Source organism: Novispirillum itersonii (assembly GCF_014205675.1).
In the GTDB taxonomy this organism is placed as follows: Bacteria; Pseudomonadota; Alphaproteobacteria; order Rhodospirillales; family Rhodospirillaceae; genus Novispirillum; species Novispirillum itersonii_A.
Genome location: NZ_JACIIX010000002.1, coordinates 57,440 through 114,284, shown reverse-complemented (window position 1 = coordinate 114,284; position 56,845 = coordinate 57,440). Strand labels below are relative to the sequence as shown.

Annotated in this window: 51 protein-coding genes, 2 tRNA genes and 1 pseudogene (2 of these 54 cut by a window edge); 30 read left to right on the top strand and 24 right to left on the bottom strand. The window is 66.0% G+C overall.

Features of this window, described 5'->3' with window-relative positions:
* From cobA to FHS48_RS03665, 19 genes are all read left to right on the top strand, one after another.
* A protein-coding gene (cobA, locus tag FHS48_RS03755; RefSeq protein WP_184261570.1) for a uroporphyrinogen-III C-methyltransferase crosses the window boundary here: on the top strand, positions 1 to 519 show its 3' portion. Its footprint begins 318 nt before the window's first position; only the last 519 of its 837 coding nucleotides appear in the window; its start codon lies beyond the left edge, outside the window; its stop codon occupies positions 517 to 519.
* Positions 516 to 839 (top strand): c-type cytochrome, encoded by a 324-nt coding sequence (locus FHS48_RS03750; protein WP_184261569.1) that lies wholly within the window; start codon positions 516 to 518, stop codon positions 837 to 839. The genes cobA and FHS48_RS03750 overlap by 4 nt, the downstream gene beginning before the upstream one ends.
* Positions 836 to 2,026 carry a cytochrome D1 domain-containing protein gene (locus FHS48_RS03745; RefSeq protein WP_184261567.1) on the top strand — a complete coding sequence of 397 codons (1,191 nt, stop codon included), beginning with the start codon at positions 836 to 838 and terminating at the stop codon, positions 2,024 to 2,026. The genes FHS48_RS03750 and FHS48_RS03745 overlap by 4 nt, the downstream gene beginning before the upstream one ends.
* Before the next feature lie 11 nt (positions 2,027 to 2,037).
* Complete coding sequence (locus FHS48_RS03740) at positions 2,038 to 2,559, top strand: Lrp/AsnC family transcriptional regulator (RefSeq protein ID WP_184261565.1); 522 nt, start codon at positions 2,038 to 2,040, stop codon at positions 2,557 to 2,559.
* On the top strand, positions 2,556 to 3,089 hold the full coding sequence (ahbB, locus tag FHS48_RS03735; protein WP_221443361.1) for a siroheme decarboxylase subunit beta: 534 nt from the start codon (positions 2,556 to 2,558) through the stop codon (positions 3,087 to 3,089). The genes FHS48_RS03740 and ahbB (FHS48_RS03735) overlap by 4 nt, the downstream gene beginning before the upstream one ends.
* Positions 3,086 to 3,565 carry an Lrp/AsnC family transcriptional regulator gene (locus FHS48_RS03730; protein WP_184261563.1) on the top strand — a complete coding sequence of 160 codons (480 nt, stop codon included), beginning with the start codon at positions 3,086 to 3,088 and terminating at the stop codon, positions 3,563 to 3,565. The genes ahbB (FHS48_RS03735) and FHS48_RS03730 overlap by 4 nt, the downstream gene beginning before the upstream one ends.
* A complete protein-coding gene (gene ahbB, locus FHS48_RS03725) occupies positions 3,562 to 4,083 on the top strand; it encodes a siroheme decarboxylase subunit beta (RefSeq protein WP_184261561.1) in 522 nt (173 codons plus the stop codon). Before FHS48_RS03730 ends, ahbB (FHS48_RS03725) begins: the two co-directional genes overlap by 4 nt.
* Positions 4,083 to 5,366 carry a heme d1 biosynthesis radical SAM protein NirJ gene (nirJ, locus tag FHS48_RS03720; protein WP_184261559.1) on the top strand — a complete coding sequence of 428 codons (1,284 nt, stop codon included), beginning with the start codon at positions 4,083 to 4,085 and terminating at the stop codon, positions 5,364 to 5,366. Before ahbB (FHS48_RS03725) ends, nirJ begins: the two co-directional genes overlap by 1 nt.
* On the top strand, positions 5,363 to 6,922 hold the full coding sequence (locus tag FHS48_RS03715) for a nitrite reductase (RefSeq protein WP_184261557.1): 1,560 nt from the start codon (positions 5,363 to 5,365) through the stop codon (positions 6,920 to 6,922). The genes nirJ and FHS48_RS03715 overlap by 4 nt, the downstream gene beginning before the upstream one ends.
* Positions 6,919 to 7,698 carry a sirohydrochlorin chelatase gene (locus tag FHS48_RS03710; protein ID WP_184261555.1) on the top strand — a complete coding sequence of 260 codons (780 nt, stop codon included), beginning with the start codon at positions 6,919 to 6,921 and terminating at the stop codon, positions 7,696 to 7,698. Before FHS48_RS03715 ends, FHS48_RS03710 begins: the two co-directional genes overlap by 4 nt.
* 206 nt (positions 7,699 to 7,904) lie before the next feature.
* Positions 7,905 to 8,357, top strand: a complete 453-nt coding sequence (locus tag FHS48_RS03705; protein ID WP_184261553.1) for a c-type cytochrome — start codon at positions 7,905 to 7,907, stop codon at positions 8,355 to 8,357.
* 57 nt (positions 8,358 to 8,414) lie between these two features.
* Positions 8,415 to 9,761: a cbb3-type cytochrome c oxidase subunit I gene (locus tag FHS48_RS03700; protein WP_184261551.1), complete on the top strand. Its 1,347-nt coding sequence runs from the start codon at positions 8,415 to 8,417 to the stop codon at positions 9,759 to 9,761.
* A 153-nt stretch (positions 9,762 to 9,914) separates the two neighbouring features.
* Positions 9,915 to 10,733: a CbbQ/NirQ/NorQ/GpvN family protein gene (locus FHS48_RS03695; RefSeq protein WP_184261549.1), complete on the top strand. Its 819-nt coding sequence runs from the start codon at positions 9,915 to 9,917 to the stop codon at positions 10,731 to 10,733.
* Positions 10,734 to 10,771: 38 nt separating this feature from the next.
* Positions 10,772 to 12,709 (top strand): nitric oxide reductase activation protein NorD, encoded by a 1,938-nt coding sequence (locus tag FHS48_RS03690; RefSeq protein ID WP_184261547.1) that lies wholly within the window; start codon positions 10,772 to 10,774, stop codon positions 12,707 to 12,709.
* On the top strand, positions 12,706 to 13,305 hold the full coding sequence (locus FHS48_RS03685; RefSeq protein WP_184261544.1) for a cytochrome c oxidase subunit 3 family protein: 600 nt from the start codon (positions 12,706 to 12,708) through the stop codon (positions 13,303 to 13,305). Before FHS48_RS03690 ends, FHS48_RS03685 begins: the two co-directional genes overlap by 4 nt.
* Before the next feature lie 56 nt (positions 13,306 to 13,361).
* Positions 13,362 to 13,673, top strand: coding sequence for a cytochrome C oxidase subunit IV family protein (locus tag FHS48_RS03680; protein WP_184261542.1), 312 nt, complete (start codon positions 13,362 to 13,364; stop codon positions 13,671 to 13,673).
* 121 nt (positions 13,674 to 13,794) lie between these two features.
* Positions 13,795 to 15,123 carry a hypothetical protein gene (locus tag FHS48_RS03675; protein ID WP_184261540.1) on the top strand — a complete coding sequence of 443 codons (1,329 nt, stop codon included), beginning with the start codon at positions 13,795 to 13,797 and terminating at the stop codon, positions 15,121 to 15,123.
* Between the two features lie 12 nt (positions 15,124 to 15,135).
* Positions 15,136 to 15,648 (top strand): hemerythrin domain-containing protein, encoded by a 513-nt coding sequence (locus tag FHS48_RS03670; RefSeq protein ID WP_184261538.1) that lies wholly within the window; start codon positions 15,136 to 15,138, stop codon positions 15,646 to 15,648.
* Positions 15,649 to 15,720: 72 nt separating this feature from the next.
* Entirely contained in the window at positions 15,721 to 16,926 is a 1,206-nt protein-coding gene (locus FHS48_RS03665) for an MFS transporter (protein ID WP_184261536.1), read from the top strand.
* A gap of 7 nt (positions 16,927 to 16,933) precedes the next feature.
* On the opposite strand, the gene FHS48_RS03660 is transcribed toward FHS48_RS03665, so the two are convergent.
* The 4 genes from FHS48_RS03660 to FHS48_RS03645 all read right to left on the bottom strand — a co-directional run bounded on the left by FHS48_RS03660 (position 16,934) and on the right by FHS48_RS03645 (position 18,235).
* Positions 16,934 to 17,215 carry a DUF2249 domain-containing protein gene (locus tag FHS48_RS03660; protein WP_184261534.1) on the bottom strand — a complete coding sequence of 94 codons (282 nt, stop codon included), beginning with the start codon at positions 17,213 to 17,215 and terminating at the stop codon, positions 16,934 to 16,936.
* A 30-nt stretch (positions 17,216 to 17,245) separates the two neighbouring features.
* On the bottom strand, positions 17,246 to 17,482 hold the full coding sequence (locus FHS48_RS03655) for a hypothetical protein (RefSeq protein WP_184261532.1): 237 nt from the start codon (positions 17,480 to 17,482) through the stop codon (positions 17,246 to 17,248).
* Complete coding sequence (locus FHS48_RS03650) at positions 17,479 to 17,868, bottom strand: DUF411 domain-containing protein (protein WP_184261530.1); 390 nt, start codon at positions 17,866 to 17,868, stop codon at positions 17,479 to 17,481. Before FHS48_RS03650 ends, FHS48_RS03655 begins: the two co-directional genes overlap by 4 nt.
* 73 nt (positions 17,869 to 17,941) lie before the next feature.
* On the bottom strand, positions 17,942 to 18,235 hold the full coding sequence (locus FHS48_RS03645; RefSeq protein WP_184261528.1) for a type II toxin-antitoxin system HicB family antitoxin: 294 nt from the start codon (positions 18,233 to 18,235) through the stop codon (positions 17,942 to 17,944).
* Positions 18,236 to 18,401: 166 nt separating this feature from the next.
* On the opposite strand from FHS48_RS03645, the gene FHS48_RS19995 reads away from it, so the two are divergent.
* Both FHS48_RS19995 and FHS48_RS19990 read left to right on the top strand, forming a co-directional pair.
* The gene (locus tag FHS48_RS19995; RefSeq protein ID WP_311769072.1) at positions 18,402 to 18,647 is read left to right on the top strand and encodes a transposase family protein; all 246 of its coding nucleotides are present in this window, start codon (positions 18,402 to 18,404) and stop codon (positions 18,645 to 18,647) included.
* Positions 18,644 to 18,961 (top strand): annotated as a pseudogene (locus FHS48_RS19990) (ISL3 family transposase); the annotation flags it as partial. The gene FHS48_RS19995 and the pseudogene FHS48_RS19990, both read left to right, overlap by 4 nt.
* Before the next feature lie 68 nt (positions 18,962 to 19,029).
* Here the strand turns inward: FHS48_RS19990 and FHS48_RS03635 are convergent.
* From FHS48_RS03635 to FHS48_RS03610, 6 genes are all read right to left on the bottom strand, one after another.
* Positions 19,030 to 19,105 (bottom strand) — tRNA-Lys (locus FHS48_RS03635).
* Between the two features lie 365 nt (positions 19,106 to 19,470).
* Entirely contained in the window at positions 19,471 to 21,051 is a 1,581-nt protein-coding gene (gene ahpF / locus FHS48_RS03630; protein WP_184261526.1) for an alkyl hydroperoxide reductase subunit F, read from the bottom strand.
* Between the two features lie 89 nt (positions 21,052 to 21,140).
* The gene (gene ahpC / locus FHS48_RS03625; protein ID WP_184261524.1) at positions 21,141 to 21,704 is read right to left on the bottom strand and encodes an alkyl hydroperoxide reductase subunit C; all 564 of its coding nucleotides are present in this window, start codon (positions 21,702 to 21,704) and stop codon (positions 21,141 to 21,143) included.
* Between the two features lie 442 nt (positions 21,705 to 22,146).
* Complete coding sequence (locus tag FHS48_RS03620; RefSeq protein WP_184261522.1) at positions 22,147 to 23,262, bottom strand: THUMP domain-containing class I SAM-dependent RNA methyltransferase; 1,116 nt, start codon at positions 23,260 to 23,262, stop codon at positions 22,147 to 22,149.
* A 33-nt stretch (positions 23,263 to 23,295) separates the two neighbouring features.
* Complete coding sequence (locus FHS48_RS03615; protein WP_184261520.1) at positions 23,296 to 24,861, bottom strand: sensor histidine kinase; 1,566 nt, start codon at positions 24,859 to 24,861, stop codon at positions 23,296 to 23,298.
* A 175-nt stretch (positions 24,862 to 25,036) separates the two neighbouring features.
* Positions 25,037 to 25,381 carry a zinc ribbon domain-containing protein YjdM gene (locus FHS48_RS03610; protein WP_184261518.1) on the bottom strand — a complete coding sequence of 115 codons (345 nt, stop codon included), beginning with the start codon at positions 25,379 to 25,381 and terminating at the stop codon, positions 25,037 to 25,039.
* 269 nt (positions 25,382 to 25,650) lie between these two features.
* On the opposite strand from FHS48_RS03610, the gene FHS48_RS03605 reads away from it, so the two are divergent.
* Positions 25,651 to 26,781: a hypothetical protein gene (locus FHS48_RS03605; RefSeq protein ID WP_184261516.1), complete on the top strand. Its 1,131-nt coding sequence runs from the start codon at positions 25,651 to 25,653 to the stop codon at positions 26,779 to 26,781.
* 42 nt (positions 26,782 to 26,823) lie between these two features.
* On the opposite strand, the gene FHS48_RS03600 is transcribed toward FHS48_RS03605, so the two are convergent.
* The 9 genes from FHS48_RS03600 to FHS48_RS03560 form a co-directional block, all read right to left on the bottom strand.
* Positions 26,824 to 27,777, bottom strand: a complete 954-nt coding sequence (locus FHS48_RS03600; protein ID WP_184261514.1) for an AraC-like ligand-binding domain-containing protein — start codon at positions 27,775 to 27,777, stop codon at positions 26,824 to 26,826.
* Positions 27,778 to 27,997: 220 nt separating this feature from the next.
* Entirely contained in the window at positions 27,998 to 30,139 is a 2,142-nt protein-coding gene (capA, locus tag FHS48_RS03595) for a caprolactamase subunit alpha (RefSeq protein WP_184261512.1), read from the bottom strand.
* A gap of 33 nt (positions 30,140 to 30,172) precedes the next feature.
* A complete protein-coding gene (gene capB / locus FHS48_RS03590) occupies positions 30,173 to 31,942 on the bottom strand; it encodes a caprolactamase subunit beta (RefSeq protein ID WP_184261510.1) in 1,770 nt (589 codons plus the stop codon).
* Between the two features lie 172 nt (positions 31,943 to 32,114).
* Entirely contained in the window at positions 32,115 to 33,056 is a 942-nt protein-coding gene (locus FHS48_RS03585; RefSeq protein ID WP_184261508.1) for an ABC transporter permease, read from the bottom strand.
* Entirely contained in the window at positions 33,049 to 34,071 is a 1,023-nt protein-coding gene (locus FHS48_RS03580) for an ABC transporter permease (RefSeq protein ID WP_184261506.1), read from the bottom strand. The genes FHS48_RS03585 and FHS48_RS03580 overlap by 8 nt, the downstream gene beginning before the upstream one ends.
* Complete coding sequence (locus FHS48_RS03575) at positions 34,068 to 35,612, bottom strand: sugar ABC transporter ATP-binding protein (protein ID WP_184261504.1); 1,545 nt, start codon at positions 35,610 to 35,612, stop codon at positions 34,068 to 34,070. The genes FHS48_RS03580 and FHS48_RS03575 overlap by 4 nt, the downstream gene beginning before the upstream one ends.
* Positions 35,613 to 35,616: 4 nt before the next feature.
* Positions 35,617 to 36,684 (bottom strand): TMAO reductase system periplasmic protein TorT, encoded by a 1,068-nt coding sequence (torT, locus tag FHS48_RS03570; protein ID WP_184261502.1) that lies wholly within the window; start codon positions 36,682 to 36,684, stop codon positions 35,617 to 35,619.
* A 334-nt stretch (positions 36,685 to 37,018) separates the two neighbouring features.
* Positions 37,019 to 37,996 carry an isoaspartyl peptidase/L-asparaginase family protein gene (locus FHS48_RS03565; protein ID WP_184261500.1) on the bottom strand — a complete coding sequence of 326 codons (978 nt, stop codon included), beginning with the start codon at positions 37,994 to 37,996 and terminating at the stop codon, positions 37,019 to 37,021.
* Positions 37,997 to 38,040: 44 nt separating this feature from the next.
* Complete coding sequence (locus tag FHS48_RS03560; protein ID WP_260402324.1) at positions 38,041 to 39,111, bottom strand: DmpA family aminopeptidase; 1,071 nt, start codon at positions 39,109 to 39,111, stop codon at positions 38,041 to 38,043.
* Positions 39,112 to 39,477: 366 nt separating this feature from the next.
* On the opposite strand from FHS48_RS03560, the gene FHS48_RS03555 reads away from it, so the two are divergent.
* The 3 genes from FHS48_RS03555 to FHS48_RS03545 are packed head-to-tail and all read left to right on the top strand — an operon-like array spanning position 39,478 to position 45,915.
* A complete protein-coding gene (locus FHS48_RS03555) occupies positions 39,478 to 41,097 on the top strand; it encodes a bifunctional metallophosphatase/5'-nucleotidase (protein ID WP_184261498.1) in 1,620 nt (539 codons plus the stop codon).
* Positions 41,098 to 41,101: 4 nt separating this feature from the next.
* Complete coding sequence (locus tag FHS48_RS03550; protein WP_184261496.1) at positions 41,102 to 44,965, top strand: hybrid sensor histidine kinase/response regulator; 3,864 nt, start codon at positions 41,102 to 41,104, stop codon at positions 44,963 to 44,965.
* Positions 44,962 to 45,915, top strand: a complete 954-nt coding sequence (locus tag FHS48_RS03545) for a diguanylate cyclase (protein ID WP_221443359.1) — start codon at positions 44,962 to 44,964, stop codon at positions 45,913 to 45,915. The genes FHS48_RS03550 and FHS48_RS03545 overlap by 4 nt, the downstream gene beginning before the upstream one ends.
* Positions 45,916 to 45,940: 25 nt before the next feature.
* Here FHS48_RS03545 and FHS48_RS03540 read toward each other — a convergent pair whose 3' ends face one another.
* On the bottom strand, positions 45,941 to 46,849 hold the full coding sequence (locus FHS48_RS03540) for a GntR family transcriptional regulator (protein ID WP_184261494.1): 909 nt from the start codon (positions 46,847 to 46,849) through the stop codon (positions 45,941 to 45,943).
* A gap of 132 nt (positions 46,850 to 46,981) precedes the next feature.
* Between FHS48_RS03540 and FHS48_RS03535 the strand changes: the two genes are divergently transcribed.
* From FHS48_RS03535 to FHS48_RS03515, 5 genes are all read left to right on the top strand, one after another.
* Positions 46,982 to 48,130 carry a C45 family autoproteolytic acyltransferase/hydolase gene (locus FHS48_RS03535; RefSeq protein ID WP_184261492.1) on the top strand — a complete coding sequence of 383 codons (1,149 nt, stop codon included), beginning with the start codon at positions 46,982 to 46,984 and terminating at the stop codon, positions 48,128 to 48,130.
* Positions 48,131 to 48,223: 93 nt separating this feature from the next.
* Complete coding sequence (locus FHS48_RS03530; protein WP_184261490.1) at positions 48,224 to 49,813, top strand: ABC transporter substrate-binding protein; 1,590 nt, start codon at positions 48,224 to 48,226, stop codon at positions 49,811 to 49,813.
* Positions 49,814 to 49,901: 88 nt separating this feature from the next.
* On the top strand, positions 49,902 to 50,846 hold the full coding sequence (locus tag FHS48_RS03525; RefSeq protein WP_184261488.1) for an ABC transporter permease: 945 nt from the start codon (positions 49,902 to 49,904) through the stop codon (positions 50,844 to 50,846).
* Positions 50,843 to 51,688 carry an ABC transporter permease gene (locus tag FHS48_RS03520; protein WP_221443358.1) on the top strand — a complete coding sequence of 282 codons (846 nt, stop codon included), beginning with the start codon at positions 50,843 to 50,845 and terminating at the stop codon, positions 51,686 to 51,688. Before FHS48_RS03525 ends, FHS48_RS03520 begins: the two co-directional genes overlap by 4 nt.
* A complete protein-coding gene (locus FHS48_RS03515; protein ID WP_184261486.1) occupies positions 51,685 to 53,355 on the top strand; it encodes a dipeptide ABC transporter ATP-binding protein in 1,671 nt (556 codons plus the stop codon). The genes FHS48_RS03520 and FHS48_RS03515 overlap by 4 nt, the downstream gene beginning before the upstream one ends.
* Before the next feature lie 106 nt (positions 53,356 to 53,461).
* Here the strand turns inward: FHS48_RS03515 and FHS48_RS03510 are convergent.
* From FHS48_RS03510 to mreD, 4 genes are all read right to left on the bottom strand, one after another.
* Positions 53,462 to 53,537, bottom strand: a tRNA-Lys gene (locus FHS48_RS03510).
* 110 nt (positions 53,538 to 53,647) lie between these two features.
* Positions 53,648 to 54,799: a rod shape-determining protein RodA gene (gene rodA / locus FHS48_RS03505; protein WP_184261484.1), complete on the bottom strand. Its 1,152-nt coding sequence runs from the start codon at positions 54,797 to 54,799 to the stop codon at positions 53,648 to 53,650.
* Positions 54,800 to 54,803: 4 nt separating this feature from the next.
* A complete protein-coding gene (gene mrdA, locus FHS48_RS03500) occupies positions 54,804 to 56,708 on the bottom strand; it encodes a penicillin-binding protein 2 (RefSeq protein ID WP_184261482.1) in 1,905 nt (634 codons plus the stop codon).
* Between the two features lie 3 nt (positions 56,709 to 56,711).
* A protein-coding gene (gene mreD, locus FHS48_RS03495) for a rod shape-determining protein MreD (RefSeq protein WP_260402323.1) crosses the window boundary here: on the bottom strand, positions 56,712 to 56,845 show its 3' end. Its footprint extends 382 nt past the window's final position; 134 of the gene's 516 nt are visible here — the last part of the coding sequence; its start codon lies beyond the right edge, outside the window; the stop codon is at positions 56,712 to 56,714.

Below are 56,845 nucleotides of genomic sequence, written 5' to 3'. Positions count from 1 at the left end.
GAAGCTGAATTTCTGGCCGCCCATGGCGTCGAGGTGCGGGTGGTGCCCGGCATCACCACCGCCGCCGCCTGCGGGGCCCTGTGCGGTGTACCGCTGACCCATCGCGGACTGGCGACCGGCGTGCGCTTTGTCACCGGCCACTGTCAGGCCGATGCGCCGCTGTCCCTCAACTGGGCCAGTCTGGCCGATCCTGACACCACACTGGTGGTCTACATGGGCCTCCAGACCCTGCCGCAGATTGTCGCCGGGCTGACCGATCATGGCCTGAGCGGCGCGACGCCGGTGCTGGCGGTGGAAAACTGTTCCACCCCGCGCGAACGCCGCCTGAAGACCCGGCTGTCCGACTGTGTGGCCGACACCGCCACCGCCGGTCTGGAGCCACCGACCCTGTTCATCATCGGCCGGGTCGCCGCCATGGCGGATGCCCCGATGCTGCCCGGCCATACCCTGCCCGATCCCCTGATCCCGGCCCCGGCCCGCCCGGTGCTGGCGGTGATCAATGGACGGGGCCTGTCATGATCCCCCGCCGGGCCGTGGTGGCAGGACTGCTGACGGCCCTGACCTGTGCCACCGCCACCGCAGCCGAACCGTCCGCCGCCCGCAAGGCCGAACTGGCCATCCTGCTGTCGCAGGACTGCGGCTCCTGCCACGGGCTGACCCGTCACGGCGGACTGGGATCCCCCCTGACCGCCGAGGCCCTGCGCGGACAGGACGACAGCGTGCTGGCCACCGTCATCCGCGACGGTCTGCCCGGCAAACCGATGCCGCCGTGGGGACCGCTGCTGTCTGACAGCGACATTGACTGGCTTATCCACCTGCTGCGGGAGACACCGCCATGATCCGCCGCCTGCTGCTGTCTGCCGCCGCCGTACTGCTGTCCGCCTGCTCCACCCCTGAGCTGCCCTCTCCCTCTCTGTCGGGAACCGGCGGCCTCGGCGTGGTGATCGAACGCGCCAGCGGACAGGTGGCGGTGGTTGACCGCCTCAGTGCCACCCGCCTTGCCACCGTCAGCGGGTTGGGGGACCTCAGCCATGCCTCGGTGGTGTTCGACCCCACGGAACGCTATGCCTATGTCTTCGGGCGCGACGGTGGCCTGACCAAGGTTGACCTGCTGCGACGGGTCATCGACCGCCGGGTGATGCAGTCCGGCAATTCCATCGGCGGGGCCATTTCCGAGGACGGAACCCTGATTGCGGTGGCCAACTACACCCCCGGCGGGGTGAAGGTGTTTGATGCCGCCACGCTGGACCTTCTTGCCGACATCCCCGCCACCGAGATCGGCGACGGCAAGCGGTCGAAGGTGGTCGGGCTGGAAGATGCCCCCGGCAACCGCTTTGTCTTCAGCCTGTATGATACCGGCGAAACGTGGATTGCCGACTTTTCCGCCGACCGCCATGCCCCACGCCTGACCCGCTTCACCGGCATTGGCACCCAGCCCTATGACGCGCTGGTGACCGAGGATGGCCGTTGGTACATCGCCGGTCTGTTCGGCGAGGACGGACTGGCCAAACTCGACCTGTGGCACCCCGAACGCGGCGTCACCCGGATCCTTGACGGCTACGGCAAGGGCCAGCAGCCGCTGCCCGTCTACAAGATGCCGCATCTGGAAGGCTGGGCGGTGGCCGGGTCCCTCGCCTTTCTGCCTGCCATCGGGCGGCACGAGGTTCTGGTGATCGACACCGCCAGCTGGAAGCAGGTGGCCGCCATCCCGGTCTACGGCCAGCCGGTGTTTGCCATGGCCCGTCCCGGCGGGCGGCAGGTGTGGGTCAACTTTGCCCTGCCCGATAACGGCACGGTGCAGGTGATAGACACCGAAAGCCTGACCGTCACCGACACCCTGACTCCGGGGCCGGGGGTGCTGCACATGGAATTCAGCCCGCGCGGCGACCGGGTGTGGCTGTCGGTGCGCGATCAGGACCTGCTGCGGGTCTACGACACCGACACCCGGCGCGAGGTCGCCACCCTGCCCGCCGATAAACCCTCCGGCATCTTCTTCACTCCCCGCGCCCACCGCATCGGCCTGTAAGGACCGCGTCCATGGCAACCGTCGATCTCAGCCCGCTGGAAAAGGATCTGCTGGACATCACCCAGCGTGACTTCCCGCTGTCGCCCCGCCCCTATGCCACGCTGGCCCGGCGGCTGAACGTGACGGAAGAGGCGGTTCTGGGGGCTTTCCGATCCTTGCAGACGCAAGGGGTGGTCGGGCGGATCGGCGCAGTCTGGGCACAGGGCGCGGTCGGGTCAAGCTGCCTCGCCGCCCTGAAGGTTCCCTCCGCCCGGCTGGAGGCGGTGGCCGCCACTGTCAACGCCCATCCGGAGGTCAACCACAACTATGAGCGCGACCATCCGTGGAACCTGTGGTTCGTGGTGGCGGCCCGGGATGAACCGGCGCGGGAGGCGGTGCTGGATGCCATCGCCGCCGAAACCGGCCTGCCGCTGCTGCGCCTGCCGATGGAACAGGGCCATCATCTCGATCTCGGGTTTGCCATCGACTGGTCAGCCCCGGCAGCCCCGGTCCCAGTTACGGTCCCAATCCCGGTTAAGGAGAAACGGCCATGACCCTTCTGTCCGCCGCCCCGTTTCTGGATGATCTGGATCTGGCGCTGGTCGATGCGCTGGGCACCGGCCTGCCGCTGACCCACCGCCCCTATGCCGATCTGGGCACCCCCCTCGGCCTGAGCGAGGCCGCCGTCCTCTCCCGCCTGACCCGTCTTCAGGACACCGGGGTGATCCGCCGCTTCGGGGCGATTGTCCGCCACCGCGAGGTCGGGTATCGCGCCAATGCCATGTGCGTGTTTGATATCGCCGATGATCTGGCGGCCGAGGCCGGAGCCCTGCTGGCGGCCCGCCCGGAGGTGACCCTGTGTTACCGCCGCCGCCGCCAGCGCCCGGAATGGCCCTACAACCTGTTCGCCATGGTCCATGGCAAACAGCGGGACGAGGTGAGCGCCCGGGTGGCCCGGATGATCCGGGACTGCGGGCTGGACTCGGTGCCCCGGGCCGTGCTGTTCGGAGTGCGCCGCTTCAAGCAGGGCGGCGGCTGCTACGGGCGGCCCCGTTCCGTCACCCCGGCGGAGGTCCTGTCATGACCGGTCTCCCCCACGGCCACGATCCCCGCGACTACGATGACATCGACCGGGCCATCATCAACGGCCTGCTGGATGGCTTTCCGCTGTCGCCCCGCCCCTATGCCGAAGCGGCGGCGGCGCTGGGGCTGGACGAAGCCACCCTGCTGGCCCGCCTGAAAAGCCTGCTCGACCACGGCGTCCTGACCCGGTTCGGCCCGCTGTACCGCCCGGAAAGCATCGGCGGGCTGGCGATCCTTGCCGCCCTGTCGGTGCCGGAAGAGCGCTTTGACGACGTGACCGCCACCGTCAACGCCTACCCCGAAGTCGCCCACAACTATCAGCGGGAGCACCGCTGGAACATGTGGTTCGTGGTGGCCACCTCCACCCCGGAACGGGCCTGGGCAGTGCTGGCGGAGATTGAGGCCGCCACCGGCCTGACCGTCGTCGCCCTGCCGAAAGAGCATGAATTCTTTCTCGATCTGAGGCTGACGGCATGACCGACCCACTCCGGACCGAGGCTGTGTTAACCGATCAGGCCCTGATCGCCGCCACCGAAGGCGGGCTGCCACTCAGCCCCACCCCCTACGCCGACATCGCCGCCCGCCTTGGCGTCAGTGAAGCGGCGGTGACCGACCGGCTGCGCGCCATGCTGGCCGACGGACGGATCCGCCGCATCGGCGCGGTGCCCAACCATTACCGCCTCGGTTACACCGCCAACGGCATGACGGTGTGGGATGTCGCCGATGACCGGGTGATGGAGCTGGGCGCGGCGGTCGGACAGCTGCCGTTTGTCTCCCACTGTTATCTGCGGCCCCGGGTGCCGGGGCTGTGGTCCTACACCCTGTTTGCCATGGTCCACGGCCGCAGCCGGACCGAAACCGATGCCCATGCCGCCACCATCCGCGCCCTGCTGGGCGATGCCCTGCGGGGGGGAGAGATCCTCTATTCCACCCGGGTGCTGAAAAAGACCGGGATCCGCACCGCCGGACGGCAGCCTGTGAAGGAGACCTCCTGATGTTCCGTCTGTCCCGTTATATGAAGGATCTGGTCACCCCACCGGAGGCCACCGCCGCCCCGGCCCGCCGCCCGGCCCCGCTGGGGTCCGGCCCGGTGGTGATCTGGAACCTGATCCGCCGCTGCAACCTGACCTGCCGCCACTGCTACAGTTCCTCCGCCGATACCGATTTTGCCGGGGAACTGACAACGGCGGAGGTGTTCCGGGTGATGGATGACCTGAAGGACGCCGGGGTCAGTGTGCTGATCCTGTCCGGCGGGGAACCGCTGCTGCGCCCGGATATCCATGACATCGGTGCCCGCGCCAAGGCGATGGGCTTTTACGTCGGCCTGTCGTCCAACGGCACCCTGATGGATACCGATGCCGTCACCGCCATTGCCGACACCGGCTATGATTACGTCGGCATCAGTCTGGACGGCATGCGGGAGACCCATGACGCCTTCCGCCGCCGGGAGGGGGCCTTTGATGCCTCCCTCGCCGGGCTGCGCGCCTGCCGCGCCGCCGGGATCAAGGTCGGCCTGCGCTTCACCATCACCGAACACACCGCCCGCGACCTGCCGCGCCTGCTGGATCTGGCGGCGGACGAGGCGGTGGACAAGCTGTATTTCTCCCACCTCAACTACGCCGGACGCGGCAACCACAACCGGGCGGAAGACGCCCGCCACCGCCTGACCCGGTCGGTGATGGATACCATCCTTGACCGCTGCCTGACCGACACGCTGGCCGGATCAGGGCGGGAATACGTCACCGGCAACAACGATGCCGATGCCCTGTACATGCTGCGCTGGGCGCAGCAGCGGTTCCCCACCCGGATGGCCCGGCTGGAACAGATCCTGCGGCGGTGGGGCGGCAATGCCTCCGGCGTCGGTATTGCCAATATCGATAACCTCGGCATCGTCCACCCCGATACCATGTGGTGGACCCATGCGCTGGGATCGGTGCGCGACCGCCGCTTCGGCGACATCTGGGCTGATACCTCCGATCCGCTGATGGCCGGGCTGAAGCAGCGGCCCCGGCCGGTCGGCGGGCGCTGCGGTCAGTGCCGCCATCTGGCGATCTGTAACGGCAACACCCGCACCCGGGCCTATCAGCTGACCGGGGACCCGTGGGCCGAAGACCCCGGCTGTTACCTGACCGATGCCGAAATCGGCCTGACCGATTCCTCCACCCAGCGGGTACAGGTGCTGCCGTTCGGGGCAACCCCCCGCCCCGCCCCGATCACCGCCCCCGGCACCGCTCCCGGCACCGCCAGCAGCCCCCGGACCGGGGAGGCCCGCGCATGATCCGCTCTTCCACTCTCATCGCCGCCGCCCTGATCGCCCTGCTGTCCGCTGCCCATGCGGAGGAGCCGGACCCGGCCCGCCTGTACACCCAGCACTGCGCCGCCTGCCATGGCGGCGACCGGCTGGGCGCGATCGGCCCGGCCCTGCTGCCACAGAATCTGGAACGCCTGAAACCGGCAGACGCGGTGAAGGTCATCCTGCATGGCCGCCCGGCCAGCCAGATGGCAGGCTTTGACGGTGTCCTCACCCAGCAGGAGGCCGAGGCCTTGGCCGGATGGGTGTTCCGCCCCCCGGCCACCCCGCCACAGTGGGGGCTGGAGGAAACTGCCGCCAGCCACACCGTGTTTGTTAACCCCGCCACCCTGCCCGACCGCCCGACCCACAGCGCCGACCCGATGAACCTGTTTACGGTGGTGGAAAGCGGCGACCACCATGTGTCGGTGGTCGATGGCGACCGCTTTACGGTGCTGGACCGCTTCCCCAGCCATTTCGCCCTGCACGGCGGCATCAAATACGATCCGACCGGACGTTTTGCCTATATGGTCAGCCGCGACGGCTGGGTCGATCAGTATGACCTGTGGACCCTGCAACGGGTGGCCGAGGTCCGTGCCGGGATCAACACCCGCAACATCGCGGTCTCCGCCGATGGCCGGTGGATCGCGGTCGGCAATGCGGTTCCCGCCTCGGTGATGATCCTGAATGCCCGTGACCTGACACCGGAACGGATCATCCCGGTCAGCGCCGGGGGGCAGGACAGCCGGGTCTCCGCCGTCTACACCGCCCCGCCGCGCCACAGCTTTCTGGTTGCCCTGAAGGATCTGCCGGAAATCTGGGAAATCCCCTACGATAAACCGCTCAAACCCTATTACCCCGGACTGGTCCATTCCTACGAACCCAGCATGGTCGAGGCCCTGAGCGTACAGGACGGCCCGTTCTCCATCCGGCGGATCAAGCTGGAGGACTATCTCGACGACTTCTTCTTCGATCAGTCCTACCGGCACGTCATGGGGGCGGCCCGCACCGGGGCCAAGGGGCAGGTGGTCAACCTGAGTGTCGGGCGCAAGGTGGCGGATATTCCGTTGACCGGCATGCCGCATCTGGGGTCCGGCATCACCTTTGACTGGAACGGCACCCGGGTGATGGCCTCGCCCAACCTGAAAGAAAACAAAATCACCGTCATCAATATGACCGACTGGTCACTGGTGAAGGATATCCCGACGCTGGGGCCGGGCTTCTTCCTGCGCGGCCATGAGAACAGCCCCTATATCTTCGCCGATGTGTTTTTCGGCCCCAACCGTGATGCGGTGCATGTGATCGACAAGCGGACGCTGGAGATCACCCGGACCCTGCGGCCGGAGCCGGGGAAGACCGTGGCTCATGCCGAATTCACGCAGGACGGACGCTATGTGCTGCTGTCGCTGATGGAACAGGACGGGGCACTGATCGTGATGGACGCCACCACGCTGGAAGAGGTGAAACGCCTGCCGATGCGCCGACCGGTCGGCAAGTACAACGTCGCCAACAAAATCCGCTACGAGGAAGGGACCAGCCATTGACCGGTCCCCTGCCCCGCCCGGACAGCCGCCTGCCGGGCCGGACGGGTCCCGCGCGCACGGTGATCATCGCCGCCCATGGCCCGGACCGGGGCACAGCCGACCCGACCCGGCGGCTGGCCCGCGTCCTCGCCGGGCGCCTGCTGTGGCAGGACCCGCAGACAGACTGGCGGGTCCGCCCTGCCTTCCTGCGCGGGGACGGGCCGGACCTGTTCCCGGATGTTCTGGCCGCCCTGCCCGCCGGAACCGATGTGACCATCCTGCCGCATTTTGCTGCCGGGGGGGCGTTCACCCGCCGTATCATCCCGGCCCGGCTGACCGAGTCGGGTTCCCACCTGACGGTGTCCCTGCTGCCACCGCTGGGGACGGATCCCGCCGTGCGGGGGGAGATTGCCGCCACACTGGCGGCTCATCCGGGATCCGACCTGCTGCTGGTCGGTCATGGCAGCGCCGACGGGACCCCCTCCCCCTTACTGCCCCTCGCCGAATCGTTCCGGCAGAATGGCCGCCGGGCGGCTGCGGTTTTCATCGAAACCGCCCCCGCCCTGCCGGAGTGGCGGCACTGCGGCCTCGGCCCGGAGATCACCGTCATCGCCCTGTTCGCCGGGTTTGGCCGTCATGTCCGCCATGATCTGCCATCGGCCTTCGGCCTGCCGCCGGACAGCCTGCGCCACGGCGGATCCTATGACATTCCCGGGCACCGGCTGCACGTCGCCTTCCCCCTGACCGATGCCGCCATCATGGCCCGCATCGCCGCCGCCCGGCTGACCGCGGCATAATCCTGAGCGGACAACTCAGCCACTTACCCGCTGTCAAGGCCCCCCTGTTCCGCCCCGCCTAGTGTGGTCCCCGGCCGTCGATGGCCAGAGGGGGCGCGCGCCCCGGCACCCTGCCAGCCAGCTTGCATTCCGCCAGCCAGCCCGGTGCCGGGGGGCCGCTTCGCCGTCATCGGCCACAGGCCAAGCACCATGGGGAAGCGCGACATATGTCCGAACGACTCACAAAATCGGCGGCCCGCAATATCTTTTACGGGGGCACGCTGTTCTTCCTGGCGATCTTCATCGCCTTGGTGGCACAGAGCCACGCCTACATTCTCAGCACTTCGTCCAACAACGACCGCCTGACAGATGCGGTCGTGCGCGGCAAGCACATCTGGGAAAAGAACTCCTGCATCAACTGCCACACCATCATGGGCGAAGGCGCGTACTTCGCCCCGGAAGTCGGGAACGTCTGGGTCCGCTACGGCGGTAAGACCGATCCCGAAGGCGCCCGCGAAGGCCTGAAGGGGTGGTTCGCCGCGCAGCCGACCGGCATCGAAGGCCGCCGTCAGATGCCGCAGTTCAACCTGACCGAACAGGAAGCCAACGACCTGATCGACTTCCTGAAGTGGACCAGCGAGGTCAACACCCAGAACTGGCCGCCGACCCCGGCCGGCTGAGGCACAGATCTGACGCCACAGCCGCACCCACCGGTATTCGCGGGGAGAGAGAAAACCATGAGTTACCAATCCCAGAGGGTTGCCCTCTATTACTTTGCAGGGGCATTGACCCTGTTTCTGGTTCAGGTCGCCGTCGGCGTTCTGGGCGGAACGGTCTACGTGATGCCCAACCTGCTGTCTGATCTGCTGCCCTTCAACATCATCCGCATGATCCACACCAACGCCCTGATCGTCTGGCTGCTGATGGGGTTCATGGGGGCCACCTATTATCTGTTGCCGGAAGAGACGGAGACGGAGCTGCACAGCCCGAAGCTGGCCATCGCCCAGTTCTGGATCTTCTTCATCGCCGCCCTCGTCACCGTGCTGGGCTATGTCCTGCGCATCCACGAGGGCCGGGAATTTCTGGAACAGCCGCTGCTGATCAAGGTCGGCATCGTCATTGTCGCCCTGATGTTCCTGTACAACTGCACCATGACCCTGCTGAAGGGCCGCAAGACCGCCGTCGCCAACGTGCTGATGCTGGGCCTGTGGTTTGTGGCGATCTTCTTCCTGTTCGCCTTCTACAACCCCGGCAACCTGTCGCTGGACAAGATGTACTGGTGGTGGGTCGTCCATCTGTGGGTGGAAGGCGTGTGGGAACTGATCATGGCCGCCATTCTGGCCTACCTGATGATCAAGCTGACCGGCGTTGACCGTGAAGTGGTGGAAAAGTGGCTGTACGTGATTGTCGGCCTGTCGCTGTTCACCGGCATTCTCGGCACCGGCCACCACTACTACTGGATCGGAACCCCGGGGTACTGGCGCTGGATCGGGTCGGTGTTCTCCACCCTTGAGGTCATCCCGTTCTTCGCGATGGTGATCTTCACCTTCTACATGATCTGGAAAGGGGGCCGGAAGCACCCGAACAAGGCCGCCCTGCTGTGGTCCCTCGGCACCGCCGTCATCGCCTTCCTCGGCGCCGGGGTGTGGGGCTTCCTGCATACGCTGGCCCCGGTCAACTACTACACCCACGGTACGCAGGTCACCGCCGCCCATGGCCATCTGGCTTTCTACGGCGCCTATGTGATGCTGAATATCGCGATGATGACCTATGCCCTGCCCAACCTGCTGCGGCGTGATGTCTACAATCAGGCCCTGAACATGTGGGGCTTCTGGATCACCACCGCCGGCATGTGCTTCATGACCTTTACCCTGACCTTCGCCGGGGTGGTGCAGACCCACCTGCAACGCGTGATGGGCATGAACTACATGGAGGTGCAGGACCAGATCAGCCTGTTCTTCTGGTACCGCCTCGGCTCCGGCGTCGCCGTGCTGATCGGGGTTATCCTGATCGTCTACAGCCTGGCCGTTCCGGGCAGCCGTCTGGCCAAGATCGCCAACGGCGAAACCCAGCCTGCTGAATAATCCCGGACCCATCTTCCGCTCCGGGCACCTGCCCCCGACGCCTGCCGGTATTCACGGCCCGGCGGATGTCGGGGGCCCTTTTCCCCCCTCTGCCTTTATCCAGTCTGCCTTTTTCCTCTGACCATCCCCTGATCCTGCTTTCAGGAGGCTCCGATGCCTGACGCCCCAACCCTTTCCCCGTCCACCGCCCCCCTCGCGGAGGCCCCGTTTTACCTGCCGCAGGGCAGCGAGGTCAGCCTGTTTGAACAGGCCCAGCGCCATGGCCTGCCCCTGCTGCTGAAAGGCCCGACCGGCTGCGGCAAGACCCGCTTCGTCGCCCATATGGCGGCGCGTCTCGGTCTGCCGCTGTATACCGTGGCCTGCCACGATGACCTGACCGCCGCCGACCTGACCGGCCGTTACCTGCTGAAGGGCGGCGAGACCGTCTGGGTTGACGGGCCGCTGACCCGGGCCGTGCGCGAAGGCGGCATCTGCTACCTCGACGAAGTGGTGGAAGCCCGCAAGGATGTCACCGTCGTCCTGCACCCGCTGACCGATGACCGCCGGATCCTGCCGCTGGAACGCACCGGCGAGCTGCTGGAAGCCCCGCCCGGCTTCATGCTGGTGGTGTCTTACAACCCCGGTTACCAGAACATCCTGAAGAGCCTGAAACCCTCGACCCGTCAGCGGTTTCTCGCCTTCGACTTCGCCTATCCCGCCCCGGACCTTGAGGCCCGGGTGGTCGTCAGCGAAAGCGGTGTCGATACCGAAACCGCCGCCATGCTGGTGCGGCTGGCCGGACGGATCCGTGGCATGGCCGGGGCCGATCTGGAGGAAGCCGCCTCCACCCGCCTGCTGGTTTACTGCGCCATCCTGATCAAGGCCGGTCGCCCGCTGCGCGAGGCGGTCCGCGCCGCCATCATCGAGCCGCTGTCCGACGACCCTGCCGTCAAGGCCGGGCTGAGTGAGGCGATCGCCGCCCTGCTGGGCTGATCCGCCCCCGTCCTGACCGCAAGCCGGAACCGAACATCATGTGGCATTTTCTGGAACTGGAAGAACAGGTCGGCTGGGGCTGGCACCGTCTGGTCGGCACCTGCCCCAGCTATCCGTCCCACCCGGAGGCGGCGGTGGAGCTGGCGGACATCCGCGCCATGCTCGCCGTGTTCTTCCGGGGCCTCGGCGGGTCGGCGGCGGTGGAGCTGTCGGCCTCCGGGGCCGAGGAAAGCGGCCACCGCCTGACCTGGCGGCAGCGTCTGGGCATGGCGGCGGAAACCCTGCCGGTCTCCAGCCTGTCGGAAGCCGCCCTGCGCCTGCCGGACCGCATTGACCTGTTCGCCGACAGCGATCAGAACCGCAGCCTCTATCTGTGGCTGGCCGCCTTCTTCGCGGTGGCCGAACCGCCCCTGCCCGACGGGGATGAAGACCCGCTGCGCCGCGACCTGCGGGCCCTGATCCGCGCCGCCGAAACCACGCAGCAGGCGCTGGCGGCCTTCCCCGGCCTGCGCGACCGGCACACCGCACTGGCCGTCGCCGTCGCCGAGGCCCGGCCCCGCCGCCCGCTGTCGGAGATGGAAGCGCTGATGGAAAGCTGCGTCACCGCCCTGCTGCGCGGGCACCGCCCGGCATCGGGCGGCGGGGCCACGCTGTATGATCTGGTCAGCAGCGGGGATGTGGCGGCGGTCCGCGCCTATGCCGCCCCCCGCCGCTACCGTCCGTTCCTGCCGGTACCGCTGTGGGGGGAGGTGCGCCCGCATGTCACCCAGTCCCGCCCGGCCACGGCGGAAACCGAGGAAGACGGCAGCGGTGACGGCGGCGAGGATGACCGCCGCAAGCGCAAGGCCCGCCGCAAGGCGCAGGATCAGGCCGACCGCGATGATCCGATGATCCTCAACCGCATGGAAAAAATCCTGATGCTGGCCGAAATGGTCAACGTCAACCGCGGTGATGACGATGATGATGAGCAGAACGCCCGCAAGGCCGCCGATGACATGGAGGAGATTACCGTCTCCCCCCACCGCAAGAAAACGGCGGCGCGGATCCGGCTGGATCTGGACCTTCCGCCCGATGCGGTGACCGGCGAGGCCCTGACCGGTGGCGGCACCTATCCGGAATGGGATTACCGCCGCAACATGCTGCTGCCCGACCATTGCCGGGTGATGACCGGCCCCGCCGCCGAAGAAGGCGAGGACTGGTCCCCCGACGAGGCCGCCCGCCGCCTGATCACCCGGGTCCGGCGGCAGTTTGAGGCCCTGCGCCCGCGCCTGATCACCCATCGCGGGCAGGCCGACGGCGATGATCTGGATCTGGAGGCGCTGGTGCGGTCCCGCGTCGATCTGCGGGCCAACGGCACCGTCAACGACCGCGTCTATCTGAAAACCCGGGCCAGCGCCCGCGACCTGTCGGTGGCGGTGCTGATGGATGTGTCCCTGTCCACCGATGCGTGGATTGATAACCGCCGGGTGCTGGATGTGGAAAAGGAAGCCCTGTCGGTGTTCCTGTCCGGCCTGAATGCCTGTGGCGATGAAAACGCGGTGTTCACCTTCACCTCCCGCCGCCGCGACTGGGTGCGGGTGCAGACGGTGAAGGACTTCGATGAACCGTTCGGCCCGGTGGTGCTGCGGCGGGTGGCGGCCCTGAAGCCGGGGTACTATACCCGGATGGGGGCGGCGGTGCGCCATGTGGCGGCCCAGCTGGAAAAGCGCCCGCACGGGCGGCGGCTGTTGCTGGTGGTCACCGACGGCAAACCCAACGACATCGACCATTACGAAGGCCGCTTCGGCATCGAGGATACCCGCCACGCCATTCTGGAAGCCCGCCGCAAGGGGCTGGCAGTGTTCGGCGTGACCATTGATGCCGAGGCCCGGGATTACTTCCCCGCCCTGTTCGGACGCGGTCATTACGCCATCGTCAGCGACCTGTCGCGGCTGTCGCAGGCCCTGCCCCGGCTGTATCAGGGGATTGCGGCATGACCGCCCCCGCTGAAGAGACCGCTGCCGAGGACACCGCCGCCGAAAACACTGCGGACTGGGGCACCCTGTCGGACCTGCCCGGCAACCCGCTGATGTGGATCCTGATCCTGTCGGAACTGGCGGTGTTCGGGGCGTTCCTGATCGGCTTCACCGGGGCGCGGATTGTCGATCCCGGCGGCTTCGCCAACAGTCAGGCCCTGCTGAGCCGGGTGGACGGCGGTATCAACACGCTGGTGCTGGTCACCAGCGGCTGGCTGGCGGCGCTGGCCGGACGGGCCATCCACGACAGGAAGCCCAACGCCTGCCGGGGCTGGCTGTTGGGGGCGATGGCCCTCGGCGCGGTGTTTCTGGCGGTCAAGGCCGTGGAATACAGCGGCAAGGCTGCCCTTGGCATCGGGCTGGAAACCAACACCTTCTTCACCCTGTACTATCTGATCACCGGCTTCCATGCCCTGCATGTGGTGCTGGGGATGGTGATTCTGGCCATCGGCGTCTGGCGGCCCCGCCCGGATACCGTCGAAACCGGCACCGCCTTCTGGCACATGGTCGATCTGATCTGGGTGCTGGTCTATCCGGTGATCTATCTGGTCCGCTGACAGGATCCGGCCCACCCTGAACAGGCCACCAGACCAGAGCCCAAGAGGACGCTGTCATGAAACCCCCTGACTTTTCCCCACCCCCTGCCCGCCGCCTGTTTCTGGCATGGCTGCTGCTGACCGGCCTGACCGTGACCAGCCTTCTCGCCGGTCTGGATGGCTTTTCCCCCGCCTCCACCACCAGCCTGACCCCGGCGGCACTGGCCTCCGTGCTGCTGGCCACCGCCCTGAAGGCGCGGGAAATCCTGCGGGTGTACCTCAACCTCCGCGCGTCCACCCCCGGCTGGCGCGGCACGATGACCGCCTTTGTCGCCGTGATTGTGGCCGCCGTCGCCGGAGGACAGGCCATCCTGCTGGCCCTGCGCTGAAAGACCATCCGGCGGATTGACCATTCTCAAGGCGGCTTTCCCGGTTTCCGGGCATGGTCACGGGGTCGCCTCAGACAGGATCTCCACCGATGCGGTTTCCCTTCTTTCCGGCCCGGTCCCCATGCTGACGGGCGTCCCCCTTGCCGGGGCGGAACGCCGTCTGGTCGCCGCGCCGGTACCACTGCTGGCCGTCGCCGCTATCGGGGTGGCCCTGACCGCCGGGTGGCTGCTGCTGGCCCTGTGGCCGGACGCCGCCCTGACCGTCACCACCGGCCCCGGACCCGGGCTGGCTGCCCTACATCTGCTGACTCTTGGGGTTCTGGTTCTGACCGTGGTGCTGGTGGTGCCGCAGATCCTGCCGGTGGTGACCATGGTCACCGCCCCACCGTTGCCGCTGTTGCTACCGGTCTATGTCGCCGTCGTTGGCGGCACCGTCGCCCTTGCCACCGGCTTCGCCAGCGGCCAGACGCTGTGGATCGCCGCCGGAGCCCTGTGTGCCGCCGGAGGGATCGGTCTGTTCACCCTGATCTGGGCAAGCCTGCTGTGGAAAGCCCGACGAAGCGGCATGGGCGACCTGCTGCTGGCCAACACGCTGTCGCTGGCCTGCCTGCTGCTGATCGCCACGCTGGGGGCGCTGCTGAGTGCTGATTATCACTGGGCTTTTTTGGGGGGATTTCTCAGTTCCATCCCCGGGGTGGACCATACCGCGCTGGCGTGGACCCACGCCATTCTGGCCATCCACGGGGTGATGGGTCTGCTGGTGATGGGCTATTCCACAGTTCTGGTGCCGATGCTGGCGGTGGCCGAACCCCAGGGTCGGCAGGCCAACCGGGGCTGGATCCTGCTGTATGCCGCCGGAATCCTGACTGCGGCTGCCGCTGCCGCCCTGGGCCTTGATCTGCCGGGCTGGCTGGGCTGGGCCGCCGCCGTCATCGCCGTTGCCGGATTCCTGCGCGGCATGGTGATGGTCCTGAAGCGCCGCCTGCGCAAGGCCCTCGGCCCCTCCTTCTGGCTGATCCGCCTGTCGTGGGGCCTGTGGGCCACCGGCCTGCTGGCCGGGGCCGGGATGCGGCTGGGCTGGCTGCCGCCGGAGCTGGCCGGAACCCTGCTGCTGCCCGGCTGGCTGCTGACCCTGCTGCTGGGAATCCTGCAACGGATCATCCCGTTTCTGGCGTCGATGCATTCCGTGCGCTGCTGTGCCCGGCCGATTCCCCTGCCCCGGCTGGAAAACCGCCGGGAGGCGATGGGTCTCAGTCTGTGCCATGTCGCAGCCCTGCTGCTGCTGACCGGCGGCGTAGCGACCGGCCTGCCGCTGCTGATCCGCGCCGCCGCTGTGGCCGGAGCACTCTCAGGCGGTGCCCTGTTGATCTTCGCCGCCGGAGTGCTGAACCGTCTTCTGACTCACCGCCGCACCGTCGGGCCGCGGCGTCCCCCTTCCCCCGCCGTTTAAGGAGACCGCCCCATGACCTCTGATTTCTTTGGCCAGACCCGGACCGGAGCCCTGCTCCACGGCGAACACCAGAGCACCCTCGCCGCACTGGTGGAGCTGGAAACCTTCACCGGCAGCCGCACCCCGCCGGAGCTGGACGCCAGCAGACGCGCCTTCCTGCTGCGCCTGTACCACCTGATCGAAGCCGACGTGACCGACCACTTCACCTTCGAGGAAGACAACCTGTTCCCACGGATCGCCGCCGCCGGGGCCGGGTTCATGGTCGATATGCTGTCCGCCGAGCATGAGGACATCCGGGCGCTGGCGCAGGACATCCGGGCGATGATCGGCGCTTTTCTTGACGAGACCCCGATCACCCCGGACCGCTGGACAGTGTTCCGCACCACCGCGCGCGACCTGATTGATATGGAGACCTTCCATATCCAGAAAGAGGAAATGGGCCTGCTGGCCGCTCTGCCGCAGGTGCTGGACGATCAGGAAGACGCCGGGATCGCCGCCCGCCACGCCAAGCACGCCGGAGGCTGACACGACCGGCGACAGGCGGCGGGACAGATGGAATAATCGACCGGGTCCGCCATCCACCCGGAAGACTGCCCCATGGCCCGCCACCCCAACCCGGTCGCCCTCATTTCCCTGTCGCAACTGTTCGGCACCTCGCTGTGGTTCAGCATCAACAGTGCCGCCGGGGATCTCGGGTGGGAGTGGGATGCCACCCCGGCGGACATCGGCTGGCTGACCACCGCCGTGCAGGCGGGATTTATCCTTGGCACCCTGACGCTGTCCTTCAGCGGGCTGGCGGACCGGGTCCGCGCCAGCACCCTGTTTGCCCTGTGCGCCGTCGCCGGGGCCGGGTTCAACGCCGGGTTCGCCCTGCTGGCGCAGGGTGTGGCCGATGGCATGGTCTACCGCTTTCTGGTCGGGCTGGCACTGGCCGGGATTTACCCGATCGGCATGAAGCTGATCGTCAGCTGGGAGCCCCAGCGCACCGGATCGGCCCTGTCCCTGCTGGTGGGGATGCTGACCCTCGGCACTGCCCTGCCGCATGCCCTGCGGGCGGTCGGGGCCGGGCTGCCGTGGCAGCAGATCATCCTTGCCTCTTCGGGGCTGGCGGTGGTGGCGGCGGTGCTGGTGCGGCGGCTGGGCGATGGCCCGCACCTGCGCCCCGCCCCGGCGGACGGCACAAACCCGGGCCATTTTCCGGCCCGGCCCTCCCGGTTTGCCGCCTTCCGGATCCCGGCCTTCCGGGCCTCTGCCTTCGGCTATTTCGGCCATATGTGGGAACTGTATGCGTTCTGGACGCTGGTGCCGCTGCTGGTGGCGGACACCCTGATCAACCGCGCCGACGGACTGGGCGAACACTCCGGCCCGGCTCTGTCGTTTGCGGTGATCGCCGCCGGGGCCGCCGGATGTCTGGCCGGGGGCTGGCTGTCCCGCCGCATCGGCAGCGCCGCCGTTGCCGCGCTGGCACTGGCCGCATCGGGGACCTGCCTTCTGCTGTTTGCCCTCGGCTGGCGCCTGCTGCCGCCGGAAATCCTGCTGGGGCTGCTGCTGGTCTGGGGGGCCACGGTGGTGGCGGACTCCCCCCAGTTTTCGGCCCTGTCGGCCCGGGCCTGCCCGCCGCAATTGGTCGGCGGAGCCCTGTCGATCCAGAACTCTGTCGGCTTTGCGCTGACCGTGGTGTCAATTGCCCTGACCAGCCGGGTCTTCTCCCTGCTGGGGCCGGATGCGGTGTGGTTTCTGCTGCCCGGCCCGGTGCTGGGGCTGCTGGCCTTCTGGCCCCGGTTCCGGCACCACAGGGCGTAAAAAGGCATCAGGGCCGCAGGGCAAAGGCCCGCCAGTGGCCATCCGTCCACGGTGATGCCACGGTCAACAGCCCCATCTGTTCCAGCATCCCCCGCAGAGGAGTCGGATCAAACGGGGCGCGCACGATAAAGCCTTCCCCGGCCCGCAGGCTTTCCGCCGCCGCCATCACATCCTCCAGCGGGCTGCCGCCATCGGCGAGGATCGCTGAACCGTCAATCACCGTCTTGGGGGCGGTCAGGACCGGAACCGCCCAGTCCGGGATCGGCGGATGATCAGACAGCTGCGACATAGCGAAACACTCCGGTCCAAAAGCAAAGAATCAGGGACGGCCACTCTGGTCCCCCAGATAGCCGAACAGCGCCCCGACCCCGCCCAGCAGGGCCGCAGCCACCACCGTTCCCAGCAGCAGATCGCCACCGGTCAGCACCGGGGCCCCGCTGTCGGTGGGCAGGGCGCGGATCAGGGATGCCATGCTTAACCATAGCAGCAAAGCAATCCCAACACCAAAGGCCCCCATTTTAACCGTCAGGGACCACTGCCGCAGCGCCGGGATCATCGCTTCTTCTCCGCATCCAGAACAACCTGCAACGGCACCGGCTCGGCAGTGCCCAACAGGGCCATGACGGTTCCGGCACCATCCAGCGACAGACCGGTCACCCCACGCGGCTTTCTCATCAGCAGCCGGGTCACCGCCGCCGGATCCACCGGGCCGATGATCTGGTAGCCACCGACCCGGGCGCTGAGGCAGTCAGCCCCCACGGCCTGCTCCCGGGTTTCAACCGTAAAGCCCTGCGCGGTCAGGCGCCCGGCCCAGTCTGCCCCTTCCGCCCGACAGGACACCGCCGCACTCAGGGCCACACGCGGGGTCTGCACCATGGTGGCGGCCAGAACCCCCATCCACAGCACCGCACCGGCAACAGGAAGCAAAGGCAACAGACGCATGGCGGTCAACTCCGGTGAAATCCGATTCCACCGCCATCATGCCACCGGAAGCCCCGATCTTCCCTGACGGCGATCAAGACCTGAGCCCCCCGGGTGTGCGGGGAACACCCACGCGGATCAACTGCACTGCGGCAACATTGGTGTCGGCTTCAATGGCAAGCTGATCAAGCGGGGTTGGGGCCGGAATTTCGTCCCCGTCCTCAATCATTCCGGCCAGATGCAGGGACAGCGCCCCATGGGCATCGATCACGCAGTCATCAATGCTATCTCCGCAGGCGGCGCAGCCCGGAAGATCCGGGAAAAAGCCGGAAAAGCCTTCTTCGCCCTCTTCCCCGCCTTCGATCACAACGGCGTAAGCCTTAAACATCAGCCATCTCCTCTTTTTTGGTTTATCGCGGGTTAGCGTGGAGACGGGCGAACAACGGCACCTTACTGACACACTGATAGTCGCCAAACATCACAGACTGCCAGAGGGGGTGCCGTTGCCCGGGGGTGATGCTACGTCATGACTCGGTGGCTGGGAAGGTTACCGAATGGAGACGATCCAGCGCCGTAAGGCTGAGCGGCGGGAGATCTGGGTCTACCTGGGGCGTGAGCCGGGCGCGGAAATGATCTGCGATGGCTGCGGCAAAAGGGTGGATCGCGTCCACGATGTCGATGTGCGTACGATCCGCGACCTGCCGATCCTGGACGCCGCCGCCTGGCTGTCGGTGCCGCGCCGCCGGGTGCTTTGCCCGTACTTTGGCATACGGTCGAGGACCCCGACAAACAGGCGCTGATGACGGTCTATGTGATGAAGGACGAGCTCAAGCAGCTGTGGCGACAGTCGCCTGAAAAAGACGCCCGCACCGCGTGGCAGGCATGGTGGGACATGGCTGCCGCCAGCGGCATCGCTCCGCTCGTTCGCTTCGCTAAGAATTTAGCGCCCTACCTGCACGGTATCGTCGCAAGCGCATCATGGCACCTTAACACCAGCATCCTCGAAGGCATCAACAACCGCATCAAGGTCATCAAGCGCGTGGCTTATGGATATCGCGACGAACCCTACTTCTTCCTAAAGATCAGGGCCGCATTCCCCGGAATTCCGCGATGAACCAAAGCAAAAGGCCCGGTCGCTGTGACCGGGCCCTGTACCGAAGGCCTTGGTAAGCCTTCAAAATATGGTGGGTACACAAGGATTCGAACCTTGGACCCGCTGATTAAGAGTCAGCTGCTCTACCAACTGAGCTATGTACCCATATTTTCCAGCGTTTCCGCTGTTTCAGCATCGCTGCTGTGGGGCGGGTTATAAGGGCCTATCGCCATCCTGACAAGCATAAAATGACGATTTCGTTTCTTTTTTCCAAAACCCTGAAAACAGGCGGCCCCGACAGGGGAAATGCCGGGGCCACAAGGGGATAGGGGGACAGCGGGACGAAAAGGCACCCAAGGAAGACGGAGCCTGCCTGCCACAGGAAGGGGGGAGGAAAAGGCAGGCAGGCTCCGCACTCCCGGCCCGCTGACCGGACAGGGCACGCCGGTCAGGGAAACGCTGCCGCACCGCAGGGTACAGTCAGGGCAGCATACGGGCCGGAAGGATCACATCTCCGGAACCAGGCAGGGTCACTCCGCCGCCGCCCGCGCCGGAACCGGGGTGCGGATCAGATAATCAAAGGCCGACAGCGCCGCCTTCGATCCTTCCCCCATGGCAATGATGATCTGCTTGTACGGGGTGGTGGTGGCATCCCCCGCCGCGAACACGCCGGGGACCGAGGTCTGGCCCTTCATGTCGATCTCGATTTCACCGCGCGGCGACAGGGCCAGCGCCCCCTTCAGCCATTCAGTATTCGGGACCAGACCGATCTGGACGAACACGCCTTCCAGCGCCACCGAGCGCAGATCACCGCTGACCCGGTCCTTATAGGTCAGGCCGGTCACCTTCTCACCGTTGCCCAGCACTTCCGTGGTCTGGGCCGAGGTGACGATTTCCACGTTCGGCAGGCTGCGCAGCTTGGATTGCAGCACCGCATCGGCCCGCAGCTGGCTGTCGAATTCGATCAGGGTGACATGGGCGACGATCCCGGCCAGATCAATGGCAGCCTCGACACCGGAATTGCCCCCGCCAACCACCGCCACCCGCTTGCCCTTGAAGAACGGACCGTCGCAGTGCGGGCAGAAGGCCACACCCTTGTTGCGGTATTCATCCTCGCCCGGCACATTCATGGTGCGCCAGCGCGCCCCGGTGGAGAGGATCACCGAGCGGGCCTGAAGCACCGCCCCGCCCGCCATCTGCACCCCGATCAGGCCGCCCGGCTCCGTCGCCGGGATCAGGGCTTCCGCCCGCTGCGCCTTCATGATGTCAACGTCATAGGCCTTCACATGCTGTTCCAGCGCCGCGCCCAGCTTCGGGCCTTCGGTGTGCAGCACGGAGATGAAGTTCTCGATCCCCATGGTATCCAGCACCTGACCGCCGAGCCGTTCCGCCGCCAGACCGGTGCGGATGCCCTTGCGGGCGGCGTAGATCGCCGCAGCCGCCCCGGCAGGGCCGCCGCCGACCACCAGCACCTCAAACGGGGCCTTCTCCGCCAGCTGGGCGGCAGCGCGGGAGGCCGCACCGGTATCGACCTTTTCAAGGATCTGTTCCAGACCCATCCGGCCCTGCGCGAACGGCTCGCCATTCAGGTAAACGGCGGGCACCGCCATAATCTTACGGGCATCGACTTCCGCCGGGAACAGCCCGCCGTCGATGGCGACATGCTTGATCCGTGGGTTGACGGTGGCCATCAGGTTCAGGGCCTGCACCACATCCGGGCAGTTCTGGCACGACAGCGAGAAGTAGGTCTCAAACACCAGATCCCCGTCCAGTGCGGCGATCTGGTCAAGGACCGCCTGCTCTTCCTTGGACGGATGGCCGCCGACCTGCAACAGCGCAAGGATCAGCGAGTTGAATTCGTGGCCCATCGGCAGCCCGGCAAAGCGCACCGCGATATCGGTGCCGGTGCGGGCAATCGCAAACGACGGCGTCCGCGCATCATCGTTGGTGACCGACAGGGTGATGTGATCTGACAGGCCCTCGATATCCCGCAGCAGGTCCAGCATCTCCTGCGACTTGGCGCTGTCATCGACAGAGGCCAGCAGCGCGACCGGCTGGGAAATCTTGGCGAAATAGGCCTTAAGCTGCTCTTTGAGATTGCTGTCCAGCATGGGGATGGACTCCGTTTTCTTTTTTTGATTATCAGGGCGGGATCCCCCGCCGCAGGGGCGCGGCGGGGTCCCGGTAACACCTCTGGGGCTTAGATCTTGCCGACCAGATCAAGGGACGGGGCCAGGGTCTTTTCGCCTTCCTGCCACTTGGCCGGGCACACTTCACCCGGGTGGGAGGCGACGTACTGGGCGGCCTTCACCTTGCGCAGCAGTTCCTTGGCATCGCGGCCGACGCCGCCGCAGGTGATTTCGACGATCTGGATCTTGCCCTGCGGATCGACGACGAAGGTGCCACGGTCAGCCAGACCGACTTCCTCGATCATCACGTCGAAGTTGCGGCTGATGGTGCCGGTCGGGTCGCCGACCATGGTGTACTGGATCTTCTTGATGGCGGCGGAGGTGTCGTGCCACGCCTTGTGGGCGAAGTGGGTGTCGGTGGACACGGAATAGATCTCAACGCCCAGCTTCTGGAATTCGGCGTAGTTGTCGGCCAGATCTTCCAGTTCGGTCGGGCACACGAAGGTGAAGTCAGCCGGGTAGAAGAACACCACCGACCACTTGCCCTTCAGATCGGCATCGGAAACGGTGAGGAACTTGCCATTCTTGAAGGCTTCGGCTTTGAACGGCTTCACTTCGGTGTTGATCAGGGACATCGGTGTTCTCCACTGCGGTGTGTTGTGCAATGAGGAAACAGTACGCCCCGGCTTTACCAAAGAGAAATTAGTTTTTCAGGAAGTTTCGAGTGGGTAAAGCGATTAAATGCCGCGCCGCACACTTAATTTGCCTATATTTTAATCTGTGCATAAAAAATAATCATCTACCGACCCACCAGATCAGCATCGCTTTTTATCAACCCATTGAAAAGAAGAAGAAAATCTCTTTCCCAAAAGTTGGCACGCTCCCTGCATAGCTCTTTTCGCTTCCGACAGGGGGCATACCATGAAGGCCACATCAAAACGATGGCCAGGGTGAACAGGGACTCGCCCGACACCGGGCAGAGGCGAAAGGCCGACGTTGACCGATCCTCCCGGTCGGCGTCGGCCTTTGCGCATTCAGGCCCGGTGCTCTCAGCCCAGTCCCCGTATCCCAGTCCGCTTATCCCAGGGCCGTCGTCAGATACAGCGACACCCGCAGTCCGCCGTGCAGGACCGGTCCCCCGGTCTGCGCAAACGGCAGGCCAGTGGCCCGGGCCAGAACCGCATCGGTGGTGATGATCCCCACCCGCCAGCCGCTGAACCGTTCCGTCATTGTCTGCCCGATCGCCCGATAGAGCCCGGTCAGCTTCTTACGGTCCCCGATGCGGGTGCCATAGGGAGGATTGAGGATCACCAGTCCCGGCGGCCCCTCCGGGCGCTGCAATTCGCTGACCGTCTGTTGAGTAAACTCTGTGCAGGACTCCAGCCCCGCCCGCGCGGCATTGTCCTGACTCATCCGCACCGCCCCGGGATCGCGGTCACTGCCCCGGAACACCAAGGCCGTCTGCCGGGGCTTTTCCATGGCCTGCAACGCCTGCCAAGCCGCCGGGTCAAATGTGGCCAGATCCTCAAAGGCAAAGCGGCGCGACCGCCCGGGGAACAGGCCACAGGCGATTTCCGCCGCCTCGATCGGGAAGGTCCCGGATCCGCACATCGGGTCCAGCACCGGCTCGGCCCCGGTATAACCGCACTGGCGGAGGAACAGGGCCGCCATCGTCTCCCGCATCGGGGCCCGGTTGACCGCTTCCTTATGGCCGCGCTTGTGCAGGCCGTCGCCGGAAGTATCCAGACTGACGGTGCAGACATCATTATGAATGCGGACCTTGACGCAGACAGCGGCATCCTCGGAGACCGGTGCGCCCAGCTCTTCGGTGATAGCCCGGCCGATCCGTTCGGCGGCGGCCCCGGCGTGATAAATCCGCGAGCCCTTGCAGGTCACCTCAATCCGCACCGGCTGATCCGGGCGCAGAACCTCCGTCCATGGCATTTTCCGCGCCCGCTTATCCAGCTGCGCCAGATGAAAGGCCCGGAACGATCCGATCCGGATCAGCACCTTACTGACCCCACGCAGGCGCAGGTTGGCCCGCCAGACATCCGGCCAGCCGCCATGGAGAAGAACGCCGCCGGTGATGGTCTCCACCGGACGGAACCCCAGCGACTTCGCCTCGGCCTTCAGCTCCTCCTCCAGACCGGGGAATGTCACCAGAAGAATTTCAAAACCGCTGTCGGCTGTCATCGCGCACTCCCTGCACAGGCTGAGCGGGGTGTATCAGCCCGGCGGCGGCGGCGCCAGCGGAAGATCAAACGAGAACACCGCCCCGCCACCGGGATTATCCGTCACCCCGATCTGGCCGCCGTGATGTTCCACCACCTTGCGGCACAGCGCCAGCCCCAGTCCGCTGCCGCCGGACAGCGGCCCCCGCTCCACCCGCTGAAACATACCGAAGATCCGGTCGCGGTGTGCCAGGGGCACCCCGATCCCGTTATCGGCAACATCCACCAGAACCCGGCCCCCGGAGACCCGCCAGCGGAACTCCACCCGCAGCGGTCGGGCCGGATGGGCATACCGCACGGCATTGGCCAGCATATTGCGGAACACATCGCCGACCATCTCACGGTCCGCCAGCACCGATACGGCGTCGTCAGGAACACTCACCGCCGCCTGCGTCAGGGTCAGAAACCCGGAATAATCGCGGACCACATCCTGCACCGCCTCCCGCAGCGGAAACACCTGCATCCGGCCTTCATCCCGCCGGACCCGGGAAAAGCTGAACAGACTGCTGATCAGCCGGTCCATGCGATCGGCACCGTCGCGGATGAACCCGATAAACTGGCGCGCATCGTCATCCAGCCGGTCCGCATAGCGCCGCTCCAGAAGGGTCGCATAGCCGGAAATATTGCGCAGCGGCTCCCGCAGATCGTGCGAGGCGACATGGGCAAAGGCCTCCAGATCCGCATTGGACCGCCGCAGGTCCTGTTCTACCTGTGCCCGGTGCGCCACCTCCGTCAGCAGGGCATGATAGGGCATCAGCAGCCCGGTTTTGACCACCGAGTGGAACAGGCTCCACAGGGCGGCAAACTTCAGAAGATGGCCGATGAGGTTCGAAACGCCATAGACGTTGATGTACAGGGTGAACATCGCCTCCGCCGCGATGCTGAACAGCATCGCTGCCGCCAGACCCGGAGCCACCGTGGTCCCGACGGCCTCGCGGTGTCGCCAGACCCGGATCAGGGCCACCGCCAGCATCAGGATGATCCCGTATTCTGAAGCAATCTTGAAAGGGGTGAGGCCGACCCCGTTCTGATAGGCGGTCGGAAACAGACGGAGGAAGACCAGCCCGATCAATCCGGCGGTCAGCCCGCCAAACAGGGTAAAAGACAGGCCCCGGCTGATACTGCGCCCGGCCACACCGGGGGCCAGCAGCAGGGCCAGCGCCTGCACAAAGCGCCCGACCAGCCACAGCTGTGTCGCCTCATCCGCGCCATCGGTTTCCAGCACCCCCATGCCCTTATAGGCCATGGCGTGCAGAAAGTCGGCCATGCTGCCCCAGAACATGCCGTTGGCGGCAAACACCCCGACGGTATTGACGGCGAAGCGCGAGGAATACCATGCCACCACGCACATCATCACGCCGACGACGATCGCCACCCCCTCAACAGCGGCATGAAACAGCAGGAAATTCCATTGGCTGAGCCCAGCCAGACAAAGGCAGATCAGCAGAAACAGCAGAGGCTTCGCGCCGGACAGCCCGGCAAGACTGCCCCGCAGAAAACCGGGGAAAGAAGAACCGGCATCCCCAGACGCTGAGGGCCGGTCAAAGAGCTGAGATCCCATCGGGGCATCCCTGTCTGCCAGTCCGGTTTCTTTTCCGGGTCCCCCGACCCGCCCGCCCGAAAACCGGAGACCGTCATACCTGCGCACACCGGTCAGCATAGGCGCTTCACCGTGGCACAACCAGTTTTTTCCGGTCGGCGGCGGGGGCCTCCCCCCGCCGGTCCGGACAGAGGCATCACGCCTTGCGGACAAACTCCGACTTCAGGTTCATCGCGCCGATACCATCGATCTTACAGGAAATATTGTGGCCGTCGGTGGCCTCGACCAGACGGATGCTCTTGACCTTGGTGCCACCCTTGACCACCAGCGAGGAGCCCTTGACCTTCAGGTCCTTGATCACGATCACACTGTCGCCATCAGCCAGAACATTGCCGTTGGCATCGCGGATCGCCGTATCTTCGGCGGCGGTGGCGGCATCGGTTCCGGTCCATTCATGGGCACAGTCCGGGCAGTTCCACAGCGACCCGTCGTGATAGGCGTTTTCGGATCCACACTGCGGGCATGTCATTTCGGCATCCATCGTCGGGACTCTCTTCTGTTGCGGGCCGGATCACGGGGGATCAGGCCGGTTGTTTGGGGTACCCCTGCGTAAAACATGGTTTCCGCCGCCCCGTCCAGCTTATTATTGCGGACAGGATCACAGGCCCGCCGCCCGGACCGCGTCAGGTATAACCAAACCTTAAGGCTTCCCGGGCAGTGTCGGCGCCGGGAAATGGATGACATGCGCCGCTGCGGCGCCTGCGGTCTGGCGGAATTCCGCCAAACCGCCTGACCGGAAAGCACAACGCCATGACAACCGATCAAGCCTTCTGGGAAGACGCCCTGCGCCGGTGCGAGGCGGAAGACTTTGCCGCCGTGCTGGCATCGCTGCCTGCTCAGGATCTGGACCATACGCTGTTCCACCGCCACCTGCTGTGCCGCAACCTGCTCCAGCGGCGACAGTTTACGGCGCTGGAAGGGCTGGTGAACCATCTGGACGCGGTGACCGGACAACACGCCCCGGAACGGATGCTGATCCACCTGTGGCGCGGGTACCTGCTGGAACGGGCCGGAGACCATAGCAAGGCGGTCTCCAGTTTCTGGAAGGCGATGCAGGCCAGCCGGGATCACGCTTTCCACAATCCGGCGGTGTCGATACAGGATAGCTTTGATATTGGCGGCAGCCTGTCCTGTGAGTCCGCACTGGCGCTGGACCCGATGGATCTGCCGCCGGTGACGTGGGATCTGCCCGCCGGGGACACCGCCCACAGCGGCCCGGTGCTGCTGCTGGCGGCCAATGATGTGTATATCGACGAATTCCTCAACGACGCCCTCGACAGTCTGGAGGATAGCGGCGACACCATCACCCGGGTCCATGTCCATGCCATCGGGCTGGAGCTGAATGCCGATGCCCTGCGCGGAATGTACCCCGGCCTCTCCATCGGCCTGAGCCATGAACCGCCCTGTCCGTATGAAAAACGGTCAGAACGGCTGGCCTATTACGCGGCGGCCCGGTTCCTGCGGGCGGCGGAATGCCTTGACCGGTATCATGGTGATCTGGTGGTCGCTGACATTGATGCCACCTTCACCCCGGCCCTGCATGGCCTGCTGCCGGTCTTCGCCAAGGCGGAAATCGCCCTGTTCAGCGATCCGGTACAGTTCCCGTGGCTGCGCTATATGGCGGGGGTGGTATCAATCCGCAACACCGGGGCCAGCCGCCGGATGCTGGACCTGTTTCTCCGCAGTTTCAGCGACCGCCTGCCGGTCAACAGCAGCTGGATGGTGGATCAGGCCGCGCTGTACACCGCCATCCACTTTGCCATGCACCGGCATGGCCTGACCGTTGTCGGATTACATCAGGAAACCGGGCTGACCATGACCGATGTGCTGATCACCCCCACCGACCGCCACGCCAAAAACGACCTGCGGGGGGAAGCATAAGGAGCCCGGACGGCCCGGCAGCGCCAAGATCAGGCGGGAGATTTACCGCAACCGGCCCAGCGCCCGCGCCTCCCGCGGGCTGATGCCGAACTGGGCCTTATAAGCGCGGCTGAACTGCGCCTGATCGCTGAACCCCCAGCGATAGGCGATATCGGCAATCGTCTGATGATTCGCCGGATTGCGCAGCGCTTCGTTACAGGCATGCAGCCGCTGTTCCCGGATCCACTGGGTGACTGTCTGTTCGCTGCGGTGAAACAGCTGGTGCAGATAGCGGACGGAGATCCCGCAGGCATCGGCAATCGCCTGCGGGCTGAGGTCAGGGTCGTGCAACTGGCGGCGGATATAGCTTTCAATCCGCCGCAGATGGGCGGTGCGGACGCAGGACTGGTTGCTCTTCAGCGCCCGGTCATCGGCCTCAATCGCCAGCGCCAGCAGGTCCACCAGCTGCTGACCGATTGCCGACCGCCCCGCCTCGTTCAGTTCCGTCAGCCGGGACGGCACTAACCGCAGGAAATCGACGAACAGAGCCCCCACGCCCTTGCTGGCATCAAAGCCAAGGGCACAGAAACGGTCCGGCTCGCGGATATGGGCGCGCAGCACCGGGGCCGGAACCTTCAGCACCAGCAGGCTGTTGTCGCCCCGGTGGCTGAACTCATAGGGTTCATGGCTGCGTTGCAGAATAAAGCCCGATGGCGTGCAGTGGACATCATGCCCCCCCTGCGAGAAATCAATCTCCCCGGTTTCCGGGACCGTCACCAGAAACTGCTCATCGCGTTCCTTGACCAGATGGCGGCGGTCGCGGGCATAGCGGATCGCTGACGATTGATGCCGTGACAGCGACAGGCTGCCGAGCGAGTCCACCGCCAGCCGGGCATTGAAGCGCTCCGGCAGCGGGATATCCAGCTTCAGCGGAAAATAGGTCAGGGCGATGACCTGCTCCCAGTAACGGCCGCGGGCATACCCCGGGCTTTCCGCGGTACTGTGGCGTATCGACATGGCTGTGTGCCTCCCCAGGCAAACCCATCCACCGTGTGGTCCGATGGACGTTTCCGGACTCCCCTTGCGGGCCGATTATGGTTCCGGCCTCTGTAACGGGATTTTTTTGACCGTTTACGGACAGCGTGCGCCAGTCCACTCCCCCGGACAACAGTAAATCAGTAAAAACACATCCACGGCCCGGGATCTGCCCCGGGCCGTGGACGGCCTCCCCGCCCGGTCAGGCCGGAACGGCATCCGCCTGCTGTGCCCGCGCCGCAGCGGCACTGCCGGTGCGGGTCAGCAGATAGGTGCCGGACACATGCAGGGTCGCCTGCCAGCCGGGCAGCAGCACCACGTTGGTGGTGGCCTCCTCGATGATCGCCGGACCGGCAACATGGTTGCCGCCCACCATCTTCGCCCCGTCATAGACCGGGGTGGCCTGCCAATCGGCATCGCCGCCGAACAGCGCCGGACGCCTGCCGGTCAGGGCGGCACCCGCCTCGCGGTCCCCGACCGGCAGATCCGGCAGACGCGGCTTGGAGACGTGGCCGATGGCGGTGACCTCCAGATTCACCAGTTCCACCGGGCTGTGCGGCTCGCTGTAGGTATACAGGTCCTCATACCGGCGGTGGAATGCCGTCAGAATGGCATGGATCCGGTCCCGGTTCAGCGGTCCGGCCGGCACCTCGACCGTGCATTCATGCACCTGCCCGAGGTAGCGCAGCTCAACACTGCGGCGGAACTCGATCTCGCCGTCGCTGAACCCGTCGGACATCAGGGCGGTGCGCCCCTGTTCCTCCAGCTCGGCGAAGCGGGCGGTCAGGCGGGCCATCACATCGGCCTGCTCGCCATACACCCCGTCCAGACGCATCGGCAGCGATGCCAGATAGGTGTACTTCATGTCCGAAATGATCTGACCGAAGGCACACAGGCCGGAGGCCACCTTCGGCACCAGCACGGTGTCGATGCCCATTTCGTCAGCCAGCGCACAGATGTGCATCCCGGCCGCCCCACCGGCGCAGATCAGGGCGAAATCGCGCGGATCATAGCCCCGCTCGATCGACACCCGGCGGATGCCGTTGACCATGTTGATGTTGACGATGGTGGAGATACCATGCGCCGCTTTCTCCACCGAAATCCCCAGCGGATCGGCGACATCCCGGCGGATCGCCTCAATCGCCGCCTCGCGGTTCAGGCGGATGCTGCCGCCGAGGATCCGGTCAGGGTTGAGGTAGCCCAGCACCAGATTGGCATCGGTCACAGTCGGCTTGACCCCGCCCTTGCCATAACAGACCGGCCCCGGCATCGCCCCGGCGCTTTCCGGCCCGACCTCCAGCATCCCCAGCTCGTTGATACGGGCGATAGACCCGCCACCGGCCCCCAGCGTTTCCACCTGAATCATCGGCACCCCGATGCGGTAGCGCAGGAAATCGACATTCTTGTTCAGATTGGTCTGGCCGTTGCGGGTCAGGGTGATGTCAAACGACGTACCGCCCATATCAACGGTGATGACATTGTCGATGCCAAACGGGCGGGCGACGAACAGCCCGGCCTGCGGGGCCGACGCCGGGCCGGAGTTAATGGCGTTGACCGCCCGGGTCCGCATGGTGCCGCCCACCGCCAGCCCGCCGTTGGACTGGAAATAGCGCACCGGATGACGGGCCCCGATCTTTTCGAAATACTCGTCGATGTGGGAGACATAGCGCCCCATCACCGGCGACAGATAGGCATTGACCACCGTGGTCGAGGTGCGGGTGTATTCGCGGATCTGCGGGTAAACCTCGCAACCGGTGCAGATGAACACGCCGGGCAGCATCTCGCGCAGGATTTCCGCTGCCCGCAGTTCGTGCGCCGGATTGGCCACCGACCACAGGAACGACACCGCCACGCTTTCCACCCCTTCCCGGCGGAACAGCTCGGCGGCGGCGCGGACCTCGTCCTCATCCATCGCCTGCCGGACCGACCCGTCGGACAGCACCCGCTCGTTCACCGGCACCCGCAGGCGGCGCGGCACCAGCATGAAGGCCGGGGGATAATCGGCATCGTAGCGGAAACCCTCTTCCTTGTGGCCAAGGCGGATTTCCATGCTGTCCTCATGCCCGGCGGTGCACAGCAGACCGACCTTCACCCCCTTCTTCTCGATCAGGGCGTTCAGGGCCACCGTGGTGCCGTTGATGTACAGATCGGCCTCGCCGATAATGGTTTCCACCGGCACGCCCAGCGCGGCGCTGATCTGGGCCAGACCGTTGCTGATGGCGATGGTGCCGTCCTGCGGCGACGACGGCGCCTTGAACAGGTGAATCTTGCCCGGATATTCAGCCAGAATGAAGTCGGTGAAGGTGCCGCCGGCGTCAATGCCCAGACGATATTTACCCTGCATGGTCAATTTCCTTATCTAAGACGGGGCGGTCGGTCAGGCAGCGGCGGTGCGCAGCGCCTGCGTGGCCGGGGCATCAACGGCAAAGGTCAGGGGGTCGATCACCACCCCGTATTCCACACGGGCGGCCTCCACCGTCACCAGACCGTCGCGCACATCCAGGGCCACCGCCTCCGCCGGGCGGGTGAACGGATTGCCGTAGCCGCCGCCGCCGGGATTGCGGTTGCGCACCCGTTCGCCGGGGCGGATGGTGGTGATCAGGTTCTTCACATGCTCTTCCCGGCTGCCATCAGCCCGGGTGATGGTGATCCGCCCCAGCTTGGGATCCAGCAGCGCATTGCGCGCCCCGGCCGTGCCCTGCGTCGGAATCTGGCGGCCCTCCCCGAAGGCAACCACCGTCATGTCATGGCCGATCGGTTCCACCTCCCAGTCGGTACCGCTGCCACCGCGATAGCGCCCGGCCCCGCCACTGTCCGGGATCAGGCCGTAACGGTGGACGATGATCGGATAGGAATGTTCCAGCAGCTCGACATCGCCGGAGGTCAGCGCCCCGAAACAGCACAGCGGCCCGCGGGAATGCCAGCCGTCCATCGCCTGCGTCGCCCCGGCACCGGAAATGATCGAGGCCAGAACCATCGTCACATACTCATCCCCGGTGCGCGGATCGCGCCCGGCGATGTTGATGCCGGAGGCATGCCCCCACGACGCCGACACCCGTTCCGGGGCCGCTTTCTCAAAGGCCAGACGCACCGCATCGGTCAGGGTTTCCATCGGCGTGGTGGTGCAGTTGACGTGCGGGGCCGGTTCTTTCGCATTGCACAGGGTGCCGTGGTCGCCCAGATCAACGGTGACGCAGCGGTACAGCCCTTCGTTATAGGGCGGCGGCAGCTGGGCAAACATCATCAGGCCGAGATAGATCCCCGACATCGAGTTCCCGGCGTAGGAATTGATGAAATAAGGGATCTGCGGCGGGCTCTTGATGGCGACGTGACAGGTGTCGGCCTTGATGGTGATGGTGGCGGAAATCTCCATCTCGCCGAAGCCGTGCCCGGCATCCTCCAGCACCGCCGTACCGGTGTAGCTGCCATCGGGGACCGAGGCGATCAGGCTGCGCATCTGGCGGTCGGCCATCGACTTCAGCTCTTCGATACAGGCCCGCACCGTGTCGATGCCATATTTGTCGAGCAGGGCGATCAGGTTGCGCTCCCCGACCCGGCAGGCCCCGAACTGGGCATTCAGGTCGCCTTCCTGATCGCGGCGGGCCCGCATGTTGGTCAGCAGCAGGTTGATGACATCCTCCCGCCGCCGCCCCTTGTCCCACAGCTTGACCGGCGGAATCCGCAGGCCTTCGGCATAGATCTCGGTGGCGTTGGGGTTGTACCCGGCAGGCACCGGGCCGCCGATATCGGTCAGGTGGCCTTTGCAGACCGTCCAGAACACCAGCTCGCCCTGATAAAACACCGGCTTGTACATGCAGCAGTCAATGATATGGCTGCCGGCATAGGCCGGATCGTTGTGATAGATCACATCGCCTTCATTGATATCCTCGCCGAAGAAGGCCGACACCGCCTTCATCGCCGGGATCAGTGACCCCATGTGAATCGGGATATCCTGCCCCTGTAGAATCATCTCCGGATTGGCATCAAACAGGGCGTTGGAATAATCGTGGGCCAGATTGAACACGCTCGACCGGCCGGTTTTTTCCAGCGTCACGGTCATTTCCCGCTGGGCGGTTTCCAGCGCGCCGCGCACCACGGCAAGGGTGATCGGGTCCACCGGACCCCGGGACTTCGGAGCAGTTGACATAAAAGCCTCCTGAAGGGCTGATTTTTTTGTTTGGAATAAAACGATGCTACCGGGTCTGGGGCGGGTTCTCTTGCCGCCCAGCGCATGGCGATTTGTCGGCCAGAGCATTGCCCGGATCAGAAAAACCGGCTCAGAAAAACCGGCTCAGAAAAACCGGCTCTGGGAAACCGGCTCAGCGGCTGTCGCGGAAACGGTCCAGCGCCACGGCGGCCACCACCACCACGCCCAGCACGATCATCTGCACGTTGCCGTCGACCCGGGTCAGGTTCATGCCGTTGGACAGGGCGGTGACGAACACCGCCCCCAGCACCGCCCCGGTCACCCCGCCGGATCCGCCGCGCAGGCTGACCCCGCCGATGACCGCCGCAGCGATGGACTCCAGCGTCAGCGATCCGCCAAGGCTGGGTTCGCCCGATCCGGTGCGGGCGGTCAGCATCACCGCCCCCAGTCCGGCCAGCAGGGCGCACAGCGTATAGGCCCCGATCAGGGTGGCCCGCACCCGCACCCCGGCGACCTCCGCCGCCCGGGGATTGCCGCCGGTCAGATACAGCGACCGGCCGAACACCGTGCGGTGCAGCAGCAGGGCCAGCCCGAGGCTGCACAGGGCGGCAATCAGCACCGGGGCCGGTATCCCCAGCACCGTCCCGCTGTAAAACAGGGTGGTCAGCCCCTCCGGCACCCCGGTGACCGGACGGCCCCCGGACAGGGTGGAGGCCAGACCGAGGCAGATGTTCAGCATGCCCAGAGTGGCGACAAACGGATTGACCCGCAGCAGTGCCACCACTGTCCCGTTGAGCAGACCGACCGCCCCGGCCAGCAGCAGGGCCACGGCCAGTCCGGCGGCGGGCCCGGCACTGACCGCCGCCAGCGCCGCCGCCACACTGACCGCCGAGGCCGCCATGCCGACCGACAGATCAAAGCCCCGGGTCAGCAGCACCACCGTCTGCGCCAGCGTAAAGACGATCAGATAGCTGGACTGTTCCAGCACATTCAACAGGTTGCCTGCCGACAGGCTGCGCGGCTCGACGGCGGAAAAGCCGGTCAGCATCACCGCCAGCGCCAGCGGCAGGGCCAGATGCGGGATCATCCCGCGCAAAGAAATAGGATCAGACACGGACCCGCCTCCGTTTCCCCAGTTCATCCAGCGCGACGGCGGCGATCAGGATCACCCCCAGCACCACCAGCTGCGCCTTGCTGTCGACCCGCGACAGGTTCATGGCGTTGCTGATGACGGCCAGAAACACCGCCCCCAGCGCCACCATCTCCACCCGTCCGGCCCCGCCGCGCAGCGACACCCCGGCGATCACCGCCGTGGCAATGCTTTCCATCGTCATATTCAATCCGCCCAGACTGGCCTGACCGGACCCGATCCGCGCCGTCAGCAGCAGACCGGTCAGCGCCGCCAGAAGCGAACAGCCGACATAGGCGGACACGGTCCAGCCCCGCACCGCCACCCCGCTGACGCGGGCCGCCTGTACATTGCCGCCGACCGCCCGCAGGGCCGGACCGGCCAGCGTATGGCGTTGCAGCACCGCCACCACCCCCAGCAGGATCAGGCTGACCACCAGCGCCGACGGCAGACCCAGCCACACCGCCCGGCCAAAGCCGGTGACAAAGCCATCCGGCAGGCCATAGACCGGGATGCCGTTGGTCAGCAGCAGCGCCACCCCGGACGCCGCCGACATGGTCCCCAGCGTCACCATAAACGGCGACACCTTCAGCACCGCCACGCACAGGCCGTTGACCAGCCCGACCAGCGCCCCGGCCCCCAGACCGGCGGCACAGCCGACGGTGATGGCCAGTGCCGGAGACACCCCGGAGGCCGCAGCCCCGGCCATCGCCGTTGCCCCGACCGTGGAGGACAGTGCCACCACCGCCCCGACCGACAGGTCAAAGCCGCCGACGATCAGCACCAGCATCTGGCCGGAAGCCACCACCGCCAGCACCGAAGCGGACCGCAGAATGTTGAGAAGATTGGCGGTGCCGAGAAATCTCGGCTCGGTCAGGGCCAGGACCGCAACCAAGGCCAGCAGCAGCAGCGGCAGCAGGCCAATGCCCGCCACCGCCAGCATCAGGCGCTCGGCCCCCTGCTGTGGCTGCGGGTGATGGGACGGCAGATGCACGCTCATGCCGCATCCTCCTGAAAGAAGCAGGCCAGAACCTGCGCTTCGGTGATATCCGCCCCGGTCAGTTCGGCGGCAATGTGGCCGCGGTGCATCACGTACAGACGGTTGGACAGGTGCAGTACCTCCGGCAGATCGGACGACACCAGCACCACCGCCGCCCCGTCCCGGACCAGATCCCGGAGAAAGTCATAGACCTCGGCCTTGGCCCCGACATCGATACCGACCGTCGGTTCATCGAACAGGAACACCTGCGTCGGGCGGGTCAGGCCCCGGGCCAGCATCACCTTCTGGCGGTTGCCGCCGGAGAGGGTGCCGACCGCCCGCTCAATATTGGCCGGGCGCAGCCGCAGCCGGTCCATGGTGGCCTTAATGAATGACCGTTCCTGTCCGCGCCGGACCACCCCTTTCTGGCGGTCCAGCGCCGCCATCGAGGCGTTTTCCCGGATCGGACGGCCCAGCGCCAGCCCTTCCGCCACCCGGTCGGAGGGGAAGTAACACACCCCCGCCGCCAGTGCCCGGGCCGGGCCGGACGGACGGTAAGGCTGCCCCTTCAGGCGGATTTCCCCGCCGTTAAGGGTCTCCAGACCATAGACGGCACGGATCACCTCGCTCTTGCCACAGCCGACCAGTCCGGCAATGCCGGTGATCTCCCCGGCGCGGGCGATCAGGGACACATCCTCCACCGTGCGGTTGGCCAGCGTCAGGCCGGACAGCTCCAGCAGCGCCGCCCCCGGATCATGGGGGATCTGCGGATAGAGGGCATCCATCCGCCGCCCGGTCATCAGTTCGACCAGTCCGTCCTCGGTCACCCCGGCGGCGTCGATGCTGGTGATGGTGCAGCCGTCCCGCAGCACGGTGATGCGGTCAGCCAGCCGGATGATCTCGCGCAGGCGGTGGGAGACATAGATGATCCCGACCCCCTCCGCCCGCAGCCGGTCCACCAGCGCGAACAGGCGTTCGGTTTCCGCCTCGGTCAACGAGGCGGTCGGCTCGTCAAGGATCAGCACCTTGACCGGATCCATCAGCGCCTTAGCAATTTCCACCATCTGCTGATGCGCCCGCGACAGGTCGCCGGTGCGCTGGCGGGGGCTGATGTCAAAGCCCAGATCATCCAGCACCGCCTGTGCCCGCGCCCGCATCGCCCGGCGGTCCAGCACGCCGAGGCGGTGACGCTCCCGGCCCAGAAACAGGTTTTCCTCCACCGTCAGGTTGGGGGCGAGGGAGAATTCCTGAAACACCGCACTGATCCCGGCCTGCCGCGCCCGGTGCGGGGTCAGGCCCCGTACCGCCTGCCCGTCAAGGCAGTAGGATCCGGCATCGGGGCCGAAGGTTCCGGCGATGATGTTGATCAGGGTGGACTTGCCCGCCCCGTTCTCGCCCAGCAGCACATGCACGCTGCCCGCCGTCAGGGTCAGGCTGGCATCCCCCAGCGCCCGCACCCCGCCGAACCGCTTGCCGATGCCGGAGAGCATCAGCAGCGGCGGGGCTCCGTCCCCCGGTCCGGCCGGACCGGGGGAGAAGCCGCCGTTATGACTGTCGGTCATGGCCTTACGGGGTGGCTTTGACGGAGAACACCGGGCGCCACGTCGCCGGGGCCAGCACCAGCGCCATATCAATGCCCTTGATGGTATCCTGCGTGATCACCGCAGGAACCGGCTGGGCAAAGGCCATCACCGGCTGCTTCTGCAAGGCCCGGACCGCCATATCAATGCCGACCCGCCCCTGAAGCACCGGATACTGGGTGGCAAAGCCGATGATCTTTCCGGCATTCAGCGCATCCAGCATCGCCTGATTTTCGTAGGTGGACAGGATCATCACATCCTTCTCCCGCCCCACTTCGGCCACCGCACCGATGGCCGCCTCGGCGGTCGGGGCGGTGCCCCACAGCACGGTCAGGTCGGGATAGGCCTGAAGGGCATCCTGCACCAGCTGCAACTGGGCATTAACGCCGGTATCGCCGAACCGGGTGTCCAGCACCTCCACCTTGCTGTCTTTCAGGCTGTCCTTGAAGCCCTGGGCATAGGCTTCCGCCCAGCCGGAGCCCGCCGGGCCGGGGAAGGCCACCACCTTGGCCCCGTCCGCCGCCTTCCGGGCCAGATAGCGCCCGGTCTGCCCGCTCATGGTCGGGAAATCGACGAACATCTTGCCGGTGGTCTCGGCATTCTGGATCGGGTTGACGGTGCCGATCACCGGGATGCCCTTTTTGCGGGCCTCGGCGATTTTCTGGGCCAGACCGGCTTCCGAAATCGCCCCGACAACAATCGCATCGGCCTTGGCGGCCACGCAGTCATCAAACTGGGACAGCTGGCGCGGCAGGTTGGAATAGCCCCCGGCTTCATACAGGGTCATGTTGACGTTCTGGCGTTCCGCCTCCGAGGCCACCCCATAGGCCACCGCCACCCAGAAGCTGTCCTTCAGGTGCGGGAACAGCACACAGAGGTTCCACGGCTTATCGGCTTTGGCGAGGGGTTCATATTTGGCCAGACGGCGGCTGGAGCCGGAGGCGTCCACCACCTCGGCCGCCCATGCCGGGCTTTTGCCGGGGGCGGTCTGCGCCTGCGCCACGGCGGGGGCCGCCATCAGCAGGGCCGTAAAAAGAGAAAGAGTCTTGTGCATCGGAACCAATCCCTGTCTGGCAGACGCTTGGCAACCGGGCCTGCGTCCGCTCCGTGGTTTTGAGGCGATGCGGGTTCCCCCGGCGGAGATCTGAAGGGAGCCACGGCGGGAGACAGCGCCGCGTCCGGACAGGCCGGACACCGGGGAAACCGCACATCCCGGTCAGCATGGGGCCGGGGCCCGACCATGGTCTTGTCCGTCAGGGCACAGACTGTTGTCCGGGGAAGCACCCCGGCAGAGCGGCACACCGGTGCCATAAAAGCGGACAGGCCCGGCAGGGGATGCCGGGCCTGAAGTCATACGCAGGATAACAGAGTTTTACAGGACAACGGGGTTATGCCCCGCCGGAGACCGTCCCCTGCCGGTAAGCCTCGCGGTGAATCGCGGTCAGGACGGTTCCGTCCGCCCCGGCAATCCCCCGGTACATGCCGGTGCTGTTGAACGGCAGGGACACCCGGCCATCACGGTCCACCGCGACCAGCCCGCCGGACCCGCCGATATTGCCCAGCTCCGCCACCACATCACCCGCCGCCTGCTCCAGCCCCTGTCCGGCCCAGCGCATCCGGGCATCAATCTCATGGGCGACGCTGTAGCGGATGAAGTATTCGCCGTGACCGGTGGCGGAAACCGCACAGGTCCGGTTATCGGCAAAGGTCCCGGCCCCGATCACCGGGCTGTCCCCGACCCGGCCGGGGGCCTTGGCGGTCATGCCGCCGGTCGAGGTCGCCGCTGCCAGAGTGCCGTGCTGATCCCGGGCCACTGCACCGACGGTGCCATGGCGGCGCTGCTCATCGCCATCATCGGCGGCCCCGGACCGGCGGTGTTCCAGTTCCGCCTGAAGGGCATCCCAACGGGCCTGTGTGAAGAAATAGGCCGGATCTTCCATCACCAGCCCCTGACGGCGGCACAGGTCCAGCGCCCCGTCGCCGATCAGCAGCACATGGTCGGTGTGTTCCATCACCGCCCGCGCCGCCAGCACCGGGTTGCGCGGGCCGAACAGACCGGCCACCGCCCCGGCGGAGCGGTCGCGGCCATCCATCACCGCCGCATCCATCTCCTGCACCCCGGCAGCGGTATAGACCGCCCCGCGCCCGGCGTTGAACAGCGGCTCATCCTCCAGCGCCATCACCGCCTGCGTCACCGCATCCAGCGCGGTGCCGCCGCTGGCCAGAACGGCATGACCGGCGGCCAGTGCCCGGTGCAGACCGGCGTGATAGGCCTCGGTCAGCGCCGGGGTCAGCAGGTCGGGGTTGATGGTCCCGGCACCGCCATGGATGGCCAGAACAAAGGACTGGGGGGCTGAAACGGTCATCGGGGAGTCTTTCAGAAATCTGGTCAGGGAAAGGGACAACAGAGTCACACGGCAGGCAGCACCGCCGACAGGCAGGGGCGGCTGGCCCCATCCCATCCGGTCACCGGCGTGGCGGCAACCAGCGCATCCAGCACCGCCTCCTGCGTTGCCTCGGCCATGGCCTCAAACAGCAGGTCGATCCGCCGTTCGTTCAGCATCCGCAGCGGCAGAATGGCGGCGGTTTCATCATGCCCGATCCGGTTGGCGGTGGTGAAGCCCAGCGCGATATCGCCGCTGCCATGGCCCCAGAACGATCCGACCCGGGCCAGACCGACCCCGGCGCGGCGGATCACCCGCCGCAGCTGGCGGTGATCCAGCGGCACATCGGTGGCGGCGATCACGATCACCGATCCCTTTTCCGGGCTGTCCTCCGGATCAGGCAGCGGCACCCGGCGGCCATCGGGCAGCCGCAGCTCCCCCGGCCGACCGAAATTGGCCAGCACCAGAACCCCAAGGTGATAGCGCTGCCCGTCCAGCGTCAGACGGCGGGAGGCGGTGCCGATGCCGCCCTTGAAGCCGAAGCACGACATGCCGCGCCCGGCCCCGACCGAACCGACGGCCACCGCTGCCGCATCCGGACTCTCCAAGGCCGCCGTCAGGGCGGCGGCGGCATCGGCTTCCGTCACCGCCAGCGCCTGAATGTCGTTCAGCGGGCCGTCATTGCATTCCATCACCACCGGATTGACGGTGGCGGTGGCGCGGCCGATATCCGGGTTTCCGGCGATGGCGTGGCGGATCAGGGCGGTGGCGGCGGTCCCGACCGACAGGGTGTTGGTCAGCAGCACCGGGGTTTCCAGAACGCCCAGTTCTTCCACCTGCATCAGGCCGGTGCTTTTGCCAAAGCCATTCAGGACATCAACCGCCGCCACCGGTTTGTCGCGGTACAGATTGCCACTGTGCGGCAGCACCGCCGTCACCCCGGTCTGCACCCCGCCATCGGCCAGCGTGCAGTGGCCGACCCGCACCCCCGGCACATCGGTGATGGCATTCTGCGGTCCGGGCTTCAGGCGGCCACAGGCCAGCCCGGCAGCGCGGGCCCGACGGGCGGCAGGATCAGGAACAGTCATCGGGGGCATGGCACAGACCGGCGTCTCAGACAAAGGGAGGGGAACGGCGGCAGACCTGTGCCGCCGCTCCCCGTCACAGATAGCACTCCGGGGCTGAGCGGGAAAGGCATGCCAACCTTTCAGGAAGGGGGAACACCGGACCCGGTGCTGACCGCCGGGGCCGGAAAAAATAAACCTAAAGTCTTATTCAGAACCTTTTCCCGCCCTGTTCCGACCGAGGGTTTACCGGCGGTTTACACCTTGTGGATCCGGCTCATCCAGACCGGTTTCAGCCGCATATTCTGTTTGTGCGATGCAAAGATCCGGCTATCCTTGCCCCGGGGTTGAGGATCAAATGCCCGGACCGGCTGCATGCGGTCCGGAAAGGGAGCGCGCATGCCTCAGGGGATTAAAACGGCCATCCGGTCACTGACCACCGCCGCAGTGGCCCTGCTGATGCCGGTTCTGACCGCAACGGCCGCCACCGCGCAGACTGTGCCACCAGCACCGCTATCAGCACCAGCAGGGAAGACCGCACCGCAGGCGGTGAAACTGTTCTATCTGTCGAATATGCCGGAGATCTTTCCGGCGCAGGGCGAACCCGGGCTGGCACGGGCCGCCGCTGTTCTGGCCGACTTGCGGCGGGGACCAGTGCCGGTGCATTTCATCCACGGCGGAGATTCCCTCGCCCCCAGCGCCCTCGCCGCCTTTGACTATGGCGCCCACATGATCGACCTGCTGAATGCCATGGAGCCCACCGCCATGGCAATCGGCAAGCGGGAATATTCCTTCGGCCTTGATGAGCTGATCCTGCGGTCCGCCGAGGCCAACTTTCCGATGATCGCCTCCAATGTCACCGATACCCGGTTCGGGCGGCAGCCGGAGGGCCTGAAGGAAAGCCTGCTGCTGGATCTCGGCGGTTTCACGCTGGGGCTGATCGGCACCGTCAACCCCAGCCTGACCTACAAATACAATGTCCCGACAGTCCGGGTTGAGTCCGTCACCGAGGCCATCCGCCGCCGGGCCGCCGACCTGCGGCGGCGCGGGGCCACCATCGTTGTTGCCCTGACCGAAAGCCGGATCGAAACTGACCGGGACGACCATCCTGACGAAGCTCTGGTCCGGGATGGCAGCGTTGACATGCTGATCGAGGCCGTCTCGGACGAAAACAGTATCACGCCGCTGGGCGAGGGGCTGCTGGTCCGCAACGGCGGCGATACCGGACCGGTCGCCGTCCTGACCCTGCAACCGCGCCGCCGGGCGGATCGCACCCTGCGCGGCTGTCTCTGCTCCGGCGAACTGGTGCCGCTGGACACCGTCAAGCCTGACCCGGAGATCCAGCGCCTGATCACCTCCTACACCGGGCGGCTGTCCAGCCTGCTGGATACGCCGGTCGGTGTCTCCTCCACGCCGCTGGAGACCGGACGCGACATCGTCAGAAGCCGGGAAACCGCGTTCGGCAATCTGGTGGCCGACGGCATGCGCCACGTGCTGGGGGCGGAAGTGGCGATCGCCAACGGCGGATCAATCCGGGGCAACCGCCAGTATCCGGCCGGAGTGACCCTGACCCGCCGCCACATTCAGGCGGAACTGCCGTTCCGGGAACACGTCGGCCTGTATGCCGTGACCGGCGCCCAGATCCTCGGCGCGCTGGAAAACGGTCTCAGCCAGCTGGAAGACCGCTCCGGGCGGTTCCTGCATGTCTCCAACATGGTGGTCCGCTTCAACAGTGCCGCCCCGGCAGGGCAGCGGGTTGTCTCCGTCGAGGTCATGGGCAAGCCACTGGATCCGCAGCGGAGTTATAAGGTCGCCATCACCCGCTTTGTGGCGGAGGGGGGCGATCAGTTTTCCATGCTGGCCGGAGCCCCGCGCCTGAGCCACGACGTCAACCGCCGCCTGCAATGGGAAGTGCTGTCGGAATACATCAGCAGCCGGGGCACCGTTGCCCCCGCCGTCGAAGGCCGCCTGATCGATCTGGCCCCGGCCCCGGCCAAAGCCACGACCACCAAGGATTAACCGGATGCAGCCCCCCACCCTGCCCCCTGCCACCCTGCCACCGCCCCGCCCGACCCGGCGGGTTTCCGGGCGCGTGGTGCAGGGGTTGCTGTCGATGGGGGTGTTCCTGATCGCCGTCTCCGGGCTGGCCCTTTATGACCTTGGCCGCTTCCACCGGGAGCTGACCAGCCTGACCCGCACCGCCCTGCCGGACATGACCATCGCGTCTGAGCTGTCCTCCCAGTTGCAACTGGTGGTCAATCAGGTGGAACGGCTGACCGCGGCCGACAGCCATCCGGGGCGGCGGATCGTCAGGGAGGACATTGACCAGAAATTCAACCGGATGAAGGAATATGTCAGCCGGGTGGAAACCCTGGAAGGGGGGCGGACGCTGGCGACGCTTCTGGGCAGCCTGCAACAGACCGTCACCGACCTTGATGAACAGGTGGCACGGCGGATTGATGTGCGGATCGGGGTCGATCAGGCCCAGACCACCGTTGCCGACCTGTCGGAATCCCTGAAAGGCCTGATCGGCGACACCGCCACCACCGCCACACCGGCAGCCGGGCCGGATGCCTTACGCCCCCTGTTCCTGTGGATCAGCACACTCGACGGCATCACCGGGCAGGCCCTGCGGGCCAGCCGGATGCAGCGTCTGGTCGATATCCGTCAGTCGGAACAGCAGGTCCGCCAGAGTCTCGGCAGCCTCGCCCCTTATCATCAGCAGGTCCCCGCCCCGGTGGCCGGCCGCGTCATTGCCATTGAGCAGCAGATGGAACAGGCGCTGTTCAGCCGCAACGGCCTGTACCCGGCGCTGGTCGAACAGGTGCGGATGAGCAGCCGCGCCGCCGGTCTGGGCAGTCAGGCCCGGCTGCTGGCCGAAGAGGTCAGCAAGCTGTCGCGTGACATGTTCGCCTCGATCACCGCCGGGGCCTCGGCCAATGCCACCACCCTGTGGAAAGAGGTGGAACGGCAGGCGATCATTCTGGCCGGTCTGGCCCTGATGGCCGTCGGCGGCGCGGTCGGGGTGTATTTTTACTTCCGCCACTTCCTGACCAACCGGCTGGCCGCCCTGAATGAAGGCGTGCTGGGCCGGATCGCCGGGCACACCACCCGGATTGATGACGGCGGGCAGGATGAAATTTCCGCCATTGCCCGCTCGATCACCTACTTTCTGGCCGAGATCAACCGCCGCCAGCAGGATGTGGTGGAGCGGGAACAACAGTTCCGGTCGATGGTGCAGGGATCGGTTCAGGCGATTCTGGTGCTGTCGGCGGACCGGGTGCTGTACGCCAACCCGGCCTTTTCCCACCTGTTCGGCCTGCCGGTCTCCCCCGATGCGGTGCCGGTGCATGATCTTCTGCCCGATACCGTCCTGCCGCTGGTCAACGCCCCGGAAGAGGCCTTCCGGCAGGGGGCGCGGATGCTGGAACGTCAGCAGGCCCGCCGCCGGGACGGCTCCGTGCTGTGGGTGACGATTGCCGTCAGCCCGATTCACTGGCAGGGCGAAATGGTCCGCCAGATCACGGTGATGGATGTCACCCAGCCGGTTCTGGCCGAAGCCGCCCTGAAGGAGGCCCGCGACCGCGCCGAAGAGGCCGCCCGCATCAAATCCCGCTTCATGGCCACGATGAGCCATGAGATCCGCACCCCGATGAATGCCATTCTCGGGCTGTCCCATCTGGCCCTGAAAACCGACCTGACCCGGCAGCAGCGGGATTATCTGAGCAAGCTGCGGGCCTCTGCCGGGATCCTGCTGTCGATCATCAACGACATCCTCGATTTCTCGAAAATCGAGGCCGGAAAGATGGAACTGGACGACAAGCCGTTTGACCTGTCGGCGGTGCTGGAGACCCTGTCCAGCGTCGTCGCCCTGCATGCGGCGGATAAATCTCTGGAGTTTCTTTACGATATTCCGGCTGACGTCCCGTTCCATCTTCACGGGGATTCCCTGCGGCTGGAACAGATCCTGCTCAACCTGACCAACAACGCCGTCAAATTCACCGAGCGTGGCGAGGTGGTGCTGGCGGTGCGGGTGATCCGGCGGACCGGTGACGGGGTAGAGCTGAGCTTTTCCGTGCACGACACCGGAATCGGGATTCCCCCGGATCAGATCAAGCGTCTGTTTGCTGCCTTTGCGCAGGCTGACAGTTCCGCCACCCGCCGCTTTGGCGGCACCGGTCTGGGGCTGGCGATCTCCCGCCAGCTGGCCGAGATGATGGGTGGCACCATTGATGTCATCAGCACCCCGGGCAAAGGATCGGTGTTCACCCTGACCCTGCCGTTCCGGGTGATTGCCCCCGTTATCGCCGGGGATGGAACCGGGGAGGAAGGGGACCCCGCCGCCGCCCTGTCTCCCGGCCTGCCGCCGGGCCTGCCGGTTCTGGTTGCCGACGGCAACGCCACCGCCCGTGGCCTGCTGTGTACCCTGCTGGAAGAACTGGGGGCCCGCTGCCTGCCCGCCGCCACTCCGGAAGAGGCCCTGACCCTGCTGCCCGCCGCAGCGGGGGGGCTGGCCCTGATCGACCGCACCATGCCTGCCCCGGATGGAACACCGCTGAGCCACGAAATCCAGATCCGCTGCGCCTTCCAGTCAGCCCCGCCCCGGCTGATCCTGCTGGGCTACCACGGGCAGGACCCCGGCGCGGAACAGCCGGAAACCCTCGCCCGCTCCGGACTGGACGCCGTGCTGTACAAACCGCTGGACCGCAGGACCCTGCGGCAGACGCTGGCCGCCGTCCTCAGCCGCACCGCCCGGCAGGACGACCCGCCCCCGCCCCCCGCCGCGCACCCGGCACTGCCCCTGCGGGGCATGACGGTTCTGCTGGCTGAAGACAATGAAATCAACCAGCAGGTCGCCCGGGAACTGCTGGAGGCCGCCGGGGCCCATGTTGATGTGGTCACCACCGGCCGCGCTGCGGTTGACCGGGTGCTGCATGCCCCCTGCCCGCCGGATGTGGTGCTGATGGATGTCCAGATGCCGGAAATGGACGGGGTCGAGGCCACCCGGTTTATCCGGACCGTCTATCCAGCCGGACAGTTGCCGATCATCGCCGTCAGCGCCCATACGGCGGACGTGGAATACGCCCGCTGTCTGGCCGCCGGGGTCACCGGATATCTGATGAAACCGGTGGATCCCGACCTTCTGGTCAGCACCGTGCAGAGCGCCCGGCCCGGCCCCCTTCCGCCGTCCGGGAATTCCGGGGAGACCGTGGCGCTGCCACCGCCGGAGACAGGCCGTTCCCTCTCGGCGTCCCCCCTGCCGGAACGGCTTGGCCCGTTTGATCTGGCCGTTGCCCGCCGCTACACCGATGGGCGGGAAGCCCTGCTGGCATCCCTGCTGGCGTCCTTCCGGGACCGCTTCACCCCCCTGCGGGACACCCTGTTACAGCCCGGCACCGTCGCCCCCGCCGACCTGTCGCGGGAGGCGCACTCCCTGAAATCCGCAGCCATGACCCTTGGGAATACTGACCTTGGGGCAGCGGCGGCACGGCTGGAGGAGTCACTGCGCAACGGGCAGGAGGACACCGGGGCCCGCCTTGACTGCCATGCCGCCCTGACCGTGGCTTTGGAGGCGCTGGCGGCAATCCTCCCCGACGGGCCGCAGGCCTCGGGGCAGAATACCGCCCGCATCCCGGAAGAGCCGCCGCAGCCCCCGGTGGCGCTGCCGCCGGATCTGGTGGAGCATCTGACCGGCCTGCGGCAACAGATCCACAGCAACCGCCTGACAGCCCGCACAACCTTCCTCACCCTGCGCCCGATGCTGACCGAGGCCGGGGTGCCTGACCATCCCCTTGACCAGATTCAGGCGGCCCTTGACCGCCTTGAGTTCAACGCCGCTGCCATCCTGACCGATCGCCTGCTGCCCGCGAAGAAAGCCTTCCGATGACCCTTCCCACCATCCTGATTGTCGATGACGAACCGCAGGTCATTGATCTGGTCTGCACCGTGCTGACCGGAGATCACGACATCCTGTTCGCGCTGGATGGCCAGCGGGCGCTGGATCTTGCCATCGGCGAAAGCCCGGATCTGATCCTGCTGGACGTGACCATGCCGGGGCGGGATGGGTTTGAGGTCTGCCGGGCCCTGAAGCAGCATCCGGACACCGCCTCCATCCCGGTGATTTTCGTCACCGGCAGGATTGATCCGGAAGACGAAACCAAAGGACTGGAAATCGGTGCGGTTGACTACGTCAGCAAACCGATCAATCCGGCGATCCTGCGGGCACGGGTGCGCAACCATCTGGAACTGAAGCAGATCCGCGACCATCTTGCCCGGCTGGCCTCCCGCGATGGCCTGACCGGCCTGTACAACCGCCGCCACTTTGACAGTGCCCTGCAACAGGAATGTGACCGGGTCGGGCGGGGGTTCCGCCCCCTCAGCCTGCTGATGATCGATGTCGATCACTTCAAACGCTACAATGACAGTATGGGGCATCAGGCCGGGGATGATTGCCTGCGCCATGTTGCCGCCGCCATCGGCCAGCCGCTGCACCGGACCACTGATCTTGCCGCCCGCTACGGCGGCGAGGAATTTTCCGTGATCCTGCCCGCCACCGGGCGCGAGGATGCCCGGCGGCTGGCTGAGCGGATCCGGCAGAGCGTCTGGGCGGCAAACCTGCCGCATCCGGAAAGTCCGTTCGGCCGGGTCAGCCTGTCCATCGGGGTTGCCACCACGCCGGGGGACGGACGGATCACCCCCGGAGCCCTGATCGCCGAGGCGGACGGCCACCTTTACCGCGCCAAGGAACACGGCCGGAACCGGACCGTCGCCACTGAGACAGAGACAGAGACAGAGACAGAGACAGAGACAGAGACAGAGACAGAAGTCGGGGCCTGACGACAGCCGGGATCGGCGTCAGGCGTCAGGCGTCAGGATCCGTCAGCAGGTCGCGGCTGGCCAGTTCCAGCTGACGCCGCAACAGGGCCTCGGCAAACTGCACATCCCCCTCTTCCAGCGCATCGAGAATCCGCAGCTTGCCTTCGCAGGAGCGCCGGATCCACAGCGGGCTGAGGCGGCTGAACCCGGCATATTCCTGCATCCGCCGCAGGGAGTTCTGCTGACGCATCGCCTGAAGAAAGAACCGGTTGTTGGACCATGCCACCAGCGTTTCATGAAAGGCTGAATTGGCCTGAAACCACACTTCCCGGCTGATGGTGTCCGGGGCCGCCTTCAGAAGGGCCCGCTGGGCCTGCCGCAAGGCGTGCAGGGCCTCCGGCTCCACCCGGAACCCCGGCTGGCGCAGGGCCCCACACTCGATGGTGATGCGGAAGGCATAGCTTTCATCAACAGCCGCTTCGGTCTCAAGGGTTTCGGCAAATTTCCAGCCATGGCCCCGCTGCCGGGTTGCCAGCCCTTCCGCCGCCAGCCGCAGCAGCACCCGCCGGACGATCCCTTTGGCGGTGGCGTAGCGCTCCGCCAGTTCCGCCTCCGACACATCACTGCCGAGCCGTCCGGTGGAGCGGTCCGCCACCATGCGCTGATACAGGTCTTCACTCTGCGGCGTCGGCAGGTCAGCTTCCGCCGGGCCGATGTCCCCTACGGCCTGCACCAGCACGAATCCACGGCCGGGTTCCTGCCGCAGCACACCGTTCTGTTCCAGTATTTTCAGTGCAAAACGTACAGGCGTGCGGGAGACCTCAAGCCGCCGGGACAGTGTCTGTTCCGGCAGTCTCTCCCCCTCCCCCCACTCTCCGGCGCGGATCAATGCCATGATCTGGCGGGCCAATTCCTGCTGAAGACTGCTGCTGCGCTTCGGGGGCAAATCGGTCACGGTCCCTCCCGCGGTTGTATCCCTGTGCATTTTTTAGCACCAGAAAATCATTGACTCAACCCATCGCCAGCGCAAGAGTGTTCTTTATAAGCTAAAAAAACACATTACAGGCACTGAAAGGACTCTCTCACCATGCCGTCGACTCCCCTTGCTCCGTTCCCGTTCATCTCCGTCTCCGGCAGCCCGCTGGAGCGGGGACGCGCCTATGGTGCCGCTGCCAAAGACCGGGTTCAGCGCAGTATTTCCATTTACGGTGACCAGCTGACCGATCTCGGCTTCAGCCCGGATGCCGCCTCGGCCCTGATTCAGGACTTCATCCCCGGCATCACCGCCTTCGGTGCGCATTACCTCGAAGAAATGCAGGGAATCGCCGAAGGGGCCGGGGTGGCGCTGGAGCAGATCGTGCTGATCAACGCCCGCACGGAAGTGGTGGCCAAGGCCCGCGTCATCGCCGGGGTCCCGGAAGACGACGAAACCGACGACATCACCAAAAAGGACGGCTGCACCGGCGTGGTGGTTCTGCCGGAACAGGCTGCCTCTGGCCGCCTGATTCACGCCCAGAACTGGGACTGGCGGGCTGAATGCGCCGAGACGGCGGTGGTGCTGCGGGTGCAGCGCGACGACGGCCCGGACTTTATGACCTTTGTTGAAGCCGGGGGGCTGGCCCGCTGCGGCATGAATGCCGCCGGGATCGCCATCACCGCCAACTATCTGGAATCAGACCGCGATTATACCCAGAGCGGGGTTCCGCTGGCCCTGATCCGGCGCAAGGTGCTGGAACAGACGCATCTGGCCTTCGCCATGAAGGCGGTGGCGACCACCGCCAAGGCCTGCTCCAACAACATGATCGTCAGCCATGCCGAAGGCTTTGCCATCGACTTTGAGTGTGCGCCGGATGAAACCTTCCCGCTGTATCCGGACAACGGCCTGATTGTTCATGCGAATCATTGGCAAAGTCCGGTGGCCCTGTCTAAGCTGAAGGACACCGGCATCCCCAGCGTGCCGGAAAGCTTTTACCGGGACTGGCGGGTCCGCCGCCTGCTGGAAAGCCGCCCCGGTCCGCTGTCCACCGACGACGTGAAGGCGGCGCTGTTTGACACCTTTGGCACCCCGCACGCGGTCTGCCGCCCGCCCCGGCCGGGCTCCTCGGGCAACCTGTCGGCCACCGTGGCGATGATCGTGATGGATCCGGCCATCGGCCAGATGGAGGTCGCCCCCCTGCCGGCCCTGAACCAGACCTTTACCCGCTACAGCTTCACAGCCGACCCCGTGACCGCATAACACCGCATTCACACTGATGACGAGGAGCCGCCACGCCGCCCGTCCACCGGCCCGGCGCCAAGGCGGCCCCGTCTTTCCCCACAGGAGGTTTCCATGATCCGGGCATTCTGCCTGCGTCGGCTGACCGCCGCCGCCCTTTTCGCCGCCCTTCCCCCCTGCGTGGCCGCCGGAGCGTTTCCGGCGCAGGCGGCCTCCCCGACCACTGTCAGCGTCTCGCTGAACTCCGATATCCGGTCCCTGATTCCGGGAAAAAACCGCGATGACAACACCGATGCCGTGATGCTGCATGTGGTTGAAGGGCTGGTCGCCTACCGCGACAACGGCGATGTTGCCCCGCTGCTGGCGGAAAAGATCGACCCCTCCGCCGATGGCAGAACCTACACCTTCACCCTGCGTCCCGGTGTCCGCTTCCATAACGGTGCCACCCTGACCGCGCAGGATGTGGTGTGGAACTGGACCCGCTACATGGATCCGGCCAGCGAATGGCGCTGCCGCCCCGACTTTGATCCCGCCAAAGGCAAGGTCCGCGTCACCGGCGTCACCGCGCCGGATCCGCGCACCGTGGTGTTCACGCTGGCTGAACCGTCTGCCCTGTTCCTGACCACCATGGCGCGCACCGACTGTGTGATGACCGGAATCATGCATCCGGACTCCGTGAAAGCCGACGGATCATGGGCCGGGGCAATCGGCACCGGACCGTTCCAGCTTGGGGACTGGAAGCAGGGGCAGTCAATCACCCTGAAAAAATTCCCCGGCTACAGCAGCCTGCCCGGGCGGATGGATGGCCTGACCGGGGATAAGACCCCGCTGGTCGAGGAGGTCCGCTTTGTCATCATTCCCGATGCCTCGGCGGCCAAGGCGGCCCTGCTGGCGGGGGACATTGATGTGGTGCCCGACCTGACAAACTCCGACGCGCTGGAACTGCGGGAAAACCCGGCGGTGACCATCTCGATGGCCCAGACCATGAATATGTCGGCACTGCTGATGCAGACCACCGACCCGCTGCTGGGCAATGCCAAAATGCGGCAGGCCATCGCGCTGGCGCTGGATACCGAACAGATGGTCACGGCGGTGACGCAGGGGCTGGTCACCCGCAACACTTCGCTGGTCCCGACGCCGTCCAGCTATTTCGGAGCGGTACAGAAGACCGGCTATACGCAAAACCTGAAGAAGGCGCAGGCCCTGCTGGCCGAGGCCGGTTACAAGGGCCAGAAGATCAGCCTGATCACCAACAAGCGCTATGTCGCCAGTTTTGAGCTGGCCGTCATCACCCAGGCCATGCTTCAGGCCGCCGGAATTGCGGTGGATCTGGAGGTTCTGGAGTGGGGCACCCAGCTCGACCGCTACAGCAAGGGCAATTACCAGATGATGTCCTTCATCTACTCCGCCCGGATGGACCCGGCCCTGAGCTTCGAGGCGGTGATGGGCGACAAGGCCACCCAGCCCCGCAAGGTGTGGGACAACCCGAAGGCACAGGCCCTGCTGAGCGAAGCCAGCACTGTATCCGACCCCGCCCGCCGTCAGGCCCTGTTTGATGCCCTGCATGCCCTGCAACTGGACGATGCCGCCCTGATCCCGCTGTACAACGGCCTTGAAATCGCCGGAACCACCAAGCGGATCAAGGGCTACAAAACATGGGCCGGGAACAAACCCCGCCTGTGGGGTGTGCGGATCACCAACTGACCGCCACGGACTCTGCGGCCCGGTGGCCGGGGCTTTCCCCGGCTCCGGTGCCGCACCCACGGCATCCCACGGGGCGGGAGGTCCCATCATGTTTCGCTTTATCCTCGGCCGGGCTGCGATGGCCGTGCCGACCTTGATCATTGTCGCGGTCTCCGTTTTTATCATGATCCGGCTGATTCCCGGGGATCCGGCCCAGCTGATGCTGGGGGATCAGGCCACCCCTGAAACCCTTGCCGAGGCCCGCCGCACCCTTGGCCTCGACCACAGCCTGCCGGTGCAGTTCGGCCTGTGGATCTCCGCCGTCCTCGAAGGAGACTTCGGGACGTCGATCTCCACCGGAAAGGCCGTACTGCCGCTAATTCTTGACCGCTTCATCGTCAGTTCCAGCATCGTGCTGTCAGCGGTGCTGATCGCCAGCCTGATCGCCGTTCCGGCGGGGATGGTGGCGGCGTGGCGCCAGAACAGCCTGAGCGATCTGCTGATCGTCGGCGGGGCCACCCTGCTGCTGTCGATCCCCAGTTTCTGGCTGGGCCTGCTGCTGATGCTGCTGTTCGGCCTGAAGCTGGGCTGGCTGCCGGTGGTCGGCTATGTGCCGGTCAGCGAAGACCCACTGGCCGCCCTGACCTTTTCGCTGCTGCCGGTCGCCACACTGGTGCTGGTGGAAACCGGGGTGATCACCCGGATGGCCCGGGCCAGCACGCTGGAAGTGCTGCGGCTGGATTACATCACCCACGCCCGGGCCAAGGGCCTGTCAGAACGGGTGGTGCTGCTGCGCCATGCCTTCCGTAATGCCTTCGCCCCGACCTGGACCCTGATCGGCCTGATCCTCGGCAACCTGCTGGGCGGGATCGCCGTGGTGGAGACGGTGTTCACCCTGCCCGGACTGGGCCGCCTGCTGGTGGATGCCATTTTCGCCCGCGATTACCCGGTGATTCAGGGCTGCCTGCTGTTCATCGCCGGGATTTACGTGCTGGTGAACCTGATAATCGACCTGATGTATCCCCTGTTTGACCCAAGGGTGACCGCCGAATGACCGCTCTGCCCTCTTTCCTCCGGCTCCGCCGTATGCAGCCCAATGCGCTTCTGGGGGGGATCCTGATGCTGGTGCTGGGCCTGACCGCCCTGACCGGGCTGCTGTGGACCCCCTACGATCCCCTGAAAATCAACATCCTGCAACGGCTGGCCGGTCCCAGCGCCGCCCATTGGCTGGGCACCGACGAATTCGGGCGTGATGTCCTGTCCCGCCTGCTGGCCGGGGCGGCCACCAGTGTGTGGATCAGCCTGCTGACCGTGACCTGTGCCGTGACCACAGGAACCCTGTTCGGCCTGTCTGCCGGGTTCCTGCGCGGCTGGCCGGACCGGATCATCATGGCCTGCAATGATGCGGTCCTCGCCTTTCCCGGCATCCTGCTGGCGCTTGGCCTGCTGTCCGTCCTCGGGGCCAGCAAGTACGGAATCATTCTGGCGCTGTCGCTGGCCTATATGCCATCGGTGGTGCGGGTGGTGCGCGGGGCGGTCCTCAGCCTGCGGGAGCGGGAATTCGTCGAAGCCTCCCGCGTGATGGGCAATTCCGAGCTGTACACCATGCTCCGTCACGTGCTGCCCAACTGCACCGCCCCGCTGATTGTGCTGGCGACGTCAATGTTCGGCTGGGTCCTGCTGTCGGAAAGCGCCCTGTCCTTTCTCGGCCTTGGGGTGCCACCCCCGGCCCCGACATGGGGCAACATGCTGGCCGCCAGCCGCCCTTACATCGGGCAGGCGGTGTGGCTGGGGATTTTGCCCGGCCTGTGCATTTCGCTGACCCTTCTGGGTGCCAACCTGCTGGGGGATGCCCTCCGCGATCACCTTGACCCCCGCCTGCGAGGCCTGAAATGACCCAGTCCCCTCTCCCCCCGCTGCTGTCGGTGACCGGCCTGACCCTTGGCCTGCGGCAGGGGCGGACGCTGGTGCAGGATGTGTCCTTCTCCCTCGCCCGGGGTGAGGTGATCGGTCTGGTCGGGGAATCCGGATCCGGCAAAACCATGGCCGCCCGGGCCCTGCTCAACCTGCTGCCCCCGGCCATCACCCGTACCGGCGGCACCATCACCTTTGACGGTCACGATCTGACCACCCTTGATCCGGTGGCGATGCGACGGATCCGCGGGGCCCGGATCGGCATGGTGTTTCAGGAGCCGATGACCAGCCTGAATCCGGCCCTGCCGATCCGGACCCAGCTGGAGGAAGGGCTGATTCTGCACACCACCCTCAGCGCCCCGGAGCGGCACCAGCGGATGGTGGACATGCTGATGCGGGTCGGCATCGCCAACACCGAGTATTGCCTGAACGCCTATCCGCATCAGTTCTCCGGCGGCATGCGTCAGCGCATCATGCTGGCCGCTGCCATGCTGCCGCGCCCCGATCTGCTGCTGGCCGACGAACCGACCACCGCCCTTGATGCCTTCGTCCAGCGGGAGGTTCTGGAGCTGATGCTGGACCTGACCCGGGAAAACGGGACCGCCGTGCTGATGATCAGCCATGATCTGTCGATGGTTGCCCGCTACACCGACCGGGTGGTGGTGATGCAGCAGGGCGTGGTGGTGGAACAGGGCCCGACGCAGGACCTGCTGCTGCATCCCCGCCACCCCTACACCCGGACGCTTCTGGATGCCCTGCCGCGTCGCCCGGCCCCCCGGCCGGACAAGACGGCAACCCCGCCGCTGGTGGAGGTCAGGGATCTGGTGGTCCGCTATCCCGGACGCCGCCGCCTGCTCGGCCGCGACCCGGACAAGCAGGTGCTGCACGATGTCTCCCTGACGGTTCATCCGGGGGAAACCGTAGCACTGGTCGGGGGGTCAGGATCCGGGAAAACCACCCTCGGCCGGGCCATCGCCGGATTGACTCCGGTCACCGCCGGCAGCATCCGCTTCCGGGGTGCCCCCCTGCCACACCGCCCGCCGTTCCGCCAGCCCCGGGTGTGGCTGGACTGGCGTCTGGACTGCCAGATGGTGTTTCAGGACCCCTATTCCTCGCTGGATCCGCGCATGACGATCGGGGCTGCGGTGGGGGAAGCGCTGCGCCATGACCGCACCCTGCCCGCCCGCAACCGCCAGACCCGGATTGACGAGATCCTGACCGAAGTCGGGCTGGGGGCCGCCTATGCCGGGCGCTATCCGCACGAACTCTCCGGCGGACAGCGGCAGCGGGTGGCCATTGCCCGGGCGCTGGCCCGCCGCCCGGCCTTCATCGTCGCCGATGAACCGGTCTCCGCCCTTGATATGACGGTGCAGAAGCAGATCCTCGACCTGTTCACGCAGTTGCAGGACCACTATGGCTTTGCCTGCCTGTTCATCAGCCATGATCTGGGGGTGGTTGAGCAGATCGCCGACCGGGTGATGGTGATGCACGACGGGCGCATCGTCGAACACGGCCCGTGCCACACGGTGTTCGACAGCCCGCAGCACCCCTATACCCGCCAGCTCCTCTCCGCCATCCCGATGCTGGAACCTCAGCCCGGCGGCGGCCTGTCCCTGCGCTGGCGGTATGGCGAACCCGGATCAGCCTAGGGCCTGAGGCGGGGCACTCCGGGGAAAAAAGCCCTGGAGACAAAGCAAAAGGCCCGGTCGCTGTGACCGGGCCCTGTACCGAAGGCCTTGGTAAGCCTTCAAAATATGGTGGGTACACAAGGATTCGAACCTTGGACCCGCTGATTAAGAGTCAGCTGCTCTACCAACTGAGCTATGTACCCATACTCGCCGACGTTGCCGCCGAGGAGGCGGTTTATAGGGGGTCTGCCGTCCTCTGGCAAGAAAAAAATGCAAGACCCGTCGATTTTATCGGCAGGCCTTGCAAACAGCCTCAGTCATCAAAGCCGCCACTGCGGCTGATCTGCACATCGCGGTGCACATGGACGCTCATCAGCACGCCAAACCCGATCATCAGCGTCATCATCGCCGTCCCGCCATAGGAAATCAGCGGCAGCGGAATGCCCACCACCGGCAACAGCCCCATCACCATCGCAATGTTGATGAACACATAGAGGAAGAAGGTGGTGGTCACCCCGATCGCCACCAGCCGCCCGAAATGATGGCGGCAGCGCGCTGAAATGTAAAAGCCATAGGCCAGAATCAGCACATACAGACCCAGCAGGGTCACCCCGCCGACCATCCCGAACTCTTCCCCCAGCATGGTGAAGATAAAGTCGGTCTGATGTTCCGGCAGGAAGTCGAGGTGGCTCTGTGTGCCGAGCATATAGCCTTTTCCGAAAACCCCGCCGGATCCCAGCGCGATCTTCGACTGGGTAATGTGGTAACCGCTCCCCAGCGGATCCCGGTCAGGGTCAAGAAAGGTCAGCACCCGGTTCTTCTGATAGTCGCGCAGCATTTCCCAGACGATCGGCACCACCCCGAGGCCAATGCCCCCAACGGTGAAGAACATCCACAGCGGCACCCCGGCCACCAGAAACAGCACCACTCCGCCCATCATCAGCATCATTGCGGTGCCAAGGTCCGGCTGTTTCAGCACAAGAACCACCGGCATGGCAATCAGCAGCGCAGGTGGAATCAGGAACGAGACCCGCCGCACCGTATCCACGTCGGCCCCGTGAAAGTAGCGGGCCAGCGTCAGCACCAGCGCGATCTTCATCAGCTCCGACGGCTGGAGCTGAAACAGCCCGAGATCCACCCAGCGCTGCGCCCCCATGCCGATGGTGCCCTTTACCTCCACCGCCACCAGCAGCACCAGTGCCACCGTATAGAAGGCGTAGGCGTAGCGCATGAAGTGGCGGATATCGATCATCGCCAGACACAGCAGGATCACCACCCCGATTCCGAAACGGATCATCTGCTTGTCAGCCCAGGGGGAGAGGTTGCCTTCCGCTGCTGAGAACAGCATCAGAAAGCCAACCGACGCCACCAAAGCAACCAACAGAATCAAGGTCCAGCTGATATGCCACAGCTTTTCGCTGAAGGTCATCTCGCCCTTGCGCAGCCGCGTCGAACGGAACCCCATCGCCTCAGCCCTCCTTGTTCGGTCGCACGGCAGAGGCCGTTTCCGGCGCCCGCCGGGCCGGGTCCAGCTTCAGTGTTTCCACAATCACCTTCCGGGCAATCGGCCCGGCCACCACCGAGCCGCCGCCGCCGTGCTCAATCACACAGGACACCGCATACCGGGGATTATCGTAGGGGGCGAAACACACGAACAGCGCATGGTCGCGGCGCTCCCACGGCAGATCCTCGTTCTTGATCACCCCGGTATCCCGTTCCGCCTTGGAAATCCGGCGCACCTGTGCCGTCCCGGTCTTCGCGGCCATCTGCCCGAGATCTTCAGGCAATTTCAGCCGCTGGGCCGTTCCGCCGGGGCTGTTGACCACATCCCACATCCCCTGCTGGACGATGTTGAGATGCTGACGCACCACACCAAGATCCTTCGGCGGCTTGGGATCCGGCAGATTCAGGCGTGGATCGCGGTGACTCTGGCGGACCAGTGTCGGCTTGACCCCCAGACCACCGTTGGCAATCCGCGCCGTCATCACCGCCAGCTGCAACGGTGTGGCGGTGATATAGCCCTGCCCGATCCCGGCCACCAGCGATTCCCCGGCATGCCAGACATCGTTCATCACCGCCCGCTTCCAGGTGCGGTCCGGGATCAGACCGCCCTTCTCACCGGGCAGATCCACCCCGGTCACCGAACCCAGACCAAACCGGCGGGCCATGTCGGCGATGCGGTCAATCCCCAGACGCCGGGCCACTTCATAGAAGTACACGTCACAGGAATGCTTCAGGGCGTTGACCATATCAACCGCGCCGTGACCACCCTTTTTCCAGCAATGGAACTTGGCATTGCCAAGCTCGTAATGGCCGGGGCAGGACACTGTCTGTTCCGGCCGGATCACCCCGGCCTCCAGCGCCGCCAGCGCCACAACCATCTTGAAGGTTGACCCCGGCGCGTACTGCCCGGCAATCGGCTTATTCGCCAGCGGCCCCTTCGGGTTGCCGACCAGATTTTTCCACTCTTCGCTGGTCAGGCCCCGGGTGAACGCATTGGCGTCGTAGGCAGGCTGTGAGGCCATGGCAAGAACCTCGCCGGTCATCACATCCATCACCACCACGGTGCCGCTTTCCTCACCGATGGCATCCGCCGCCACCTGTTGCAGGCGGGTGTCAATCGACAGCGCCAGCTCGGCCCCGGATTCCCCCTCCTCCCGCGACAGTTCGCGGATCACGCGGCCCACCGCGTTGACCTCGACCTGCGTATTGCCGCCCTTGCCGCGCAGAACCCGGTCAAACTGGCGCTCCACCCCGGCCTTGCCGATGCGGAAGCCCGGCAGCTGCAACAGCGGATCACTGCTGTTGGCCAGATCATCCTCTGACACCGAAGACACATAGCCCAGAATGTGGGAGGTATTTTCCCCCAGCGGATAAATGCGGGCCAGACCCTCGTCAATCTGCACCCCCGGCAGATCCGGGGCATTGACCTGCACCGCCGCCATTTCCTCCCACGTCAGGTTTTCCCGCACCGGCACCGGAACAAACCGGCGCTTGCGCTTCAGTTCGCGCATCACCCGGTGGCGGTCACCTTCGGTCAGGGTGATGATCTTGCCCAGCCGGTCGAGGGTGGCGTCCAGTTCCTTCACCTGCTCCGACACGATCAGGACCCGGAAGTTCTGGTGATTGATCGCCAGCGGCACCCCGAAACGGTCAACAATCCGGCCGCGTGGCGGCGGCAGCAGGCGCAGGTTGATCCGGTTTTCCTCGGCCAGAGTGTGATAGCGCTGCGCCTCGACCACCTGGAGGTAATACATGCGGCCGACCAGCGACGACAGCATCAGGGTCTGCGCCCCGCCGAGCAGGACCAGACGGCGGGAGAACAGCTTGCTCAGGTCTGCGTCGCGGCGGGAGTTCCCCAAAGACGTCGACATCGCTTACACCTCCCGCAGAATGGCAAGCTGGAACCGGGCCATGATCCACGCCACCACCGGATAAAACGCCACCGTCATGCCATAGGTCGCCAGCACCGCCGCCCCGGACGGCACACTGATCTGGACCAGTGCCACTG

Bases quoted from the DNA above. Each gene is read 5' to 3' on its own strand.
- FHS48_RS03750 (WP_184261569.1), top strand. From the start codon at position 516: ATGATCCCCCGCCGGGCCGTGGTGGCAGGACTGCTGACGGCCCTGACC.
- FHS48_RS03745 (WP_184261567.1), top strand. From the start codon at position 836: ATGATCCGCCGCCTGCTGCTGTCTGCCGCCGCCGTACTGCTGTCCGCC.
- FHS48_RS03740 (WP_184261565.1), top strand. From the start codon at position 2,038: ATGGCAACCGTCGATCTCAGCCCGCTGGAAAAGGATCTGCTGGACATC.
- ahbB (WP_221443361.1), top strand. From the start codon at position 2,556: ATGACCCTTCTGTCCGCCGCCCCGTTTCTGGATGATCTGGATCTGGCG.
- FHS48_RS03730 (WP_184261563.1), top strand. From the start codon at position 3,086: ATGACCGGTCTCCCCCACGGCCACGATCCCCGCGACTACGATGACATC.
- ahbB (WP_184261561.1), top strand. From the start codon at position 3,562: ATGACCGACCCACTCCGGACCGAGGCTGTGTTAACCGATCAGGCCCTG.
- nirJ (WP_184261559.1), top strand. From the start codon at position 4,083: ATGTTCCGTCTGTCCCGTTATATGAAGGATCTGGTCACCCCACCGGAG.
- FHS48_RS03715 (WP_184261557.1), top strand. From the start codon at position 5,363: ATGATCCGCTCTTCCACTCTCATCGCCGCCGCCCTGATCGCCCTGCTG.
- FHS48_RS03705 (WP_184261553.1), top strand. From the start codon at position 7,905: ATGTCCGAACGACTCACAAAATCGGCGGCCCGCAATATCTTTTACGGG.
- FHS48_RS03700 (WP_184261551.1), top strand. From the start codon at position 8,415: ATGAGTTACCAATCCCAGAGGGTTGCCCTCTATTACTTTGCAGGGGCA.
- FHS48_RS03695 (WP_184261549.1), top strand. From the start codon at position 9,915: ATGCCTGACGCCCCAACCCTTTCCCCGTCCACCGCCCCCCTCGCGGAG.
- FHS48_RS03690 (WP_184261547.1), top strand. From the start codon at position 10,772: ATGTGGCATTTTCTGGAACTGGAAGAACAGGTCGGCTGGGGCTGGCAC.
- FHS48_RS03685 (WP_184261544.1), top strand. From the start codon at position 12,706: ATGACCGCCCCCGCTGAAGAGACCGCTGCCGAGGACACCGCCGCCGAA.
- FHS48_RS03680 (WP_184261542.1), top strand. From the start codon at position 13,362: ATGAAACCCCCTGACTTTTCCCCACCCCCTGCCCGCCGCCTGTTTCTG.
- FHS48_RS03675 (WP_184261540.1), top strand. From the start codon at position 13,795: ATGCTGACGGGCGTCCCCCTTGCCGGGGCGGAACGCCGTCTGGTCGCC.
- FHS48_RS03670 (WP_184261538.1), top strand. From the start codon at position 15,136: ATGACCTCTGATTTCTTTGGCCAGACCCGGACCGGAGCCCTGCTCCAC.
- FHS48_RS03665 (WP_184261536.1), top strand. From the start codon at position 15,721: ATGGCCCGCCACCCCAACCCGGTCGCCCTCATTTCCCTGTCGCAACTG.
- FHS48_RS03660 (WP_184261534.1), bottom strand. From the start codon at position 17,215: ATGTCGCAGCTGTCTGATCATCCGCCGATCCCGGACTGGGCGGTTCCG.
- FHS48_RS03655 (WP_184261532.1), bottom strand. From the start codon at position 17,482: ATGATCCCGGCGCTGCGGCAGTGGTCCCTGACGGTTAAAATGGGGGCC.
- FHS48_RS03650 (WP_184261530.1), bottom strand. From the start codon at position 17,868: ATGCGTCTGTTGCCTTTGCTTCCTGTTGCCGGTGCGGTGCTGTGGATG.
- FHS48_RS03645 (WP_184261528.1), bottom strand. From the start codon at position 18,235: ATGTTTAAGGCTTACGCCGTTGTGATCGAAGGCGGGGAAGAGGGCGAA.
- FHS48_RS19995 (WP_311769072.1), top strand. From the start codon at position 18,402: ATGGAGACGATCCAGCGCCGTAAGGCTGAGCGGCGGGAGATCTGGGTC.
- ahpF (WP_184261526.1), bottom strand. From the start codon at position 21,051: ATGCTGGACAGCAATCTCAAAGAGCAGCTTAAGGCCTATTTCGCCAAG.
- ahpC (WP_184261524.1), bottom strand. From the start codon at position 21,704: ATGTCCCTGATCAACACCGAAGTGAAGCCGTTCAAAGCCGAAGCCTTC.
- FHS48_RS03620 (WP_184261522.1), bottom strand. From the start codon at position 23,262: ATGACAGCCGACAGCGGTTTTGAAATTCTTCTGGTGACATTCCCCGGT.
- FHS48_RS03615 (WP_184261520.1), bottom strand. From the start codon at position 24,861: ATGGGATCTCAGCTCTTTGACCGGCCCTCAGCGTCTGGGGATGCCGGT.
- FHS48_RS03610 (WP_184261518.1), bottom strand. From the start codon at position 25,381: ATGGATGCCGAAATGACATGCCCGCAGTGTGGATCCGAAAACGCCTAT.
- FHS48_RS03605 (WP_184261516.1), top strand. From the start codon at position 25,651: ATGACAACCGATCAAGCCTTCTGGGAAGACGCCCTGCGCCGGTGCGAG.
- FHS48_RS03600 (WP_184261514.1), bottom strand. From the start codon at position 27,777: ATGTCGATACGCCACAGTACCGCGGAAAGCCCGGGGTATGCCCGCGGC.
- capA (WP_184261512.1), bottom strand. From the start codon at position 30,139: ATGCAGGGTAAATATCGTCTGGGCATTGACGCCGGCGGCACCTTCACC.
- capB (WP_184261510.1), bottom strand. From the start codon at position 31,942: ATGTCAACTGCTCCGAAGTCCCGGGGTCCGGTGGACCCGATCACCCTT.
- FHS48_RS03580 (WP_184261506.1), bottom strand. From the start codon at position 34,071: ATGAGCGTGCATCTGCCGTCCCATCACCCGCAGCCACAGCAGGGGGCC.
- FHS48_RS03575 (WP_184261504.1), bottom strand. From the start codon at position 35,612: ATGACCGACAGTCATAACGGCGGCTTCTCCCCCGGTCCGGCCGGACCG.
- torT (WP_184261502.1), bottom strand. From the start codon at position 36,684: ATGCACAAGACTCTTTCTCTTTTTACGGCCCTGCTGATGGCGGCCCCC.
- FHS48_RS03565 (WP_184261500.1), bottom strand. From the start codon at position 37,996: ATGACCGTTTCAGCCCCCCAGTCCTTTGTTCTGGCCATCCATGGCGGT.
- FHS48_RS03560 (WP_260402324.1), bottom strand. From the start codon at position 39,111: ATGCCCCCGATGACTGTTCCTGATCCTGCCGCCCGTCGGGCCCGCGCT.
- FHS48_RS03555 (WP_184261498.1), top strand. From the start codon at position 39,478: ATGCCTCAGGGGATTAAAACGGCCATCCGGTCACTGACCACCGCCGCA.
- FHS48_RS03550 (WP_184261496.1), top strand. From the start codon at position 41,102: ATGCAGCCCCCCACCCTGCCCCCTGCCACCCTGCCACCGCCCCGCCCG.
- FHS48_RS03545 (WP_221443359.1), top strand. From the start codon at position 44,962: ATGACCCTTCCCACCATCCTGATTGTCGATGACGAACCGCAGGTCATT.
- FHS48_RS03535 (WP_184261492.1), top strand. From the start codon at position 46,982: ATGCCGTCGACTCCCCTTGCTCCGTTCCCGTTCATCTCCGTCTCCGGC.
- FHS48_RS03530 (WP_184261490.1), top strand. From the start codon at position 48,224: ATGATCCGGGCATTCTGCCTGCGTCGGCTGACCGCCGCCGCCCTTTTC.
- FHS48_RS03525 (WP_184261488.1), top strand. From the start codon at position 49,902: ATGTTTCGCTTTATCCTCGGCCGGGCTGCGATGGCCGTGCCGACCTTG.
- FHS48_RS03520 (WP_221443358.1), top strand. From the start codon at position 50,843: ATGACCGCTCTGCCCTCTTTCCTCCGGCTCCGCCGTATGCAGCCCAAT.
- FHS48_RS03515 (WP_184261486.1), top strand. From the start codon at position 51,685: ATGACCCAGTCCCCTCTCCCCCCGCTGCTGTCGGTGACCGGCCTGACC.
- rodA (WP_184261484.1), bottom strand. From the start codon at position 54,799: ATGGGGTTCCGTTCGACGCGGCTGCGCAAGGGCGAGATGACCTTCAGC.
- mrdA (WP_184261482.1), bottom strand. From the start codon at position 56,708: ATGTCGACGTCTTTGGGGAACTCCCGCCGCGACGCAGACCTGAGCAAG.